45 protein-coding genes (1 of these 45 running past the window's edge) are annotated in these 57,671 nt (G+C 52.9%); 24 read left to right on the top strand and 21 right to left on the bottom strand.

Annotated features, from left to right (window positions below; translation table 11 throughout):
• A protein-coding gene (locus VE954_RS25250; RefSeq protein WP_324958068.1) for a hypothetical protein crosses the window boundary here: on the bottom strand, positions 1 to 501 show its 5' portion. It extends 909 nt beyond the left edge of the window; 501 of the gene's 1,410 nt are visible here — the first part of the coding sequence; its start codon is at positions 499 to 501; its stop codon lies off the left edge, out of view.
• Positions 502 to 602: 101 nt separating this feature from the next.
• Complete coding sequence (locus tag VE954_RS25245; RefSeq protein WP_324958066.1) at positions 603 to 1,199, bottom strand: 2OG-Fe(II) oxygenase; 597 nt, start codon at positions 1,197 to 1,199, stop codon at positions 603 to 605.
• A 192-nt stretch (positions 1,200 to 1,391) separates the two neighbouring features.
• Between VE954_RS25245 and VE954_RS25240 the strand changes: the two genes are divergently transcribed.
• The 8 genes from VE954_RS25240 (at position 1,392) to VE954_RS25205 (ending at position 13,118) form a co-directional block, all read left to right on the top strand.
• On the top strand, positions 1,392 to 2,126 hold the full coding sequence (locus VE954_RS25240; protein WP_324958064.1) for a response regulator: 735 nt from the start codon (positions 1,392 to 1,394) through the stop codon (positions 2,124 to 2,126).
• A gap of 177 nt (positions 2,127 to 2,303) precedes the next feature.
• Positions 2,304 to 2,936 (top strand): hypothetical protein, encoded by a 633-nt coding sequence (locus VE954_RS25235; RefSeq protein WP_324958062.1) that lies wholly within the window; start codon positions 2,304 to 2,306, stop codon positions 2,934 to 2,936.
• A gap of 26 nt (positions 2,937 to 2,962) precedes the next feature.
• Complete coding sequence (gene argC, locus VE954_RS25230) at positions 2,963 to 3,934, top strand: N-acetyl-gamma-glutamyl-phosphate reductase (protein ID WP_324958060.1); 972 nt, start codon at positions 2,963 to 2,965, stop codon at positions 3,932 to 3,934.
• A 16-nt stretch (positions 3,935 to 3,950) separates the two neighbouring features.
• Positions 3,951 to 5,084 (top strand): aspartate aminotransferase family protein, encoded by a 1,134-nt coding sequence (locus VE954_RS25225; protein ID WP_324958058.1) that lies wholly within the window; start codon positions 3,951 to 3,953, stop codon positions 5,082 to 5,084.
• A complete protein-coding gene (locus VE954_RS25220) occupies positions 5,081 to 6,028 on the top strand; it encodes an N-acetylornithine carbamoyltransferase (RefSeq protein WP_324958056.1) in 948 nt (315 codons plus the stop codon). The genes VE954_RS25225 and VE954_RS25220 overlap by 4 nt, the downstream gene beginning before the upstream one ends.
• A gap of 8 nt (positions 6,029 to 6,036) precedes the next feature.
• Positions 6,037 to 6,822 carry an acetylglutamate kinase gene (gene argB, locus VE954_RS25215; protein ID WP_324958054.1) on the top strand — a complete coding sequence of 262 codons (786 nt, stop codon included), beginning with the start codon at positions 6,037 to 6,039 and terminating at the stop codon, positions 6,820 to 6,822.
• A gap of 144 nt (positions 6,823 to 6,966) precedes the next feature.
• Positions 6,967 to 11,259 carry a PAS domain S-box protein gene (locus VE954_RS25210; RefSeq protein ID WP_324958052.1) on the top strand — a complete coding sequence of 1,431 codons (4,293 nt, stop codon included), beginning with the start codon at positions 6,967 to 6,969 and terminating at the stop codon, positions 11,257 to 11,259.
• Positions 11,260 to 11,396: 137 nt separating this feature from the next.
• A complete protein-coding gene (locus VE954_RS25205; RefSeq protein WP_324958050.1) occupies positions 11,397 to 13,118 on the top strand; it encodes a hypothetical protein in 1,722 nt (573 codons plus the stop codon).
• Here VE954_RS25205 and VE954_RS25200 read toward each other — a convergent pair.
• The 7 genes from VE954_RS25200 to VE954_RS25170 are packed head-to-tail and all read right to left on the bottom strand — an operon-like array spanning position 13,115 to position 24,800.
• Entirely contained in the window at positions 13,115 to 14,860 is a 1,746-nt protein-coding gene (locus VE954_RS25200; protein WP_324958048.1) for an ABC transporter ATP-binding protein, read from the bottom strand. The two genes, VE954_RS25205 and VE954_RS25200, sit on opposite strands and share 4 nt — an antisense overlap.
• Positions 14,857 to 17,136: a DUF5060 domain-containing protein gene (locus VE954_RS25195; RefSeq protein WP_324958046.1), complete on the bottom strand. Its 2,280-nt coding sequence runs from the start codon at positions 17,134 to 17,136 to the stop codon at positions 14,857 to 14,859. The genes VE954_RS25200 and VE954_RS25195 overlap by 4 nt, the downstream gene beginning before the upstream one ends.
• An 18-nt stretch (positions 17,137 to 17,154) precedes the next feature.
• Entirely contained in the window at positions 17,155 to 17,754 is a 600-nt protein-coding gene (locus VE954_RS25190; RefSeq protein WP_324958044.1) for a hypothetical protein, read from the bottom strand.
• A 9-nt stretch (positions 17,755 to 17,763) separates the two neighbouring features.
• Complete coding sequence (locus VE954_RS25185) at positions 17,764 to 20,229, bottom strand: beta-mannosidase (RefSeq protein WP_324958042.1); 2,466 nt, start codon at positions 20,227 to 20,229, stop codon at positions 17,764 to 17,766.
• Entirely contained in the window at positions 20,226 to 21,371 is a 1,146-nt protein-coding gene (locus VE954_RS25180) for a sn-glycerol-3-phosphate ABC transporter ATP-binding protein UgpC (protein ID WP_324958040.1), read from the bottom strand. The genes VE954_RS25185 and VE954_RS25180 overlap by 4 nt, the downstream gene beginning before the upstream one ends.
• 25 nt (positions 21,372 to 21,396) lie before the next feature.
• Positions 21,397 to 22,308, bottom strand: coding sequence for a carbohydrate ABC transporter permease (locus VE954_RS25175; RefSeq protein WP_324958038.1), 912 nt, complete (start codon positions 22,306 to 22,308; stop codon positions 21,397 to 21,399).
• Positions 22,309 to 22,319: 11 nt separating this feature from the next.
• A complete protein-coding gene (locus VE954_RS25170; protein ID WP_324958036.1) occupies positions 22,320 to 24,800 on the bottom strand; it encodes an extracellular solute-binding protein in 2,481 nt (826 codons plus the stop codon).
• A 457-nt stretch (positions 24,801 to 25,257) separates the two neighbouring features.
• Between VE954_RS25170 and VE954_RS25165 the strand changes: the two genes are divergently transcribed.
• The 9 genes from VE954_RS25165 (at position 25,258) to VE954_RS25125 (ending at position 35,413) form a co-directional block, all read left to right on the top strand.
• Positions 25,258 to 26,169 (top strand): ROK family protein, encoded by a 912-nt coding sequence (locus VE954_RS25165; protein ID WP_324958034.1) that lies wholly within the window; start codon positions 25,258 to 25,260, stop codon positions 26,167 to 26,169.
• A gap of 52 nt (positions 26,170 to 26,221) precedes the next feature.
• Positions 26,222 to 27,187 (top strand): hypothetical protein, encoded by a 966-nt coding sequence (locus VE954_RS25160; protein WP_324958033.1) that lies wholly within the window; start codon positions 26,222 to 26,224, stop codon positions 27,185 to 27,187.
• A gap of 20 nt (positions 27,188 to 27,207) precedes the next feature.
• Positions 27,208 to 28,602, top strand: coding sequence for a carbohydrate porin (locus VE954_RS25155; protein ID WP_324958031.1), 1,395 nt, complete (start codon positions 27,208 to 27,210; stop codon positions 28,600 to 28,602).
• Position 28,603: 1 nt separating this feature from the next.
• Positions 28,604 to 29,263, top strand: a complete 660-nt coding sequence (locus VE954_RS25150; RefSeq protein ID WP_324958028.1) for a hypothetical protein — start codon at positions 28,604 to 28,606, stop codon at positions 29,261 to 29,263.
• On the top strand, positions 29,241 to 30,644 hold the full coding sequence (locus VE954_RS25145; RefSeq protein WP_324958025.1) for a carbohydrate porin: 1,404 nt from the start codon (positions 29,241 to 29,243) through the stop codon (positions 30,642 to 30,644). The genes VE954_RS25150 and VE954_RS25145 overlap by 23 nt, the downstream gene beginning before the upstream one ends.
• Positions 30,645 to 30,664: 20 nt before the next feature.
• Positions 30,665 to 31,867 (top strand): hypothetical protein, encoded by a 1,203-nt coding sequence (locus VE954_RS25140; protein WP_324958023.1) that lies wholly within the window; start codon positions 30,665 to 30,667, stop codon positions 31,865 to 31,867.
• Positions 31,868 to 31,892: 25 nt separating this feature from the next.
• Positions 31,893 to 32,324 (top strand): hypothetical protein, encoded by a 432-nt coding sequence (locus VE954_RS25135; protein ID WP_324958021.1) that lies wholly within the window; start codon positions 31,893 to 31,895, stop codon positions 32,322 to 32,324.
• Positions 32,282 to 32,881, top strand: a complete 600-nt coding sequence (locus tag VE954_RS25130) for an SGNH/GDSL hydrolase family protein (RefSeq protein WP_324958019.1) — start codon at positions 32,282 to 32,284, stop codon at positions 32,879 to 32,881. The genes VE954_RS25135 and VE954_RS25130 overlap by 43 nt, the downstream gene beginning before the upstream one ends.
• Before the next feature lie 576 nt (positions 32,882 to 33,457).
• Complete coding sequence (locus VE954_RS25125; RefSeq protein WP_324958017.1) at positions 33,458 to 35,413, top strand: glycosyl hydrolase family 8; 1,956 nt, start codon at positions 33,458 to 33,460, stop codon at positions 35,411 to 35,413.
• A gap of 264 nt (positions 35,414 to 35,677) precedes the next feature.
• Here the strand turns inward: VE954_RS25125 and VE954_RS25120 are convergent, their stop codons facing one another.
• Both VE954_RS25120 and VE954_RS25115 read right to left on the bottom strand, forming a co-directional pair.
• Positions 35,678 to 36,211: a hypothetical protein gene (locus VE954_RS25120; RefSeq protein WP_324958014.1), complete on the bottom strand. Its 534-nt coding sequence runs from the start codon at positions 36,209 to 36,211 to the stop codon at positions 35,678 to 35,680.
• Complete coding sequence (locus VE954_RS25115; protein ID WP_324958012.1) at positions 36,208 to 36,342, bottom strand: hypothetical protein; 135 nt, start codon at positions 36,340 to 36,342, stop codon at positions 36,208 to 36,210. Before VE954_RS25115 ends, VE954_RS25120 begins: the two co-directional genes overlap by 4 nt.
• Positions 36,343 to 36,829: 487 nt before the next feature.
• Here VE954_RS25115 and VE954_RS25110 point away from each other — a divergent pair, with 487 nt between their 5' ends.
• Positions 36,830 to 37,072, top strand: a complete 243-nt coding sequence (locus VE954_RS25110; RefSeq protein WP_324958010.1) for a hypothetical protein — start codon at positions 36,830 to 36,832, stop codon at positions 37,070 to 37,072.
• Positions 37,073 to 37,084: 12 nt separating this feature from the next.
• Here VE954_RS25110 and VE954_RS25105 read toward each other — a convergent pair whose 3' ends face one another.
• Positions 37,085 to 39,769 carry a 7TM diverse intracellular signaling domain-containing protein gene (locus tag VE954_RS25105; protein WP_324958009.1) on the bottom strand — a complete coding sequence of 895 codons (2,685 nt, stop codon included), beginning with the start codon at positions 39,767 to 39,769 and terminating at the stop codon, positions 37,085 to 37,087.
• A 204-nt stretch (positions 39,770 to 39,973) separates the two neighbouring features.
• Here VE954_RS25105 and VE954_RS25100 point away from each other — a divergent pair, with 204 nt between their 5' ends.
• Both VE954_RS25100 and VE954_RS25095 read left to right on the top strand, forming a co-directional pair.
• Positions 39,974 to 41,605: a 7TMR-DISM family protein gene (locus tag VE954_RS25100; RefSeq protein ID WP_324958007.1), complete on the top strand. Its 1,632-nt coding sequence runs from the start codon at positions 39,974 to 39,976 to the stop codon at positions 41,603 to 41,605.
• Positions 41,568 to 42,752, top strand: coding sequence for an Hpt domain-containing protein (locus VE954_RS25095; protein ID WP_324958005.1), 1,185 nt, complete (start codon positions 41,568 to 41,570; stop codon positions 42,750 to 42,752). The genes VE954_RS25100 and VE954_RS25095 overlap by 38 nt, the downstream gene beginning before the upstream one ends.
• A gap of 10 nt (positions 42,753 to 42,762) precedes the next feature.
• Here VE954_RS25095 and VE954_RS25090 read toward each other — a convergent pair whose 3' ends face one another.
• From VE954_RS25090 to VE954_RS25070, 5 genes are all read right to left on the bottom strand, one after another.
• Complete coding sequence (locus VE954_RS25090; protein WP_324958003.1) at positions 42,763 to 43,863, bottom strand: S1 family peptidase; 1,101 nt, start codon at positions 43,861 to 43,863, stop codon at positions 42,763 to 42,765.
• A gap of 300 nt (positions 43,864 to 44,163) precedes the next feature.
• Complete coding sequence (locus VE954_RS25085; RefSeq protein WP_324958001.1) at positions 44,164 to 44,931, bottom strand: sterol desaturase family protein; 768 nt, start codon at positions 44,929 to 44,931, stop codon at positions 44,164 to 44,166.
• A gap of 22 nt (positions 44,932 to 44,953) precedes the next feature.
• On the bottom strand, positions 44,954 to 46,006 hold the full coding sequence (locus VE954_RS25080; RefSeq protein WP_324957999.1) for a DUF2804 domain-containing protein: 1,053 nt from the start codon (positions 46,004 to 46,006) through the stop codon (positions 44,954 to 44,956).
• 116 nt (positions 46,007 to 46,122) lie between these two features.
• Complete coding sequence (locus tag VE954_RS25075) at positions 46,123 to 47,886, bottom strand: ABC transporter substrate-binding protein (protein ID WP_324957997.1); 1,764 nt, start codon at positions 47,884 to 47,886, stop codon at positions 46,123 to 46,125.
• A 72-nt stretch (positions 47,887 to 47,958) separates the two neighbouring features.
• Positions 47,959 to 49,209, bottom strand: a complete 1,251-nt coding sequence (locus tag VE954_RS25070; protein WP_324957995.1) for an alpha/beta fold hydrolase — start codon at positions 49,207 to 49,209, stop codon at positions 47,959 to 47,961.
• 244 nt (positions 49,210 to 49,453) lie between these two features.
• Between VE954_RS25070 and VE954_RS25065 the strand changes: the two genes are divergently transcribed.
• Both VE954_RS25065 and VE954_RS25060 read left to right on the top strand, forming a co-directional pair.
• Complete coding sequence (locus tag VE954_RS25065) at positions 49,454 to 50,020, top strand: AgmX/PglI C-terminal domain-containing protein (protein WP_324957993.1); 567 nt, start codon at positions 49,454 to 49,456, stop codon at positions 50,018 to 50,020.
• 267 nt (positions 50,021 to 50,287) lie between these two features.
• Positions 50,288 to 51,292 carry a hypothetical protein gene (locus VE954_RS25060; protein ID WP_324957991.1) on the top strand — a complete coding sequence of 335 codons (1,005 nt, stop codon included), beginning with the start codon at positions 50,288 to 50,290 and terminating at the stop codon, positions 51,290 to 51,292.
• A 56-nt stretch (positions 51,293 to 51,348) separates the two neighbouring features.
• On the opposite strand, the gene VE954_RS25055 is transcribed toward VE954_RS25060, so the two are convergent.
• Entirely contained in the window at positions 51,349 to 52,110 is a 762-nt protein-coding gene (locus VE954_RS25055) for a hypothetical protein (RefSeq protein ID WP_324957989.1), read from the bottom strand.
• 290 nt (positions 52,111 to 52,400) lie between these two features.
• Between VE954_RS25055 and VE954_RS25050 the strand changes: the two genes are divergently transcribed.
• Positions 52,401 to 52,814, top strand: a complete 414-nt coding sequence (locus tag VE954_RS25050) for a hypothetical protein (RefSeq protein ID WP_324957987.1) — start codon at positions 52,401 to 52,403, stop codon at positions 52,812 to 52,814.
• Between the two features lie 457 nt (positions 52,815 to 53,271).
• On the opposite strand, the gene VE954_RS25045 is transcribed toward VE954_RS25050, so the two are convergent.
• The 3 genes from VE954_RS25045 to VE954_RS25035 all read right to left on the bottom strand — a co-directional run bounded on the left by VE954_RS25045 (position 53,272) and on the right by VE954_RS25035 (position 56,252).
• A complete protein-coding gene (locus tag VE954_RS25045) occupies positions 53,272 to 53,787 on the bottom strand; it encodes a hypothetical protein (RefSeq protein ID WP_324957985.1) in 516 nt (171 codons plus the stop codon).
• Between the two features lie 12 nt (positions 53,788 to 53,799).
• Positions 53,800 to 55,692: a DeoR family transcriptional regulator gene (locus VE954_RS25040; RefSeq protein ID WP_324957983.1), complete on the bottom strand. Its 1,893-nt coding sequence runs from the start codon at positions 55,690 to 55,692 to the stop codon at positions 53,800 to 53,802.
• 77 nt (positions 55,693 to 55,769) lie between these two features.
• Entirely contained in the window at positions 55,770 to 56,252 is a 483-nt protein-coding gene (locus tag VE954_RS25035) for a c-type cytochrome domain-containing protein (RefSeq protein WP_324957981.1), read from the bottom strand.
• A 584-nt stretch (positions 56,253 to 56,836) separates the two neighbouring features.
• On the opposite strand from VE954_RS25035, the gene VE954_RS25030 reads away from it, so the two are divergent.
• Positions 56,837 to 57,671, top strand: an 835-nt coding sequence (locus tag VE954_RS25030) for a 7TM-DISM domain-containing protein (protein ID WP_324957979.1), incomplete at its 3' end; no start/stop codon positions are given.

Genomic DNA, 57,671 nt, shown 5'->3' with positions numbered 1-57,671 from the left:
TAGCTTGTGCATTTTTTTCACGCGGGGCGTGCCGCCGGAAACTTTGTTGTCGAGGAGTTTACGCAAAGGTTTTTCATGCGCATGAACCCAATCCAGCTCATGCTGCAGACTCTGCACGGCTTCAATAAAAACACCCGCTGTGAATGGTTTCTCGACCAAACGGGTCAATGCAAATTCCTCAAGGAGCCGGAAGTCATTGCGATCGAGAAAACCTGAGATGACCAGGATCGGCACCGTCGAAAACCGCGGGTCGTGTCGCAAGCGATTGAAAGCCGCGACCCCTGAGTTAGGACCTTTGGCATTCCAATCGAGAATAATCAAATCGCAGGAAGCTTTGACCTGATTTTGGAAACCATCGACATCACGACAAATGTCCAACTGCCCAATACCGATGTCCTCGGCATAGCCGCGAATCTGCGCGGCAAAATGCGGATCGGCTTCAATCAGCGCAGCGCGCTGGAAACCCAGGGACAATCGTGATTTCAGGACAGAAATCTTCATAGGTGGACCTCTTGTCTAAAGGAGTCCATCGGAGAATGAAGGAGGCCAGCGCGGCCTCAGGAAGTTCGGGTGAGAGGACAAAGCCTTACAATGGAGTATTTTTACAGCTGACCGGTCAGCTCTTCGAAAATATCGCGTTCGAGGACCACGAGCTGGGGATCGATGACCCAGGTCTGCAGAACGTAACGTGTGGATTTTGGAGGGAATACCTCATGCGGATGAGTGAGCTGAGCGGGAAAGACCACCGCATGCCCCAGCCTGGGTTTGACCTTCACATCCTGGGCCGGGAAATGCAGCTCCCCGCCCTCCTCCACATCATTCAGAAAGAAGATCATGGTGGCCAGCCGCAGGCCATTGGCAGGTGGCACTGGGCTTTGATAATCATCATGCAAGGCGCAGATATCACCTGGGCGGTAGCGGGCGATGACAAAGCCATCATTCAGCCACTCCTTGGGTTCCGCTGCCCGATAGGGTTCGGGTAAACGAAAATATTCTACCAAAAGCGGGTCCGCAAGCCGGGTCACTTTCTGAACCTCGCGCAACCAATCGAATTGCTGGGAAATATTCAGATAGGATCGAGTGCTGTATTCAGGTTGGGGGTCCACCTGAACCCGCGCATCCTGTTCGAAGCGGTCGATCAACTGCTGGCAGTATTCGGGACTTAGGGCATCGGCATAGGTCTTAATATAACGTGGCATGATCTTCTCTTCAGCTGTTGCAGCCTGCGGATATCATAACGCTGTATAAAAACAACCAAATAATATAAAGCATTGAAATCATTAGGCTGCCTAAAATAAAATCTTACCGAACTTATGTATTGGCGACGATCGACCGATAGTTCCTCTGGACAAGCCCCCAAAGGGGGCTACTTGCGACCACGGAGCATGACGATGAGCACTGCGTTCCACATTGGCAATGAGCTGTCTCTGGAAGATCTGAAAGCCCCCTTGGAGCAGTTTGCTCAAAAATACAGCCTGTCGAAACGCGAGCAGGACGTGCTGAACCTTCTCGTCCAGCAGGTGGTCAGCGCCGAGGACATCTCCTATAAACTCGGCATCAGTCGCAATACCGTGCGCATTCACTTGAAAAATATCAACACCAAGGTCGGCACCAACAGCAAGTCCGAGCTTCTGGGTCGCTTCATTGAGTTTGTGATTCAAAACAAGAAATCAGAAGACACGATCACCATGCAGCATCTGACGATTTTGATCGCCGATGATGATCAAAGCTATGTCGATTTGGTGAGAAAAGCCTCCGAGAGCGTGATCGGTGCCAATGTTACCTTTCAGCACGCGGTCGATGGTCAGAATATGATGGAATATCTGAACCGCGTGAAGCGGAATGATGCCAGCACACCCCGCCCCCACCTCATCCTTTTGGATCTGAATATGCCGAAGATCAATGGCTTTCAGGCCCTGGAAAAGATCAAAACCGATCCCATGCTCAGCGAAATTCCCGTGGTCGTCTTTTCGTCGTCCTCCACCCAATCGGATATTTCCAGCATTTATGCACTCGGTGGGAATTCCTATGTGACCAAACCAGGTGGCTATCAGGAACTGAAGAAGGTTATCCACGGCATCGTTTTCTACTGGGGCCAAATCGGAGCCTTACCAGCAAACAAGTAAATCCAGGCTTTTCACCGCTTTCAAGCTTCCTTCCCGTACCCTTTATCCTCTTTTTACCCCCGATGCGTTAAAATCGGTTGTATTGGCTGCATAGATTTGCAATTATACGTCTAATATGTATTAATATGCAAATTATGTGCATATTATGTCTGACCATGAAGGACGGGGCCCAAAGGGATGTATGAATTCGTCGTGAAGGTTGCGACTCAAGAGGAAGCTCATTTCGCGGAAGAAATCAGTCGGGAAATGGAAGCCAGCGCACGCGCGCGGGGCACCGGCATTGCCAAAAGAACGCCCGAATATTTGCGCGAAAAAATGCTGTCAGGCAAAGCGTTCATCGCTTTGGAAATGACACAACATAAAGTGGCTGGTTTTTGTTACATGGAAAGCTGGAGCAACGGCGCGCATATCGCCAACTCCGGACTTTTGATATTTCCTGAATATCGCCGTTATGGTTTGGCTCGGCAGCTGAAGGCTTTTTCGTTCGAGGAATCGAAGCGTCGTTTTCCGGAAGCGAAATTTTTCGGACTGACCACCAGTCTGGCTGTAATGAATATCAACAGCGAGCTCGGCTATCGACCCGTGACTTATAGTGAACTGACGCAGGATGAGGAATTCTGGGCCAGCTGCCAGAGCTGTGTGAACTATCCAACTCTGACGAGCAAGGACAAGAAAAACTGTCTCTGCACGGCCATGCTTTATGACCCCGAATGGGAAAAGAAGCGTTTGCAGAAGCCCAAGCCAGCCGTGTCGGTGATTCTCGAAACGGACAAACGGCTCACGAGTGGCAATCTCGCGCTCGATTTGTAAGTTTCGTTTTCCTGGGAGATACGACTATGCTACGCGCTGCGATCATCGGAGCTGCTGGATATACCGGCGGCGAACTTCTCCGGCTTCTCCTGAACCATCCAGCCTTGGGATCGGTGGAAGCTGTGAGCGCGAGTCATGCCGGGCAAAGCCTCTGCGAGGCCCACCCGGATCTGCTGGCGTTTTCGAAGCAGAATTTTGTGTCGGGATTATCGGCAGGACCACTTGATGTGGTCTTTCTCTGCGGCGGTCATGGCGAATCGCGACGCCTGATGGATCAGCATCAGCTTTATCATAAGGATACATTGATCATCGACCTCAGTCAGGATTTTCGCCTGGCGGATGGTGAGCATGATTTTTTCTATGGTCTGCCGGAAGCTTTCGGTTCGGCGTTGGCTGGAAAAAAACGGATTGCCAATCCGGGTTGTTTCGCGACGGCCATTCAGCTGGCGCTGCTGCCGCTCGCAGCTCAGGGGTGGCTGACGGATGAACTGCATATAACCGGGATCACGGGATCCACGGGTGCGGGACAAAAGCTGCAGGACACGCTGCATTTTTCCTGGCGCCACGATAATCTGTCAGTTTATAAGCCCTTTGCTCATCAGCATTTACCCGAGATTCAGGCGACCCTGCGGACGTTGCAGCCGGATTATGAAAAGACGCCGCTGTTCGTTCCCATGCGCGGACCTTTTACACGCGGCATCCTCGTGTCGGTGCATACGCTGTGCAAAGCGTCGGCCGATGCTCTCGTGCAGGCCTATGATGCTTATTATGAAAAGGCTCCTTTCGTGCACCGCACGCCCGAGGAAGCCGATTTGAAACGTGTGGTGAATACCAACAACGCGCTGCTGTCGGTGGAAAAGTATGGAAGCCACGCCCATATCGTCTGCTGCCTCGACAATCTCTTGAAAGGGGCCAGTGGCCAGGCGGTGCATAATATGAATCTGGCTCTCGGCTTGCCGGAAACGATGGGCCTGGGATTGAAGCCTTCGGCTTTTTAGATGGAAAGGACTGACAATGCGCCCTTTAGCTGTTTACGCCAAATTCGATTTGGCTTTGACCCGTGCCTCGGGTTGTTATCTCTATGATGACAAGGGTCGAACCATTCTGGATTTCTATAGTGGCCACGGGGTGATCTCCATTGGTCACAGCCATCCGCATTTTGTCACTCGAATGAAAGCGCAGATGGATCGACTGCTTTATTATTCGAATGCAGTGGATTTTGAAGAGCAGTATGAACTTTGCCGGGTGCTGGGTGATGTGAGCGGCTGTTCGGATTACGACCTTTTTATGGCCAATTCCGGTGCGGAAGCTGTGGAAAATGCGTTGAAAGTAGCGTCCTATATCACCGGTCGCAAAAAAATGGTGGTGATGCTGAACGGCTTTCATGGTCGCACATCCCTGGCCGCACAATGCACCGAAGCTTCGAAAATATGCGCTCCGATCAACAGTGGCCTCAATGTTGTGATGATTCCCCTGGGCGACACAGCCGCCGCTGAAGCCGCGATCGATGACCAGACGGCCGCCGTGATGATCGAAGGCATTCAGGGAGTCGGCGGCATTCATGAAGCACCGAGCCTTTTCTGGCAGTCTTTGCGTGAACTCACGCACCAGCATGGGGCGTTGCTCATCGCTGATGAGATTCAATCCGGTTATGGCCGTAGTGGGAAATTTTTCACCTTTCAGCATCACGGCGTAAGTCCTGATGTGATTTGTACGGCCAAGGGCATGGGCAACGGTTATCCCGTGTCCGCGACCTGGGTGAAACAGGGTTTGCCGATGGCCCAGGGTTCCCTGGGCACCACGTTCGGCGGTAATCCCCTGGCCTGTGCCGCCGCTACGGCAGTTGCTGAAGTGATCCGGGATGAAAACCTGATCGAACATGCGGCAGTGATGGGCGAGTTTTTGCAAAAGGGTCTGGCTTCCCTGCCGGGTCTTTCCAATATTCGTGGACGCGGTTTGATGATCGGCTTTGATTTGGATCATGACAGCTATGCGCTGCGCTCCAAACTTTTGCATCAGCATCAGATCATCACCGGCAGTTCGCGATTGAAGGAAACGGTACGGATCCTGCCGCCACTGGCCGTTTCCCGGTCCCAATGTGAACATTTTCTCGAACAGCTCGCTTTGGCTTTGAGGTCGCCCCAATGAATCAATTTTTGAGTGCCGATGACGTCAGCGATTTTCCTGCCTTGATGGAAGATGCGCTTTTTTTGAAACAGCATCCGTTTGCCTTTTCTGATCTGGGCAAACATCGCACCTTGGGACTGGTGTTTTTCAATCCCAGTCTGCGAACCCGACTCAGTTCGCAGAAAGCAGCCCATCATCTGGGCCTGCATGTTCTGAGCATCAACGTCAACCAGGAAGGCTGGACGATCGAGACGCAGGATGGTGTGGTCATGGACGGTGTTGCTGGCGAGCACCTGAAAGAAGCCGCAGGCGTCCTGGCCCAATACTGCGATATCATCGGCATTCGCTGCTTTCCCGGTTTGAAGGATCGGGACGCGGATTATCGCGAGGAAGTCCTGACCCAATTCGCGCGCTATAGCCAGCGGCCTATTATCAGTCTGGAATCCGCCACCGGTCACCCGCTCCAGGGTTTTGCCGATGTCATGACCATCATCGAACGCCAGCGGCGACCCAAACCCAAGGTGGTTTTAACCTGGGCGGCCCATATTAAGCCGTTGCCGCAGGCGGTGCCGAATTCCTTTGCACAATGGACGTTGCGTGCGGGTTTTGACCTGACGATCGTGCATCCGAAAGGTTACGAACTGGACGAGCGTTTCACCCGCGGGGCCACCATCATGCATGATCAGGATGAAGCCCTGGCCGGAGCGGATTTTGTTTATGCCAAGAGCTGGTCGTCGTATCAGGAATACGGTCAGATCCTTTCGCATGATCGCAGCTGGATGATCACCGATGAGAAGATGGCTCGGACCAATCAGGGCTACTTCATGCACTGTCTGCCTGTCCGGCGTAATCTGAAGGTTTCCGATAGCGTTCTGGATAGCCCCAGGTCGCTCGTGCTGCAGCAGGCCCATAATCGGATCTTTGCCGCTCAAGCTGTCATGAAACGCATGCTGGAATCCATGTGAGGGCGGGGATGGAAAAACTTTTTATCTTTAAAATCGGCGGCAAGATGCTCGATCATGCCGAAGAGCTGGAAGCCTTTTTAAAGGGTTTTTCCAGTATCCAGGGTCGGAAGATCCTGGTGCATGGCGGCGGAATTTTCGCCGATGATCTGGCCAAAAAACTCGATATTCCCATCACGATGCATGAAGGTCGACGGATCACCAGCGCCCCTATGCGCGATCTCGTGACCATGGTTTATGGTGGCCTTCTCAATAAGCAGGTGGTCGCACGCCTGCAGGCGTTGGGTTGCGATGCCATCGGTTTGTCCGGTGCGGATGGCGCCGTGCTCAAAGCCAAACGCCGAAAACCCGAGCCGATCGATTATGGTCTGGTTGGCGATATTTTCGAAGTGCGGCGCGATCTTTTGGAAACCTTCATCAACCATGGCATGACACCGGTGCTGGCGCCTTTGAGCTGGGAGGCCAGCGGCGAGATTCTGAACAGCAATGCCGATGGCGTGGCCTGCAAAATCACCGAAGCGTTTTCCGGACTTTACGAGACCTATCTCTTTTATTGTTTTGATAAGCCCGGGGTCCTGCTTGATGTCGAGAACCCGGCCTCACTGCTGGCGCAACTGGATCGACCTGCTTATGAAAGTCTGAAGAAGCAGCAGCTCGTCAAAGACGGGATGTTGCCGAAGCTCGACAGCTGCTTCCGAGCCCGTACTCTGGGCGCGCATAAGGTCCTGCTTTCGACCCCCACGAATAGCCTGAAGTTTGCTGCCGGTGCTGACTACGTCGGAACACTCATCCACTGATCGAAACACCGCGGATTCTACCGCCACTTCATCCGAACCATGACAGAAGACCTGCCATGGTTTTTTCGCGTGCCATTTTATAATTGTGAAAGGCGGCCCAAATCTTGTATGCCTTACAGAATATCTCCTAGCCAAGAGGCATTCATGCTGCACCCCAAAGCCGAGCACATTCAAGACGAAATCATGCAACGCCTCGGCTTTTTACCGCCGTTCTTCGAACCAGCCTATAACGCCCCCGTGGTCTTGCGGAATCTATGGCAGCAAACGCTGGACGCCTATCTGGACAATCCCCTACCGGATTTATTTAAAGAAAAGTTGGCCGTTGTCTTGAGTCGGTACTGCACGGTTCCTTACTGCATGCTGTGTCACAGCTCGACCTTGCGCCCTCTGGGCATGAGCGCCACGGCTATCCTGGAACTCCTGGAAATGCCCGCTCTCGGCTTTATCGAGTTGTCAGAAAAGACAGCGTGGCTCGCCCAACAAACTTTGGCTGAAGACGAGTGGCCCGAACCCGAATCTGAACTCGAAGAATGTATCCTCGCCTGCTGTGTTGCCGTGTTTCTTCATCAGGACAGCGAGCATTGCATGCGGCAGCTCCGGACTTTATTGGGACCTGATCGCTATCCATATTTGGTTCTATTCCTGGGTTATATTCGCACCTGTCTGAACTGGGCCGAAGCTCATCCGGAACTTTCTTTTGAAGCGGACCAGCGCGTTCAAAAGCATCTGGGCCCCCTGATACAAGACGAGCCGGCCTTGCGTGACTTTTTCGCCAACTACCAGAGCCGGATCACGATGCAGGCTGACCGCCGCACCCAGTGGTTGACCCAGCAGTATCATACCTTGCTTGAGACAGAGCACAAGGTCCGGGCTGAGTCGGACGAACAGGCCAGCCGGATGAAAAGTCTTCTTGATTCCACGTTTGAAGGCATTTGGGGTTTGGACCTGGAAGGCCGGATTACGTTTGTCAATGCTGCCGCTGTCAAAGCTTTGGGATATCAGTCTGCAGACGAGCTGATTGGCAAGAATGCGCACGATCTGGTGCACAGTAAATATCCCGACGGCACATCCTATCCCAAAGAGGATTGCCCGGTTCTGAAAGCCTTGAAGAATGGAACGTCGGTTCACTTGGAGAATGAAGTCCTCTGGCGGGAGGATGGAACAAGCTTTTTCACGCTTTACCGTTCGAACCCGATCAAGCAGGACGGACACATAGTCGGCGCGGTGAGCACATTTGTCGATAACACCGAACGTCGGAACATCCTGGAGCAACTCACCAACAGTCAGGAGTGGCTTTCTGCGACTCTGAAAAGTATCGGTGATGCCGTCATTGCCACATCGGCTGATGATGAGCCGAAAATCGTTTTCATGAATGATGTCGCCGAAAAATTGACCGGTTGGACCTTGGAGGAAGTCAAAGGTCGTCCGGTCGCGCAAGCCTTCGTCATCATGGATTCCCGCACCCGCGAGCAAGCAACCAGCCCCATGGGACGCGCGTTAGCAGAAGGCATCAAATTTGAATTGCCTGATCCCATGACTTTGCTTTCCAGAACTGGCGAAGAGTTCATGATTGAACATAGCGTGGCGCCCATCCGGAATAGTAACGGTGACGTCTCCGGCGTTGCTCTGGTTTTTCGTGATGTGACGGCCAAAGCGCAAGCCGAAGCCCGCGAGATTCGACTGCATCAGGACGTTCGTCATGCCCAGGAGATGCTGGCCGGCTTCTTTGCCCAGTCCCCTGTGCCCATGGTCATATTCCTGGGACCGGAACACGAATTTTCGTTGGCGAATCCGCCCTATGTGGAATTTATAGGTCGGAATCCACTGGGTCGCAAAATTCGCGACGTGTTTTCCGAGGACGAAGGCGGTGAATATTTCGCGCTCCTTGATGACGTTTATAGAACCGGAATTCCGTACATTGGCAGTGAGCTCCCCTATAGACGGCCGGATAAAAACGGTGTCCTGCACGACACGTTCATTCAAATCCTATACCAGCCCTTTCGCGAGCCGGATGGTACTGTCAAAGGGATCCTGGCCCTGGTCATCGACCAAACCGAGCAGGTGATAGCCAGGAAGAGAATTGAAGACAGTGAAGGCAAACTCAAGACTCTGGCAGAGGAACTCCTGACGACTCAGAGCAATCTGCAATCGGCTTTGGAAAGTTGCAGAATGGGCAGCTGGTATGTTGATCTCTCGCAAAATTACGTCAGCTATTCTACGGCTGCCCAGACGATCCTGGGTATCGAGAGCCTGGTGACGGATCCGAATGAATTTGTCGCTCGCTATGTCCACCCGGATGATAGGGACGCCGGGCACGAGGCTCTTCGCAAGACCATCGCGGAACGTTGCCCCTATCATTATGAATTTCGCCTGTATCAGCCATCGGGCGCTATGCTCTGGATCATCTCCCGAGGCAAGTTACTGGTGGGCGCCGATGGTCAGCCTTACGCCCTGACGGGTATCATCATCGACATCACCGAGGCCCGGCTGACCGAAGCCAAACTCCGCGAATCTGAGCTCCGCTATCGGACGTTATTTGATTCCGTGGATCAAGGCGTATGCCTCTTTGAAATGATCTTCGACGATGACAAAAGACCCATCGATTATCGTTTTCTTGAAATCAACCCGACCTTTGAGGCACAAACCGGCCTTGCCCATGCCCAAGGTAAAAGGGCACGCGAGCTCGTCCCGGACCTCGACAACTTCTGGTTCGAGACCTATGGGCGCGTGGCCCTCACCGGGGAATCGATTCGCTTTGAGCAGCCTGCGCCTGCCATGGGCCGAATCTTTGACGTTTACGCGGTACGCGTCGGTGACGCCGAAGAGCACCGCGTGGCGCTGCTTTTTAGTGATATTACAGAACGCAAAAAGCAGGAAAAGAACCTGAAGGATAGTGAAGCTCGATTTCGCACGATAACCGAGGTCATGCCACAGATCGTCTGGTCGGCTCTGCCCGATGGCACCATCAACTATCTCAATCAAAAATGGTCCGAATTCAGTGGCTTCCCTTTACATGTGAGTCTGGAAGGCGGTTGGATCCACTCCCTTCACCCGGACGATCATGCCAAGGCCTCCCAGATTTGGCTGCAAAGCCTCACCAGTGGGGATATGTACGAGACCGAATTCAGGATGAAGCACCATTCAGGACAGTACCGTTGGGGTCTGATGCGAGCTGTGCCGATTATCGCTGATGATGGCACCATTGCGGAATGGATGGGCACATGGACGGATATCCATGATCAGAAGGTTGCGGCCGAAGAACTGGCCCAGGCCAAGCACAACGCTGAAGTTGCAAACGCAGCCAAGACCTCATTTCTAGCCAACATGAGCCACGAAATCCGCACCCCTTTGGGAGCCATTATTGGCTTTAGTGAACTTCTGCGTGATCCTGATTTGGAGTTTGATGAACGCGAGGAATATCTGGAAATAGTCATACGCAATGGCCAGGGCCTGACGCGCATTATCGATGACATCCTGGATCTGGCCAAGGTGGAAGCTGGCAAGCTCGACATCGAGGCCTTGGAATTTTCAGTACCTGATCTCTTGAACCAGATCCTGGATCTTTTCAAGGACAAGGCCCGAGCGAAAAACATCTATCTGCTTTTGAATATCGAGGACCTGGTCCCTAAAACCCTGGTATCCGATGCCACACGGGTTCGCCAAATCCTCATCAATCTGGTTGGCAATGCTATCAAATTTACCAATCAGGGCGGCATCCGTATCACTGTCCAATCCCGGCTCGTCGAATCAGGTCGAGTGAGGCTCGACATTGCGGTGAAGGATACGGGAATTGGTTTATCGACCGTACAGCAGGCCAAACTTTTTGAACCCTTTGTTCAAGCCGATAGCACCACCACGCGTAAGTTCGGGGGAACGGGCCTGGGACTGTCCCTCTCCAAGCGATTGGCGAAAGCCCTGGGTGGAGATATAACCATCCCCGAAGGATGCGAAGGTCGAGGCTGCACGTTTATGCTGAGTTTCGTGGGTGTTGTGCCAGCGGTTCAAGGGCAGGCCTTCAGGGTTGATCGGCCCATGCCAACGTCTGCTCCAGGACGCGTTCCGAACGATTATCGGCTTTCAGGCATTCAGGTTCTTGTCGCCGAAGATTCCATCGATAATCAGGTTTTGACCAGACAATTTCTATCCAGACATGGAGCCATAGTCGAGGTCGCCAGTGATGGGGAAGAAGCGATACGGAAAGCCCTCACCAATCAATTCGATGTCGTCCTCATGGATATCCAGATGCCCCACGTGGACGGCCTTGAGGCCACCCGAGCCTTGCGGTCCAATGGCTATAAAAAGCCTATTATTGCACTGACGGCCCACGCCATGGCGGAAGAACGAGGGCGCACGCAAGCTGCCGGTTGCGATGGGCATTTGACCAAGCCTTTAAGTCAGACGGAGCTGCTTAAAACGATTGAAATGTACCTGCGTTAAAGCCTCATCACTGTCTTCTAATATAACAGCGGTAGTCCATCCTACGAAAGCGTTATGGACCATAGGTTTTCCGCTGGAAATCCCCACCCAACGCGAGTAAATCAAAGGCTTGATGATTGAACAGGATGGGGAAGATTATGTTGAAACTGCATCTTCAGAATATTGCACTGCTTCTGTCCCTCGGGGGCATCACGGGCACTGGGCACGCGCTGGACTATTGTCGCGCGGTCGCGCCGAATCAGGAAGGTTATGGACCGTTACTGACAAAAGAAGGTCAACCGGTCCGCCTGCAGTCAGAACATGGAACCCGGTATTGCGTGGCCACCCGCTCGTGTTCGGAAGCGCTCAACGGCGAGGGTTATGGTCTTCCCTTTTGGTCGTCGAACAAACTCTTTCGTAAGATCGATGAGGATTGGGCCAATACCGATTTGAGCAACTGGTGTCTCGTGCATTCGAATCTGGATCAGCCGCAGCTTGAGCTCTTTGAGCATCGGGGCCAGAAGATCTTCCTGACCGGTGTCAACCTTGGGAACGTTCAGTTTTTACCGTTCCGCAATGCCCCTTACGCGCATACCGAAGCTGAACTCAAAGAACTCCTGCGCCAGGCGTTTGCGGATCTGAAGGCCACGGGCGCCAACTCCTTTCGCTTCTGGCTCCATATCGATGGCAGCCGCAGTCCGCAGTTTCAAAATGGTCAGGTCAGTGGTTTACCGGCCGGACTGATCCAGGATTTGCAGTGGCTGATTCAAACCGCCTACCGCGATTACGGGCTGCTGGCCAATATCACGCTCTGGTCCCACGATGTGCTCGCTGTCAGGCGCGAACACTCCGTGGCATCACGCGATCAGGTGGTCCGCATGATGACCGATGAAACATCCATGCAGGCCTATCTTCAAAACGCGCTGACGCCGATTTTGACCGCCATGCAGCAAACCATTCCCGGTTCGACTCAGACCTATAATGATGGCGTCATGTCCTGGGAGGTCTTCAACGAACCCGAGGGTGTTGCCAAATCCTGGCGCCTCTACTGGAACTATCAGTATGCGATGCAGTATGGCGATTATCATTGGAGGCGCGTGAGCCTCGCCTATTTAAACGATCGACGCCGCACAGAATTTGCGATCGATGATGGTTCCGACAGCTATACACCCGTGCACTACCACGGCTGGCACTTTGTGGGAACTGAAAATCCTGGCTTCAACCTCTATATGTATAAGGATGTCACCGATGATTATCCCTCGGAATGGGATTACCTGAAGAAAGCCATTGTTGACGACAAGACGTTGACCACCGTGGACATTCCGCAGGATAAGGTGCTGCGTTTTATCAACCGCGTGGCTGGGGCCATTCATCGAATCGTGCCCAATGCCAAGGTATCAACCGGAACTCACAGCATGCCCTACAACACGGATGTGGCCATGCCGGGTCTGGACTATGCCGGGGCGCCTTTCAACTATTACACGGATGAGCGGCTGGTGGCGGCTGGTGGCGATCCCCTTGGTACCCTGGATTTCTATCAGGTCCATGGTTATCCGGAATGGTCCGATGCGGTCAAGGACGGCGTTCTCAATATGTTCAAATATCCGAAAAGACATTGGAATCTCGACAAACCCCTGGTGGTGGGCGAGCATTGGAACATTATCGGAGCTGGCAACGAGATGCTGCAGCCCTTTCATTATGAGCAGCTGCATGACACCGGTTATGCTGGTGTGTGGGGTTGGGCTTACTTCCATGTTCGTGAACAAATAGTCGGGGGACAGGTGCAGCGGCACATCGATAAGCACGAGAATCAGGACGACTTCCGCAATGTTCAGAAGAGTCTTCCGGAGCGTCTGAAGTACCCCGTTTCGGGGCGTTAACACACGGCCGCGACTTTCTCATTGCCCCCTGCAAACTGCATATAAAAGGGCGAGCTGCGCAGCAGCTCCTCGTGGGTCCCACGCCCCACGACTCGCCCTTCATCCATGATCAGAATCTGATCGCAGCCGACTATGGTCGGGCTGCGATGCGAGACGATAAAGGTCGTGCGACCGACCATGAGACGCTTGAGAGTTTTCTGCAGCCGGTCCTCGAGCGTGACATCCATCGCTGAAGTCGCTTCATCCAGAATCAGAATACGCGGATTTCGAATCAAGGCACGCGCCAGAGCCAGCCTTTGTTTCTGGCCGCCGCTCAAACGAATGCCATCCTCGCCCAGCGTGGCATGAATGCCATTGGGGAGAGACGACACAAAAGACCAGGCCTCTGCCTGCTGCAAAGCCTCCATCACTTCGGCCTCTGTCGCCCCTGGTTTTCCATAGGCGACATTGTCATAAATGCTGCCTGTCGCCAGAGCAATTTCCTGCGTCACAACTCCGATATGCTGGCGGAAGTCACGAAGATTGAGGGAGCTTAAATTGAGACCATCGAGAAGGATCTGACCGCGCTGCGGCTTCAAAAAGCCCAAAACCATGGCCAAAAGCGTGCTTTTCCCGCAGCCGCTGGGGCCTACTACAGCAAGGGCCTGCCCAGGTTTGATGGAAAAATTCATGTCATGCACGGCATCGGCGATACTTTCTGGATAACGGTACGAAACCTGGCGAAATTCGATATGACCCTGGGTGGTTGGGACGGGCACACCGTGATCCTCCTCGGCCACGGGCAGGCTCAAAAGTTCATCCAGGGACCGAGACGATTCCCGCATCTGGGACAGCAGAGGCAGTGTTCCTATCAACCCCATGAACGACCCACTGATGGAGGCAAAGAACGAGTTGAACATCACAATATCGCCGACGCTGATACGGCCGCTCACGCACATCCAGATGGACAGGAGCAGAAACAGGACCTGAATCAATGTAAAGCTTACAAAGCTCGCCGCTCCCATGCGTTCCGCCGCGAAATCAAATTTCTGACCCACTCGATAGACGTCGTTGATCCTGGGTTTCAGCTGAGCCATGGCATAGGCTTCCAGCCCATGGGCCTTGGTGACCGTATTCATGGTCAGCTGATTGTGGAGACTGCTCGACATCGTTTCAAACGTCAGGCGATAGTCTGAAGAAATGGCCTGCATATTCTTTAAGAAATACATGCGTAAGAACACGGCCATCGGAATGGAGGCCACGAATACCCACAAAGCTTCCGGCGCCCGCCACAGAATGGAGGCCAGAATAATCAAAAGCGTCATGCTCGTAGAGAGGATCTGATTCAAAAACACCTTGGGAAACTGCTCAATCATTTCCACATCGCGAATGGCCTTCGCATAAAGCTTGCCCTCTCGAAAACGCGACTGCTGCAGAAAACCCAGATCATGAATGCGCTGACACACCTGCAGGCGCAGATCCAGGCTCACGCCTCGCGACAACCGACTCTGCAGCTGCACCGATTTCAGCGCTGTGGGGTAATTCAAAAGCACCAGTCCCAGCTGGAGTCCAACCAGGGCCATGGCCCAGGTCCACCTCTCCGGGTCATCGGAACTGGCAATATCAATCAGTCTGGCCATGATTATCGGAGATATCCACACGCAGGCGGATTTCAAAATAAAAAATACCGTCATGCCCATAAAATTGCGCGCGTGGGGACGATAAATCCGCCAGTACCACGCTTCGGGAGACTTGCCTGTCATCGCGTTTCCGCCAGACTGGAGGGATCCTTTTTGCGGATCACTTTAAAGGCAATGTCGCTTTTGAATTCAGGCAACGTCAAATACAGGCGGCCATCGCGCGAACGCAATTCGGTACGATTGATCACGGCACCCTTGATCGTATCCCAGTACTCCACCGCAAAAAACCCATCCTTGGGCACCTGCACCTTGAATTGAAGACTGCGCCACTCCTTAAGGGATCCCGCATCCTGGGCCTGGAAAGCCCGACTGTCGGCGATCCAGCCGAGCATCAGATCCGTGCTTTGCAGGCCTTGAAAAATCAGTTTTTCATCGAGGCCGAGGCGCCGCTGCACCATCCACTCCTCGCGCACGGTCTGCCAATCCTTGTTCCGTCGATCGATACCCTCCAGATATTGGGCGAGGGCTTTCCAATGATAATAGAGATCATTGGGTGCGATGTGCGTATTCCACCACCAGGGCATGGCATTGCCGCCTGTGGGCTGCATGGCTTGCGACCAAAGGCCTGCGTGCACAAAGACCCCTTTCTTATCCGCATCATCCACGCCATCAGCCGAATTACCGCCGAATTCAGCGAAAAAGAACGGTTTATTGAACTGGCGGAAGCGTTCCACAACAGTCTGCATGGTCTTCACAACCCGCTTTTGATAGGCGTGATACTGCGTGTAATCTATCGTCGGCAGCTCATACGTTTTCTTATTGTAATAGTCATAGTACGAGGTCGTGATCATATGCCGATGCGGATCCAGATCCTTCAGCCAGGCGCTCATATCTTTAAGCCAGGCGGTTTCCTTTTCTGGAGCAAAATTATCACTGAAATTGATTTCATTGAAAAATTCCCAGGCCATGATCTGCGGACTATACCCCCATCGGGCCACTATGTATCGCAGACGGCGTTTATAAAGTTCGCGGGCCTGGGGGTCGGTCCAAAAATCATCAGCCTTGGCCAGGAGCCCGCCATTGGCTTTGTTATAGGGATTGTTGGTCCATTCGGCATTGACCTTGCTGCTCAAAGCTCCATGGAAATCAAAGACCAGCTGCATGAAGATGCCGTGTTGGGCCGCGAGATCCATGAGACGGTCAAGACGCTCGGCGTTTACCAGATTGTAATTGCCAAGGCCTCGGAAAAAGCCCATCTCCTTCCATTCCAGTCCAAAGCTCCAGTTGGACATCCAGACCCGGGTCCAGTTCTGACCTGAGTTGCCCATGGCGGCAAAGATTTTTTTATAATTGTCGTCGGAATCCCAGCCCACGTTCTGGCCCATGGGATAATAAAAGCTGCCATCACCAAAACTGAAGTAATGAGGATCCTTGGCATCCACCTGTAAAAAGCCTCGAAAAGGTGCTTTTTCCACGGTGAAGCTTTGCGCCACAGATTGGGTCGAGCCACGTGGGTTTTTGACGAAAACCTGGAAGGACCAGACGCCAGGTTCATCCGGTGTGATGCGAAGCTTCCAAAGGGCATCTGTCACAGCCGCCTTCAGCGTCACCTCGCCCTTGGCTAAAAAACCAGGCATGCGCAGCTGCCGGCCACTGGGCGCTGTGAACACTCCATCCACCGCAATCTCATCAGGATCAAAGGGGTTGTGATAGAAGCCCTCAAAGTTGAAGGTGACTTCATACCTTTGGCCGACTTTACCGGTTGCGGATGATTCCAGTATTTTGAAACCGCTGGGAGCCTTCAAAATCGGGGCCTTTTGCCGCAAACGTGTCAGACTGTTGCCCCATTCCTTGACCCGCAGGTTATCCACCGCGAACAGGCCTTCGCGGGTATCTCCGCTGTAGAAGATAAAAAAAATGTTGCCAACCGCGGCCCCTTTTTTCAAACCAGTTTTATATTCCCAGTTGGAAGTGGCCGATTTAAATTTCTGACTTAATAGGTCGAGTCGAACATCACGATTCCATCCCGCTTGAAGTTTAATCTTGGGGCCCTCGTAATACTCATCAGCTTCGATCGCGAGCGCGAATTCAATGGGTTTACCAAGGCCGTTAAAAATATCGACTTCGATCGTCTGCAGATTTTCGGGCCGTCCACTAAAGCCACGCCTCAGGAAAAGTCCCTTGTTATCCGGCTTTTTATTGGCGGGATCGAGCCGCACCTCCAGCGCCTTCTGCCCTTGCGTGGCATGCCCCGGGCTCAGGCTAAGTTTGGCGCCATCGCCCCACTCTTTCACCTCCCACAGCATGCTCTCTTCAAAATCATCGGCCAGGTCCGCAGCCTGGAGGCGGAGGACGAGTCCCAGCCATCCCACCATCAGAATCAGAAAGTAAAGGCGCATGGCATTCTCCTTGAGCTTTTAACGGGTCTGCTCAGCCGGCATTTCGATCGTAATGGGAACCGCGTCCTGGCTTCGGTCCTTGCTCAGGGCCGCCCCGTAAAGGCACAGCCCATGGCGCAGGGAAGCCTGCTCTTTCACGGAAAAGCGCAGGATATTCTGATCCCCAGGTTTCAGGTTTAAATTACGGACCCGCTCCGGATCCTCAATTTTCCATTCATACACCTGGCCTTCAGTGTCATCAGGCACCACGGTTCGCGTGCCGATTTCCACGCCATTGACGGCCAACGTCACTTCACTTTTCTCATGGGGCCGCCCGCGTTCATTCGATTCCGCACTCATGCGGGCCCTGACTGTAAATGAGGTCGGAGGCTGATCCAGACCACGGAATCGGTAATCATAATAGCCGGCACCCTTGCCACCGTACTGATGTTCAAAGGTGGTGCCTCCATCGTAAAAACCAAAATATTCCCAATCCGCGTCACTGAAGTTGGCCACGTCCAGCACCTGGCGGTGGGGATCGGGCACGGGCAAGTGTTCGTTGACGACAGCCGGCCCCTTCATCAGACACGAAGGAAGGACCAGGACAAAGCCAAACGGGATCAGACCTCCAAGCTTCATAGCGGGACCTCATGCGTAGGAGTCAAACAGCGAACGAACCCGCAACTGTTCCAGCAGCTCACCGAGCGTGATGGCGCTTTGCGGCACGGTAATGATGCGACGTTGTCCGGCATCGAGATCGAAGTAGTTATCCGAGAACACGACATCGTCGCGCACCAGATCCAATTCCACGAACTTGGCAAAGCAGGCGTTGGCTTCGACATGGACTTCCCAAACGCCCTGTCCTTCACGGATCTCGGTTTTTAAATCCGGAGCGTCGAGATTGAGCTGCTTATACGGAACAAAGGTCGCCGTTGTAAACCGCTGGCTTTGATCGTTTAGATCCACGTAGCTGACGGCGAGATACCGATCGCGCGCGAGATGTCCGGCAACGTCCGGCTTGAAGTCGAGACTTTCGATCAGACTATTGCTCAAGGGTCCGACCTCCACCATCCGCTCCCCGGACCGTAGAACGTCGCCCTTTAAAGTCATAAGTTTCCAATGCAGCATGCCATGGCTGGGCTGCAGCCGATCGTTGGTCACATGAATTTCAGCTGTTTCGCGAGTTTCCTTGACGGACACCAGGACCGGATCATAACAACGCTTGGCCCCATAATGCATGGCTTTCCAGCGGCCAAAATAATCCACCGATGACCACGACGCCGTGGGCCAGTTATCATTCAACTGCCAGTAGGTGGTCCCCATGCAACGCCCTCGATTCTGCATTAAATGCTCCACGGCATAGCGCAAAGCTTCGGACTGGCTGCATTGAGAGGTATAGACGATGCTTTCAAAATCCTTGGGATAACGATAGTAGTCGGCTATAAAATGGAAAATCTTGCTGTTCCCGTTATCGCTCTCGTTGCGCTGGTGATCCTCCATCACCGGACTGAAGATATTGCGGTCTTCAGGCGCTGTGTAACTGCGAATGGTCTTGATATTGGGAAAGCTCTGGAAACCGAATTCCGAAAGGAAGCGGTAGCAGTTTTTGCGGAATTCCGTGTAATTCTTCCGGCCGTGCCACACGTTCCAGTCATGGACGTCGCCGCGGGTGTAGTCATTGGGATTATCGAAATGGCCACCTGACGAGGGCGAAGCCGGCCAGTAGTCAATTTCGGGACAAACTTCGGCTACCAGCGCGGGGAACAGCACTTCGTACTGTTTGATGTATTCCACCCGGTTTTCCTTGGTTTTGGGAAACTCCCACTGCTCAAAAGCCCATTCCATCTCATTATTGCCACAAATCAAAGCAAGGGATGCATGGTGCCGCATACGATGCAAGGCATCACGGACTTCATGGGTGATGCTTTCATAGAATTGAGGATTATGAATATCGTAAATGGAGCAGGAGAACATCAGATCCTGCCAGACCATAATGCCGAGTTCATCGCAGATCTCAAAAAAACTATCATGAGGATAGATGCCGCCCCCCCAGACCCGCAGGCAGTTGAAATGCGCATCGACGCAGGTTTGGAGCAGCTTGCGCGTCGACGCTGGCGTCACGCGATTCAGATAAACATCTTCAGGAATATAGTTGGCGCCCTTGGCAAAGATGGCCACGCCGTTGCAGTTGAATTGAAAACTTTCTCCCCATTCATCAGGCTTGCGTTCCAGCTTCAAGGTCCGCAGACCGATGCGTTGGCTTTGGCTATGCAGGACTTTGCCGTCCTCCATAAGGTTGGCTTCAATCGTATAAAGAGGCTGCTCGCCGTAGTCATTGGGCCACCAAAGCTGGGGCCCATCGATGCGAATTTCACCCGTCCCATCCGCGGGCAGGGTTTGATGGAAGGTCTTGCCCTGGGGGTTGGTCACTGTCACGTCCAGCTGCCGTGAACCGGTCGTCCAGCTTTCCACCTTCGATGTCAAAGCCAGCGTCACAGAACCCTTGTCATGGGTTTGCGTGATATGCAGGTCCGCGATGCGGGCTTTTTCATAACGAACGAGACGGATATCCCGATAAATACCGGTATCGGGAATCTGAGGCCCCCAGTCCCAGCCAAAGGAACAAAACATTTTACGGATATGGTTGGCGCCGATAAGGGGCGTTCCCACCTGCCACAGTTTACGGGTTTTATCCTTGGCCGCTATCACCTCAATGATGTTGGCAAAACGCAGCTCAATCTGGTTATCCCCGGCCTTCAACTGAGCTGACACATCGAAGCGATAACGCCGATGCATGTTATCGACTGAAGCCACCAGCTTGCCGTTTAAATAAAGATCGGCGATGGTATCGATGCCGTCACATTCCAGAAAAACCGGTGCATGGGCGTTTGGCATGAGGTCCTGGGCCAGGTGAAAAGAACGGCTGAAGGTGAAGGCCCGATTGGCCAGCTCCGCACACTGCCTATTGTTTTCACCGTAGTAAACATCATGTTCACCCCAATACCCGGAAGCTTCAAGCTCCTTGAAAAAAGACGTCGGCACCTGCCCGTCGAATTGAAAGCGTCCGTCATCGGACGCGATGTGCCAGGTTCCATTGAGCGATAATGATTTCATGCGTAAATCCCCATCTGAGCACTCAGCCCTGAGTGTCTATGTAACGGCAGACTCACTTGGGTTCTGCCATCAAAAAAATGCAGTCGATCGATCAGAACAGGCAACGCCACCTCCTGACCCACGGTCCATGAGCCCTGTTCCACCCGGGCAATCCAATGCGCCTGCCCCGTTTCACAGTACAGATAGGTTTCAGCTCCCAGGGGTTCGACCACCCGTATTTTACCGTGGAGGCGGGGTGCGTCCCGCTGCTGCCAGGCCTGGCTGCAGCCAATCATTTCAGGCCGCAGGCCGAGGGTCAGGGGAACCGGGCCTGTGTGTTGGGCAAAGTCTTTATAAGCGTCTGGCAACGCCAGATGAATGCCCTCGCTTTGGTGAAAGGCCCAGCCACGATCAGTATGAACCAACATACCTTCAAAAAAATTCATGGCCGGACTGCCGATAAAGCCCGCTACGAAACGGTTGGCCGGGTTGTTGTAGATTTCCATGGGACGATCCATCTGCTGAATCACTCCATCCTTCATCACCACAATGCGATCCCCCATGGTCATGGCTTCCGTTTGATCATGGGTCACATAAATCGCGGTGACGCCGAGCCGGTGATGCAGATCCCGGATCTCGACCCGCATTTGCACTCGAAGCTTGGCATCCAGATTGGAAAGGGGTTCATCAAACAGAAAAATGGAAGGCTGACGTACAATCGCGCGGCCGATAGCCACCCGCTGCCTTTGACCACCGGACAGTTCGCGTGGCAAGCGTTCCAGCAGGTGACGAATGTCGAGAATACGGGCCGCGTCCTGCACACGCCGATCAATTTCAGCTTTCTGTACTTTGCGTAAACTCAGACTGAAGGCCATGTTTTTATAAACAGTCATATGGGGATACAGAGCATAATTTTGAAAGACCATGGCAATGTCCCTGTCCTTGGAAGGCAGGGTATTGACCACGCGGTTGTTGATTTTCAAGGTTCCCGAAGTGATGTCCTCCAGGCCTGCTATCATATTGAGCAGCGTGGACTTGCCACAGCCGGATGGTCCCACCAGCACCACGAATTCGCCGTCATGGACCTCCAGGTTCGCTTGATTCACCGCCAGGCAGCCGTTGCCATAATCCTTGCAGATGTTGTTTAAACTCAATTGAGCCATCGTATCAATCTCCCTCGTCGCGGCCTTACTCTTTGAGGCCGCTGTTGGCAAAGCTGCTGACTATCTGTTTCTGAAAGATGAAGAAAAAAATCAAAGCGGGCACGATGGACAGCAGGGAGCCCGCCATCTGCACGTTCTCCTGGCCGCCGAAGCGCCCTTGAAGCATCGAAATCACCAGCGGAATGGTGTAACGGTCTTCATCCAGAAGGTAAATCATGGGACCGATAAAACCATTCCAGGAGCCCAAAAAGCTGAGGATACCGATGGAAGCCAAAAGTGGTCGGCACAGTGGCAGAATAATCTGAAAGAAGATTCTCCATTCCGAGCAGCCGTCCATCCTTGCGGCTTGAATGAGATCCCTGGGAATTTTGCTGATAAACTGCCGCGCGAGAAAAACATAAAAAATACTGGCGAGGCCAGGCACGATCAAAGGCCAGTAGGTATTGACCCAACCAAAATCGCGGGCGAGAATGAAATTGGGCACCAGAAGCACCGCACCGGGTACCATCATGGTCGACAGTAAAAGGAAAAAGATGCGATCCCGTCCTGGAAAACGGTGTTTGGCAAAGGCATAACCCGCGAGCGGACACAGCAGCATGTTGCCAAGGGTCGTCACCACCGCGATGACAAAACTATTCCAGGCCGCGTGCAGATAAGCCGTGCCATTTAACAGGCGTCGCAAGGGGTCCAAGGTGGGATTTTGGACCCAGAGCGACACTTCATCGTGAGCCAGCTCTGCTGTCGATTTAAAAGTCGTGATCAGCATGTAATAGAAGGGCATGGCGAATAGCAAAGCCGCCAGGGCTAGAGCCAGGTAAACCCAAACCAGTCGCCTTGCTTTCCAGCGACCCAGAGTTTGCCACGGATTCCACACCTTGTCCGAAGGTTCCCAGTTCAGGGTCAACGGCTGCGCGGGCAGTTCTTTATCAATATTCATCACAGTCTCCCCTATTCCGCTGTCTTTTGCCGCAGCACGCGAAGCTGCAGCATGGTCAAGCCCAGGATCACTAGAAACAGAATGTACGCCACGGCTGAAGCACGCCCCATTTTGAACTGTTCAAAACCAAGGTCATAAATCAACGGCACCATCGTCCGTCCCGCATCGTTGGGTCCAAATTTCGAGCCGGCATAACCGGATCCACCGCCGAGCATATAGATCTGTTCAAAAACCTGAAAACTGCCTATCAAGCCCATGATCAGGGCAAAAAACAGCTGCGGCCTGATACCCGGCAGGGACACATGCCAAAACTTTTGCCACCAGCCCGCGCCATCAATCTCGGCGGCCTTATAAAGCTGAGTGGGAATCTGCTGCAAACCCGCTAAAAAAAGCAGAATGGTGAAGGCCAGCCCATGCCAGATCGCAAGCGCCATCACGCAGGATAAAAAGGTTTGCTCATCCTTCAGGAATAAAATCGGATTGCTGATCCAACCGAGTCGCAATAGGGCCGCATTGAGCCAGCCCATGGATGACTCCCGGTAGAGCTGGGTAAAGATCAAGGACACCGACACGGCACTGGTGATCAGCGGAGAAAAGTACAGAAAGCGCCAGAATCTTTGGCTGATCAAATCGTTATTGAGGAGCGCGGCAAAGAGCAGGGCTAACGCGATGCCCAAAGGTACCGTCACACTCACATAAGTCATGGTTTTGCCGATGCTGCGCAGAACATTTTCGGAATCACTCAGATCAAGGGACGTGAGATAGTGCTGCCAGCCGATCCACTTGGCTGATGCCAGCGGCAATATTGAGTGATATTCCGTGAACGAAAGATACAGGGAGGTCAGCATGGGCACGACGACAAAAACCAGGGACAGGAGGCAGGGCACGGCTATGAAAGCATAGGACGTGCGAAAGGCTCGAAGGCCAGGCATGGTAAACACCAGCAGCGTGCCCAGCAGAAGCGCCCCAAGCGCGCCCCATTTGAGATAATCCAGGATATGGGTCCGTCCTTCAAAGGTGTCGAGCCGAGCGACGATGTCACCGTAACTGTTTTGATAGCGAGCGCTTTCCTCCCGCAGACGCTCCAGGGCCAAGGGATAGTGACGGGCGTATTCCGTCGCCAGCTGGTCCCGGATCCACGCCTGCATACTGTCCCGCTGCGGACGCCCCTGGGCGGACGCCATCCACTTGATATAATCCCAGCGGGTCATTTCGCGCGCCTCAGCCTCCGCCGTTAAACGACGATTGATGGCCGTTCCCATCCGATCGAGAATACGGGCTTCCATCTGATCGGTATCGGGTTTGCCCTTGAGTGAGGGAAAGGATTGAAAGGTATCCAGAATTCCGCGCAAGGCATCAATGATTTTTCTTTGATCGCGAAATTCGGGACGCGCCCAAAACGCAGCCTGGGACGCATCCCAGACTTCCTTGACGGGTGAGATATTAAAGGCCGCCGCCTGCCCTTCCCGCTGCACCCGCTCCAGGATCATGAACTGCTGCGCTTCGAGGGAATTCAAAAACTTCAGCCAGGCAAAGGCCGCATCCTTGTTCCTGGATTTTTGAAAAATGACATACGAAGTCCCGCCCATCACATTGATCGCCCGACCGTCATCCGCCTTGGGCCAGGGCACAACACCCCAACGCGCCTCGGCTTCAGGCGCAATCTTCTGAATGGAGCTGGCCACCCAGTTGCCGTCCACCATCATCCCGAGGGATTGATCCGGCACATCCGACAGAAAGCGCCCGATCGTGCGATCGGTGGAACCATCCCCGATGGCATCATGCAGATGCCAAAGGTTCAAACCGTGGGCCACACCTTTCTGGTAGCCAGGCTGCAGCCAATCGAGTCCTGGCTGGCCGTCGGCCCCCTGGCTGACACCCGCATAGCCAAAGGGCAGTGTCTGATAATAGAGCGCCCATTGTTCCCCGCGCGTCCAACCATAATGAAAGTGGTAGCGATGGATTTCCAGGGTCTCGATGGTGTTCTGCAGTTCGCTCCAGGTTTGCGGCGGCGTTAGCTTCAATCGTTCAAACACATCCTTGCGATAGTAGAGAACGGCTGTGACCAGTTCCGTCGGCAGACCATAAAGATGCCCATTGAAGGTAAACTGCGGCAAAGTTCCAGGAAAGAATCGCTGCTTCAGCTCGTCGATTTCTTTTGGAAACGCCTGATCCAACGCCACCACACCGCCCAGGGATCCCCATTCCATCGGTGATCCCAGGTTGGCAACGCCGACATCCGGTGGCAAAGCGGCTGCCATCGACGTGAGATATTTCTGATTGAAATTACCCCAGGACAGCGGCGTGATGTTCACCGCATAGCCGCTCTGTTCCTGAAACTTGCGAGCCAGCTCGCGATACATGATCGAATCTTCGATGCCATTGCCCACAACCCAAAACTGCAGCTGTTGAGATCGCTCAGCCCTGGCCGCAGGGATACAGAGCAGCTGGAAGATGACCAGCCATAACCAGTTTAAATTAAGCTCTGACACTCATTGCTCCCTTATCCTCAGCGCACATTTTTTGGATAACTCTCCTAACACTTGTGGAGTCGATTCTTCAGCCGAAATAATCGACTTTCATTAATCGTTATCTATTGTGCCCTGACGCATCAAACTTGATTCGAAATTCCATTTCATCTCGTAATTCGTCCGAACCAAGTCGTCCACTGAAAAAAAATTTTAGGCACGCCAACGGTCGCGAAACACGTTATTCAATTACTTCATTCGAGCAGGCGCGTCGCTGTTTTCAGCTAATTTTTCCGGTAAAAATGTTGAAAAATTACAAGTCTGTCCAAGACCCTAACTATAGAGAGGAACCAAACGTCCCTTACGAAAAAATCGTCAGAACCATTTAGTAAATTTTGTTAACAAAGTGGAACGGTAATAATTCTTGTGTTTCCCATCAAAAAAGTGGAATCACAGGCAAAGAGTTGAATGGGAGTTTTTCATGAAATTGGGTATCGACCTGGGTGGAACCAAGATCGAAATCCTGGCTCTTGATGATCATGGCCAGGAATTGCTTCGCCGACGTGTCCCTACTCCTCGAGGCTCTTACCGGCCAATCGTCGAATGTCTTCGCCGACTCGTCGAGGACGCTGAAGCCGAATTGGGCAACAAAGGGACCTTGGGAATTGGAATCCCCGGCGCAATCGATCCTCATAATGGATTAGTAAAAAACGCTAACACGACAGAACTGATAGGACAGCCCCTGCAGAGTGACCTTGAGCGTTTATTGGATCGACCGATTCGCGTCGCCAATGACGCCAACTGTTTCGCGCTGTCGGAAGCCTGGGATGGTGCCGGCGCCTATGCGTCCACCGTATTCGGCATCATCCTGGGAACTGGCTGTGGTGGCGGCATTGTGTATCAGAGGCAGCTGCTGGTTGGGTTGAATTCGATTGGTGGTGAATGGGGACATAACCGTCTGCCGGATCCTTTGCCTTATGATTTGCCGAGTCCCTATTGTTACTGCGGACAACGCGGCTGCATTGAAACCTATGTTTCCGGTTCAGGTTTGGCGCGCGATTATGCTGCAGTTACCGGTAAACAGGCCCATGCGCAAAAAATCGTTGAGCTCGCAGAAAAAGGCGATCCCGAGGCGGATGCCGCGTTGGAGAGACTCGAACATCGGCTGGCTCGAAGTCTGGCATCCGTCATCAATATCCTGGATCCCGACGTGATCGTGGCAGGCGGCGGCCTTTCCAATTGCATGCGTATTTATCAAAACGTGCCGCGCATCTGGAGTGAGTATATTTTCAGCCCGGATGTGCGGACCCGTTTCGTGCCTGGCCGCTTCGGCGATTCCAGCGGCGTCCGAGGTGCGGCGCATTTGAATTCTCAAGGGCAGTTCAGTCGATAAAGGATCGCAAAGGTTATGAAAAATAAGGGGGGCAAAATTAATGAACATGGTTATGAGATGGAGTCTCGTGCTGGCCCTGATGGCTTGTGGTCGCCCCGATACGACCCCGGTTGGCCAGGTCCAGGACTGTGATAACGGTACGTATTTTAGCTTGAAAACGCAAAGCTGCCAAACCCTATGGGGGTACGAAACCCGCTTGGACGAGACAGGCTTTGAAAGCATGCACATTGCCAATGGTGTGACCGTTCCTCGTAAAATCAACGGTCAATCGCCATTTCTGGTGACCGTTGCTTATAACGTCTCGCGTCCGACGTCACTCGAAGTTGTGATGAAAGAGGTCCTCTTCGGGACCGTCGGCGGCGATGGGCTTACGGATTGGCAGAAACTGGAACTCGAACCCGGATCCGGCGTCCGCTCCCTGGTCCTCACACCGAACTATACCTTGCCCAAGGGCCGGGCCGCCGCCTACATGGATGGACGCTGGACCATTGACACCGGCTATATGCTCGAGATCAAAGGAGGTGATCGATTCGAGGATGAGGACGCGGATCAAATTGCATCCTGGCGTGTGGCCGGGATACAAGTCGATCCCGAAGCACCACGGGATCCGGCAGCGAAATCCCTTATTTTAGGCGCCATGGTGGTTCCTGATCAGATCGTTGGCTGTCAGTTGATTGAGATTGATTTACCGGTGCAACGGCTGACTTTCGCCGCCAGTTTCGATTTGGCCTTGAAACAGCCCGGTTCCAATTGGGCGTCTTATGGGGGTCAGACGATTCGCTTGGAAAAAGGTTTCGAAGGCGCTTTGCATTTTCAATTCGCAGCCAAAAGTGAGACAGGTGACTGCGCGCCACCAGGCCCCCCAGCGCAAGCGGATGCATCGGGACAGTTTCAACCGGGTGCCTACCTCTTCCAACTCGACATCTATACGGATGACGGAGGAAAGCTGGATAAAACAAGCGAAGTCTATACCGTGCCGGAAGGCTGGCGACCGGTGACTGTGGCCAGTGCGGCTTAAGATTCAGCGATGGATAAAACATGAAGACTGTGTTCCGAATCCTGGTAGGACTTACGGTTGTTTTGCTTCAGCTGCCACTCCACGCGCAGGTGCAGGAGGACGGCAAGCTGCATGGGCGCGTGAATATCAATCTTGGACTGGGACCTGGCGGCAGCCTCAGTCCCTGTTTAAGAACACAAGGCGATCAGGACCTGCAGATTGCGCGTGATGACTGCGCGGAAACCGAAGGGGTTCTGGCCTGGTCCAAGTATTTTATGCGCGGCGGGACGCAACAGATATGGGCGCGTGCTTTGATCGACCTCACCTTGAGAGTGCCGATGGAACGAGGCTGGGCCGACACCACCGGAGGCAACAGTGGCCTCGTTCTGGGCAATCGCAATTTTTTTGCGGAGGTTGGGAACTTTTGGGGATCGAAGGAAGTGGTCTGGGTTGGCAATCGCAGCTACGACTACGAAGATCTTTGGACCCTTGATCTGCGGATCCTGGATCAGCATGGTCCGGGTCTCGGCATGAATAACATTGATTTGGGGTGGGGCACCCTGGGTTTGGCTTTTTTCCGCGTGAATTCTAAAAATGGTGGACCGTCGCAGGATACGCTGGATCTGCGTTGGGATCGACTGCCGTTGTTTGGAGGCCTCCTCAAGTTCGCTCTCTTGCAAACCCGCACGCTCAGTACCGATAGCAAAACCGGAGCTAAAAAATATGCGCCGATGACCGGCACGCAGCTGGCTTTGATCCACCGTTGGGATGATGAGGACAGCGAAAATAAGTTTTTCATGCAAGCGGGCCAGGGGCTTTATGGTGGAAATGATCTGGTGCCCTTCGATCAAGGTCGTGGTTCGGAATTTAACAACACGGGCGAGGAACGCGATCCGATCTGGCTCGATGCCACCCTTTATCATGAAGAACGGCAGGCTCTGAAACGTTCACGTGCCTATCGGATCGGCAATCAGTATCTCCTCTATCCGGAATTCCTGCCATTTTCCCTGCATACTGCGGCTCTCTATGAGCGGGTGGAATTTGGTGGCCTGCACTACGAAGACGAAGGCCTGATTTTCGATCGGCCGCGTATGGAAACCCGTGCCTGGATTCTGAGACCCATGTGGGATATCACCACCCGCCAGAGTCTGGCTCTCAGCCACGCGGCCGTTCTCATTCAAAATGGGCTCGGCTATCATCGGCGGCTTCTGGATGGAACTCTAAGCGAGAGTCGCAAGCCCGTCGATCGCAGTCTCAGACGCAGTGAAATAGCCTATATTGTGCGTCCCCTCGGCTGGGGTGGCGGCACGGAAGCCAAACTTTATGCGGCTTATAACGAATGGAATCCGGAAACGAGGCGTGATGTGTCGCGAGGCCCACTGCAAAATAAAACGCACGGCTGGACGGGTGGTTTAACCATGAGCCTTTGGTGGTGATATGAAAACATTGGGAAGTCTCGCGTGCCTTTTGCTGCTTCTGCTGCCAACCCAGGCGCGGGCGGAACTGCTGGATGGTTTTGAAAAGGACAACAAGTGGCGGCTCGCCGACTGGGGTGATGAGTCGAAGTCGGAAACCACGGAAACATCATTTACCGAGGGGCAAAAGTCCCTCAAAATATTCTGGCTTGAAGGGGCGCAGCGCAAGGGCAAAGGCATCGTCATCGAGCGCGACATCAGTTCTCTGGGACGGGAATTCACCAGTCTGCGACTGGATATTGAACTGCCGGAAATCTCCAACGCGCAGGTCGCCATGGCCATCGACACCGACGAGTATTTTGAGTCCATGCCCTTCAATTTGGAAAAGGGCTGGAATCGCGATGTCGTGTTCTATTTGAAAAGTAAGACCTGGAAGGCCAAAACCACCAGCTGGCAGTATCAAAGCGCGGTGAATCTGACCACGGTGCCGAAGAAGATTTATCTCCTCTTTTTCATGCCCGATCAACCGACCGGAATTTTTCACCTGGACAATATTCGCCTGGCGCAGGAAGTGGAGCCGCAGGTCAGTGTAGGGCCACAGGCTGAGCAGCAGCCGGTCCGCAGCAAAAAGAACCACTATCGGCCGCGGGAGTTGCCCATTGAAATCTTCATTCGCCCCTAAGGCCACAGGATGGATGGGCGCCTTCTGGTTTCTGCTGCTGGTGGCTTGGCTTCAACCCCGATCAGCCGAGGCTCAGGAATTGAAGAGCTGGTGGAAATTTGGCCTTAACCTTGGCCTCAACGAAGCGGGCGTCAGTTGCAAACCGATCAACCAGCCACAGAAATCCGGACTTTGGGTCAGCGGTGCCGGCGGCTCGTGTCAAGGGGCCTGGTCGGAACTTTTTAATCAGTACCACCTCCGCAGTCCGAGCAGCGAGGGCGGGGCTTGGGTCCGCTTTGACTTTGATTTGCAGCTGACACTCAATGGCGAACGCAGCGCCGGGACTGAGGCGATGAAAATCGGCAATCGCAATATGTTTCTGGAAGTCGGCCAATTCCTGCCGAGAGAATCGTTGTTCTGGTTTGGTCGACGGGGGTATCGTTGGGAAGGTTTTTGGCTCATCGGCATGACGATTATGAACAGCGAAGCGCCTGGGTTCGGGGTGTATAACATCGATGTGGGTCAGGGCATGCGAGCCTCGGCCGCTGCGTTTTATACCGTGTCCTATTCAGGCGGCCCCTTGCAGACGGCCTTGGACCTGCGTCTTGAGGAAATCAGCCTGCTGAATGGCAAACTCAGTCTTATTTATAACGCCACCCAGAGTGGAGCCCGTGACGCCGCAGCCGGGACCCAAAGTTATGCACCCATGCGCGGCTCCAAGTTTGCCATCATGCATAAGGCCTGGATGCCCTCGGCTTCGCACCAATTCGGAGCCATGTATGGTCAAGGCCTGTTTGGAGCGATGGATAGCGCGGATTTCGATCAAGGGCCCTTGGCCGATTCCCTGGGCCCCTGGCGCAACAATGAGCTTTTCTCGGCTTCGAGCCCACCCGAGCTGCGGGATGCCATCCGCGAATCCTCGGTTATGCGCATCGGTGAACAGTTCAGCTGGTATCCGCAAGGTCGTAGTTTTAGCCTGGATGCAGCTGTGGGCTGGCAGCGCGCTGAATTCGGCGGCTGGCGTTATGTCATCGATAATATGATTATGGAACGTCCTCCCATGCAGGCCGTGGCCGCCGCAATCCGCCCTACCCTGCAGCTGCGCCCGACCCTCGAACTGGAAACTCTGCTCGGCTATGTGTCGGTCATCGATGGTTTTGGTTATCGCCACCGGAATAGTGCGGGTGATTTGCAGGAGACGATTCGCCCCGTCGATCAATCACTGTGCAATATCTATTTTGCCCTGAATTTAAAGCCTTTGGCGCGTTGGCAGCAGAAATTTGGCCTGTATACCGGCTATTCTTTTTGGAACGCCGCCATGCGACGCGACGTCAGCAATGGACTTTATCCCGATCGAAACAGCGGTTTCTATCTGGGTCTGTCAAGTTACTGGGAAATTTAAAGTTCCATTGGGGGGATGACATGACACGACATTTTTGGGCCAGGCGTTTGACGGAAGCCATACTGATGATCATGCTGCTGGGATGCAGCCCCGATCATGATCCGAGCCAGTTTTTAGGGACGGACCTTGCCGGTTCAGGCTTTGTGACTCGACATGAAAGACAGTTCTATTTGGATGGCAAACCTTTCTTTTTCAATGGCACCAATCTTTACGAACTTGGCCTGCTCAGTGGCGCTTCCGAACAGGATGTGGATCAAACTTTAAGAAAGGTTGCCGAGCGCGGCCTGAAAGTCGTCCGCATTTGGGGGTTTAGCAATGGCAGCTGGAATGGAACCATCGCCACCCAATGGGGCCCCGGTAACTTCAACTGGGAAGGTGTTCGACGCATGGACTGGGCACTGGCCAAAGCCGCTGATTATGGTTTGAAAGTGATTTTTGTTCTGGTTAACTACGAGCCGGAATATGGCGGCATGCAATGGTGGGTCGATCAGATTGTGGGATACGGCAAGGACAGGGAACTTTTTTACACCGACGAACGCGTGCGGGCGGCCTACCGCAACTACGCCCATTTTTGGATCCACCATCGCAATTCGGTGAACAATCGCATCTATCGCGACGATCCCACGATCATGGCCTGGGAGTTGGCCAACGAACCGCATACGCGTGACGGCTATGAATGGAATCGCGGCATCAAACCAGGCACACTCGCTCATGACTGGTTATGGAGCATGGCGGAATATGTGGACCGGGAAGCCCCGAACCAGCTGATTGCCACGGGTGAAGAAGGTTATCGTAGCGAAGGCTGGAGCGATCGGCATAACTGGATCAACAATGGTCTCAAAGGCTCCGATTACGTGAGCAACCTCTATATTCCCTGGATTGACTTTGCCACACTGCATGCCTATCCCGATCAGTGGGAAATTCCGTATCATGATCGCCGCTGGATTCTCGATCATTACATCACCGATCGCTTTCGCTTGGCGTCGGATGCGAAAAAGCCTCTGGTGATCGAAGAGATCGGTTTTCGACGCTGGTATGGCGATCGGAATCAATTGATTCGTGAAGTGTTCCAGCATGCCAATCAACTGGGTATTCCCGGAACCATGGTCTGGCGCATCCAGGCTTCACCGATTGATGACGCCAGTTATGAATTTGATTTCGATGATCCAGGGGCCCAGGCCGTGTGGGAGCAGACGCATCACATGAATACCAGGAGCTACTGAATGATGAATCGATTGGCGGCCAGCCTTGATTCAAGCCGATGATAGCCGGAGCGGGGCCTGGCTGCCCCCGGATCATCCGGATCTGCAGGTTTCGGGTCGCGTGAGTTGGACCGAGCAGAACAAACTGCGTGTGATCTGGCCGGGCACGCAGATTCAAGGGCGCTTCACAGGGCGCTCCCTGGCCGTGCAACTGGAAGACACGGGTCGAACGGATTATCAGGTGATCATCGATGTTGATCTGAAAAACTCGCGACTTTTGGATACCGTCCCTGGTTTTCATGTTTATCCTTTGGCGCAAAATCTTGCGGCGGGAGAGCATCGCTCTTCCGGCGTACGGAAACCTTTTCAGGTTCCAGCCAGATCGATGGATTTTTTCTGGATCAGGGTCACGGTTTCCTGCCCTGGAATGAACCCGTGCGCCTGCATCTGGATTTTTACGGCGATTCGCAAACAGTAGGGGCCTGCAATGAATGCGGTGACGTGGAGCAGTGGGACGATCTGCGGCCTCACAATCACCTTCTATCCTATGCGGCTCTCACCAGTCGTCTGCTGAAGGCTGACAGTCACATCATAGCCGTCAGTGGCATCGGCCTGACGCTCGGCTATCAGGACTCCACCATGGCTCAGATCTGGTTCCGTGAAGGCCCGAACCCCTTGGATAAGGTGTATCCATCCACGCGTCAGCCGCATGTGATTCTCGTGAATCTTGGGCAGAACGATTTTGCCAAAGGCGTACGGGACTCGTTTACGCCAGCCTATGAGCAGTTCCTCAAGGATCTGCGTCTACGTCATCCCCAGGCCTGGATCGTCGGCCTGCTGGGAGCCATGAATGCAGCCCATGAGCCGTCGCCTTTTCCTGGCTACGTGGCGACTGCGGTGGCCAGCCAAAAGGATTCCAAAATGCTGATGTATATTTTCGAAACGCGCAGTATCGAACATCCACGGGTGCCGGATCATTTGAAGATGGCCCATGAGCTGGTGGAGTTTTTACAAAGCCACATACCCCTGACCTGAGTGGCAAGGCACGCCTTCTCATTTCTCAGGAAGATTAAGCCTGGTTCAGGACTCACTTATTCTTTTGATTGAACCGAGGAATCAAGCCAAGGGCGGAATGAACAAAGCTCATCTTGAAGGTATAAGGAAGTCTTTGGTTAGACCCGGTACGGCCGATGGAAATAGAAGTACAATGGCAGGCGGATCTGTGGCGGACCGCTTCGGAAGTTCTAACCCCGTAGTTGATACCAACCATCTGACTAACCTTTTGGCGTTTTACTCATCGAGAGAAGATGCTTTTTTCACGCTGTGAATTATTTTTCACTGGTCTGTAGAATGAGTTTCGTATTCTGCCAATAGAAAATGTTGCTGAATTATAGCCTCTTGCCTGAACGTTACTCATGCTCACCAGTTTTATGCCATGGCAGGACAGTTGGTCGCGGGGATAGGCAGCTCAATAAATCTCTTTAATTATCAAAGCATTGCGGACATTTCACGCGGTACCTGCCCGCAGACGAAGGTTTGGGTGTGGAGTATAAACGCGCAATTGTGGTGAATCAGATTAGCTGGATGGTTGTATCTCTTGTCTGAGACGTTTTGTCTGATTCTGAGAAAACCCTGTTGATGCTGTTGCGAGGAGAGGTCTCTATGAAACAAGCGATTGGCTTGTATGTGTTGATGGCTCTGACTTTTTCGGGGTGTGGAAAAACACCTCACGAAAATTCGAGGTCACCTGTCCTCACGCAGGACAGCAAAATTACGGCTGAGGAAGAAACCGATACCCATTCGCAGATTCTTAACAACCACACGATGTTGGATTCTCAGGGCTTAAGGGCAAGCTTCTTTTCAGAAGGGCAGTCGCCAATCCTCAGTAGAATCGACCAGAACGTCAACTTTGATTGGAAGGAAGGCTCGCCGGCCACAGAGGTTCCGGCGGATCGCTTCAGTGTTCGCTGGGAAGGAGAATTTGAAGCACCAGCCAATGGAGACTATGAATTTTATACAGTCGCCGATGATGGGATCAAGCTTTGGGTCGGTGATACACTGCTGATCAATGACTGGCGTGCGCATGGCGCTCTCGATATGAGTCAGACGATGCGTGGCTTGTCGGCCGGAAGGCGCTATCCGATCAAACTGGAATACTTCGAAAACATCGGTGTCGCGAGTGTCAAGCTCGGTTGGCGAGTGCCTGGCGGGGAAAGAGAAATCATCCCGACTGAAAGGTTGTTTCCATCGCAGGTTGCATCCCTGGCGAATGGCCCACTTTTGCCTCAAGTACCTTCTTCACCCGGTTCACCAGCTCCAAGCTATGATTTTCCAGCAGGCTTGAAGTATCTTCACGGAATCCTCCCTAATAAGTATACACAGGACCAGATGAATCAGGATCTTGTGACGATGTGGGGAGCATGGCGCAACGTTTACCTTAAGGAGGTCTCAAGCAGCCCCAAGGTTCTGCGTGTCGCCTCGGAGAACGGTGAGACAAGTCTAAGCGAGGGGACAGGATATGGGCTCCTCATTTCGGCTTATATGGCCAATGCCAGCAATACCGGCAAAGGTGATTTTGATGCGATTCTTCGCTATTACAAGAATTACAAAAAGCGAAACACAAAAGGAGAGAATGTAGGTCTCATGGCTTGGCGCATTGGAGCCAATGGCGATATCCTCGACAATTGGGTAGCCCCCGACGGGGACCTCGATGCAGCATTTGCACTTTTAGTGGCCGATAAAAAATGGGGCAGCGCTGGCGAGTTCAACTACAAGCAGGAGGCCATAGCGATCATAAACTCACTGATGAAGTGGAGTGTACATAACCGCAGCCCGGGGGCCTCGCAATTGATTGCCCGCTCAGATATGGCGCTGACAGACCAGGAATCAGCCGGGTCGTGGACCATGTCTTCGTATCAGACGGTTGGCTACTTCAACCAATTTAAGAAAGCTACGAACGACCCGAGGTGGCTGGAAACACTGAAAGCTGGCTATAAAATGTACGACCATTTCCATAAAGCGAACCCCTCGACCGCTCTGACGCCCTATGTGCTTCTGACGAAACCTGGTACAACGCAATATTCCAGAAAAGACGGAAAAGGTTACAATTTCGGGTATGATTCCTGTCGCACACCCTGGAGGGTTGGTATTGATTATCTCTGGTATGGCAACGCGAACGCTCTCTCGGCTCGCTCGTCTGACGGGTCCATCAACCCTCAGATTGCCCATGACATGCCGAACGTCAACACAAAGTGGCTCCAGAGAATTAGCGAAGGCAACCCTATGAATGTCCGCAGTAGCTACGAACTGAACGGTACTCCTTCAGCTACTTCTTTTGTAGGTAGTCAAAGAAACTTTGTATCGCCGATGGCTGTGGCAGCCATGGTCGATCCTTCCAATCAAGAGTGGCTTAACACCCTATACGATTGGATGCGATTGCAGACTCCGGGCACGCCCTACACGAAAAATGGCCTCAGGGCTAGCCCGAGCTACTTTGAAGATACGGTCATGATGGTAAATATGATTGCTGTAACAGGCAACATGCCGAACTTGCCTGATATGCCGTAGTTCAATGCGAAAGGGGGAGACTCCATAGCGTTTTGTAGTGGAAATGCTCGGTTGCATCTGTAAACGATGCTCAGAGCTTTGCCCTATCTCTCAAATGGAACCGACTTCAGCAAGAATGATCTCACTCCTACAAATATCAGCAGCAAATGCCTATACACATCCAATAGTGGAGGGCAGATAGGCCCAAATCTTCGGCTTTATCGCCGGACAATGGGCGGAAAGCCCTTTGAGTTTGGTCGATAGCCCTGTAGCCATGAAATCACTTTAATCCTCGGGTTTGGATTTTTTTACAATCTTCTGATGATCTGGCAGGGAACGTTGCACGATGACAGGACTTGCTTCCCGGGCAGCCTTGTGCTTGCTGCGAATCTCGCTCGTCCTTGCCTTAAGCCTTTCCCGCCACCGTTCGAAATCCGCCAGATATATGGAGCGGTCGGGCTCTGGCACATCCACGGCACCCTGCTTCATCTTCGGCCACACCACTTCAAAGAACATATCGTTGAATTTTTGGATATGCTGTCGGCGGTGCATGAACTCATCCGATTCGGTCACCAGAGCATGTATATCTGAAGCCTTCAGGACTTCATCACGGGAGAGCTGAACTGCAGCTCCCGCAAATATGATGGCCCATTCAGGATGAAGGCGGCCGGGATCCTTGAGCCGTTTGAAAAGATCGAATATCCACTCCCCGTAAAGTTCTTTGAAAGTGAGGTATTCAAGCGGAGAAAACTGGATGAACGGGAAATAGCCGAGGCTCCTGGCCTCTGCGGTGAAGTCGGCGCTCGGATCCGTGGTCATGATTCCCGCCTTGACGCCGAAAGGTCGGAATCAGGAATTTCCACCCTCTCACAGTCATCCATTTTTCTGTCGAGATCGAGATCCTGCCCCCCTGGGCTGCCGTCGTCTTCAGGCCAAAGAGTATCCTTCATACTGATCCCGCCTTTCCTTTGCGCAGTTTCGCTAGTATCGGCTGCCTGCCATGAGCCTGGCCAGACTTTATTGCTCACGCTTCCAGCTGATAGGCCAGAATTTGAGTAAAAACGTGCCGCCATCCGAGGCGGCACGCAAGGACCTAACGTTAAAAAAATGTTTCTTCCGGATTCAAATTTTGCATATCACTTCGCGTTTTTCCACAAAAAACCGTGGTCGCCGAAACGGGTTCCGATTCAAAGTCGAATGGCTCCACGTTTCAGGGCGGCTTCTGCCAGGATCTTCAAAAAATTTGCCTTTCAATATCCCACTCGAAAAACCACATTCTTCTCGTGAGCTTTTTTCGCTTGCTATACCTCTGCGTCGTGCGCGAGTTCCTGTGGCCGAGGGCAACCTGCACATCCTCGAGGGAGCACCGCCGTTATCAAAAGGACTGTACTGCCCCGCAATCTCACATCCAACGTGCAGAATGATTTTTACCTGTGCATGAATATCAAGCAGGATACGAGTGCTCCCGCCCAATCGTTTCTGAGCGCGCCCTTTGCCTTTGCTGAAGTGGGCTGGAAGCTCATCAATCTGCAGACCAATGAACCGATGTCCTGCCTTGAATTCGAGCAGGCCGGCAAGGCTGCTGAGGCCCAGGTCTTCTATGCCTTGTATTGGGCTGTCCCCATGGGCAACCAGTATACTTATAAGCAGTATATTCATAGCTTGACGGTAGGAAAGTGATTCGATCCCAAGCTAAACAATCTGCAGAGTGCGGAGTGAGTCCTGGACGCCCAGAGCGTGGGTGCCCAGCAAAGGCAGTTTGATTTCAAAGCGGACGCCGTGGCCCACCTGGTTCTTGATCGATAGCGTGCCCTGCAGCTTTTGAACGGCCTCATGCACAGCCGCCATGCCAACGCCACGACCTGAAATCAGGCTGGTGCTATCGGCCGTCGAGAAACCTTGCAAAAGGATATAGCGCGTTAAGTCTTCATCACTCATACGGTCGTGGGCCGACGCAACGCCCAGCTTTTGGGCTTTTTCCCGAATTTTTTCCAAATTCAGTCCGGCGCCATCGTCTTCAACCGCGATACAAAACGCGGCGGAATCGAAGGCGAACTGAAGCCGAATAACGCCCTCGGGGCCCTTGTCTCCACGGTCTTCCGGCAGCTCGATCCCATGATCAACAGCATTCCGAATGATGTGCACCAGGTTCCGCAGAACCGGGGAATACTGTTCGTCCACGCGCAGGGACTGACCTTCGATCTCGCAGCGAATATTTTTGCCAAGCCTTTGGGCCAGGTTCACCGCTCCATTTTCCAATGGACCGATATAACTGTGAATGGTCATCAACCGTGATTTGTGGCAAAGGTTGATGATATTCTGCCGATCAGGTTCCTTGATCCGATGCCGGGCATAGGATTCCACCGCAAGGAAATCGTCCCGATTCACCTCGACGATCTGACTATCAAACGTCCCCAGTCGCAGGACTTTTTCATGATCATGCAGGAGTCGCTCGAAATGGTCCGCGATCGCCATGATATTTGATTTTTCGACACGCGGAAGGCTTTCAATCTGGTGGATGTGCCCGACCAGATCATGGATGGCAAATGCAGCCAGGTTACCTTTCAGCGTGTGCAGAAAGGTTCGTAAAGCCGGCTGATTGTCTTTTTCAGTTTCCAAAAGGATGGCCTTCAGTTCCTCGCGGTAGTCATGAAGGAAGAACTTAAAGGATTCCTTCTCCTGAATGATATTAAGCAGCATGGTGTTGATATGCACCTGGTATTCGGCTTCCTGCAGATCGGTGGCATCATGAATCGTAAACAGCACAGCATGGATTTTCTGTTCGTGGTTTCGCAAAGCCACGCACGAGAGTCCCAGGGTTTTGGCACCCAGCTTCACCCGTGTTGGAATTTGACTTAAGCTGACCTCGGTCGGCATATTGTCTTCAAACACCTGGGCTACAGCGACACGGAAACTGCGTCTGACAGCGTCGCCCAGCTGAATCAGTTCGGGCAGGATCTGCCCAGCCTGCAGTTTCGCCCCAAGCAAGCCATGGCAGGATTCTGTAAAACCAGGCAGGATACGGCCCTGGCGATCAATCAGCAGGAAACCTGAGCTGACATTGTTGAGAATGGTATTGATCTGATCTGTTCGTTCTTCAACCTTATGCTCCAGCACCTCATTGAGCTGCCGCAGTTCCCTTTCGGTGTGTTCCACGCGATCGAAGGCCTGGTCAAAGCGTTTGGACAGAATAATGGCTTGTGAGAACACTATGCAGAAGGTCCCCAGGTGGGCCAGCGGCATCATCTGAATCACATTATTCGCCGCCAGGATATCAAACAAGCCTGCCAGGAAAAACATGGAGAAGCCGGCCATGAAGATGCGGGCGCCTTCCCGTTTTCGCGCGCATGCGAGCCCCAGACTCACGAACTGGGTTGTTCCCACGATGGCAATTACCATTTGCATGAAGCGCAAAAACAGAGGATAGATCGTCGCCGGCGTCGCGAGTATCATGACAAGCCAAAGTGCGCAGATCACCGCCACCATGTAGCTAATGTATTTTGAAAATTCCTTAGGATAAAGTTCGCTCGTCAGAACGGTCAGAGCGAAAAACCCTACAGTCATGCCCGCGTATTCTGTTTTAAATTGCAATTCCAATGGAGTATCTGGGAAAACGAGAGTCAGGATCTCACCCTCGCCCGCCGTCAGAGTCCGGATACTGACCGCCAGGCAATAGAGACCAAAATAGAGGGGCGCATAGCGACTTTTACGAATCCCCCAGAGATAGAAATGATAGAAGGCCATGATAAATATGGCCCCCACAGTAATCAAATCCCGAACGAGGTCCAGTTGATATTCGCGATAGATGGTGCGATTGGGTCCCAGCATAAGGCCACCCTTGGCGCCGATACTGAGTCGGGAAAAATTCGAAATCTGGATTGTTATGGTATTGAGTTCGGGGCCGGGCAGCAAATCGTAAAAGGTCAGGCTCTTGCGCGCCACCTCTGTATTGGCATCGGTTCCAACCTTGCCAATGGGATCCAGTTCCTTGCCGTTAAACCAAACTCTGACAGCTGACGCCATTTCTGGAACACGCAGGGTCAAAGCCTGATCGCTCCGAGCCTTAAACTCCAGATGATAGGTCGCATAACCCTGGGACTGCGCGGCCACTTCCGGGAAAGGTGCCTTGGCCCAGTTCGATTCAGGTGAGAAATAACCGGTGCGCTGCCCTTTGCCTTGAGCCAGCTCTGCAGGCGTGATCAACTGATTCCAATAGAACTGCCACTCGCCGGCTAAGGCCTGGACTTCCTGCTGATCCCAATTCACTTGGGATAAATCGCAAAACCCTGCACGAGCGCAAGCATTCGAATCGGCTTCATGCATCCCAAGGAGCAGAAGACAAAGAATCAGCAGGTTTTTCCAAGTCCGAGTGCGCATATTTCCCAGCCTATGGCTCTGCTATCGACATTCTGTCTCGAAGAATAAGCAGGTTGCGTGGGGATGCCCTTGGGCTTATCTGCAAAATTTCAGCAAAAACCTTGCAGAGTGATGGTTTGGTCATGTCAAGGCACCGGGAAAAATGCCCCCAGGTCCGCATGTTAAGCTCAATAGTGTGTATGGATTTGCGCTGAAGGGAAATTTTTGATTTGGCATGTGCTTAAAAAGTTGGCCTTTCTCCCTTTCGTTTGGCTCCTTGCGAGTCCTGCATTTCTGCGAGCTGAATCTGCGCCGCCCTTTATGCTCATGGATCATCTGGAATATTGGGAAGACAAGGGGGGTAAAGTCACCCTGGATGAACTCCCCCACGATACCAATAACTGGAAGGTGAACACAGGTTCGTTGAACTTTGGTTTCACCCGCAGCGCCTTCTGGTTTCGCTTTGAACTCCCGCCACATCTGGTGAATCGCGAAACCCTGATCCTTCTGTTTGGATATTCCATCATCGATGACGTGCGACTCTTCATGCCCAACCCGGACCGAGCTGGTTATACCGTTTTGAAGATTGGCCGTAATTATCCTATCGCTGGCCGCACGGTTCAGACTCAGGATCTGGCATTGGAAATTCCGCTGTCGCATCAACTGCCCGGTCGCACCTTTTACTTGCGCATGCAAACCCAAGGGTCAGCTCAGTTCCCCATGCGTCTCATGACCTTTCATGAGTATTTCAGGTACGCGTATTCAAGCAGTTTGGTGTATCGGCTGTTCATGGGTTCCATGCTGATCATGATTTTATATAACCTGATTTTCTTTCTGGTGACGCGACTTATTTCCTACCTGATCTATGTCGTCTTTATCACCTGCTCCACCCTCTTTGTCATGTCAACCTATGGTCTTGCCTTTCTATATATCTGGCCTCTCGCTCCCGAATTCAATAAGATCAGCATCCCCTTCTTTTTGGGCCTCAGTAATATGACCCTCAGCATTTTCAATGTGGTCAGTCTGCGCCGGATCTTGCGCAAAAAACTGACCCGTAATGTGCTTTATTTCAATGCTACCTTTGGTCTACTCGTGACTCTATCCTGCTTCACGATCCCCTATGCTTTGAGTGTCCGTCTTGCCACCGCCCAGACGATGTTCACAGCCATCCTGCTCCCGGTCATCTATGTGAACCTTTGCCGGGAAAAATATCGTCCAGCCTACTTTTATCTGCTATCGATTGGCTCGCTTGCCTTGGGAGCTGTGGTCTTTGGTATGAAAGCCTTTGGTTTCCTCCCGCACAACATATGGACGGAAGGTTCAGCCATGATCGCTTCCGCTTCGCAGATCACCCTTCTGACGTTTGCCCTGGCAGACCAATATCGCGCGATACAAAAGCAAAATGAGAGCATGCAGAAGGAAATGATCGAGATGCAACGGGAGAACATCCGTCTTCTGGATCAGAAAGTGGCCGACAAAACCCGTGACGTACGCGTGATTCTGAGCTCCATCCAACAGGGCATCTTTACCATCAGCGGCCAGCCGCCACGAATCGACGACGAGTTTTCCGGTCATCTCGAAAGCATGTTTCCGGAGCAAACCATAGCCGGCCGTGATCCTGTTGAATTTCTCAGTGCTTTCAGTCAGCTATCGGGCGACGAGTGGGACCAGATTCGGTCTGTGATTGTCGTCTGTCTCGAAAGCCATCGCTTTAATTTTGAAATCAATGACGCTCTCTTCCCGAAGCAAATCATTCGCCAGGTTCAAGGCCAGGCCAAAAGGATTTTGCAGGTGGAATGGTCACCCGTCCTGTGGAGTGATGAATCGGTCGGTAAGATTCTGGTGGCGCTGCGTTGATGTCACCCGTCTCTTGGAACTCGAAGAACAGAAATCGAGAATGGATGCCGAATATCGCCTGATGACTCTGGTGCTGTCGCATTCGCCTCTTCGCGTGGAGAATTTCCTACGCTTCAATCGCCGTCTCCTGGAGGGCATTTACGCCCATCTCAATGATACCAATCAGGACCAACTGAAAAATTTCCTGCACACACTCAAGGGCAACAGTCGAACCTTCGGTCTGCCCGCCATTGCCAATACCTGTCATCAGCTGGAAGATCTGATCAAGGCTCAGCAACTCACGCCTGATCAGATGGCCGTGCATGTCAAAGACATCGAAACAGGACTTCAGGATCTCGAGCGAGCCAGTGAAACCATTCATGCCGCGAGTTCCCAGGACCACAGCTGGCTCCGGGATCAGGTTCAAAATTCTTTGGATGTCTTGCGGCGAGCCTTGACCGCTGGTGAAGCCGAAGGGCCCCTGTTCATCCGAAGGGCTGCCGAGGGCTTGGCCACTCTGGTTTACAGGGATCTGCAGGAAGCCATTCACAGCCTCAAGCCTTCCCTCGATATTCTGGCTCAGGAGTTAAAAAAACCGGTTCCGCATCTGGTCTATCAGGAGGAAGCTCCTGTTTATATCGAACATGGTCTGGCCGAAGTCATGCAGAGTGCGTTGGTTCATATCCTGAGCAACTCCATGATTCATGGCATTGAATCCGCCGACGATCGCCGCCTCCAGGGCAAATCCTCCCAAGGCACGATTCGAATTGAGACCAAAGCCCAGGACCATACGATTATCATTATGATCGCTGATGACGGTCGAGGGTTTAGCCTGGATACCATTCACAAGAAGGCTGTGCAGTCGGGTTTGCTCCAGCCCGATGACACAGACCCAAAGGCCATTGCTGACACCATTTTTGCACCTGGCCTGTCCACCGCCCGTGAAGTCTCACTCCATGCTGGTCGCGGCGTGGGAATGACGGCTGTACGGACCATGATCCAGGATCTTGGAGGGCGGATCGAGGTGCAGCTGCCTCAGGCCCTGCACAGAACTTTCACTGATTTCCAGCCCTTGGCTTTTGTGATTCAGCTGCCTCGATCCCAGGACCAACTTCTGACGCGCGTGGAGTCGGAAGACCCAAAGCTGCCGACCGCACGCGCCTCCTAGATCCCTTCATTCAACCCTGACAGCTCATCTTCAATGTATAGCTCTCAATATCCGTGAAACGGCTATCGTCCGCATAGGGATCCTGAAAACGCAGGGCAAGCTCCTGACCAGCAGCAACCTTCGAAATCGCGGTTGTGATATCATACGAAACACTATAAAAACCCCAGAAACTGCGAACGGGTGACAAGGTGAACGAACAGTTCGAGAGCATACGGCCAGACGTATTCTGCACGCCGATGTTCAGTTCATCACCACCTTGAGTGAGTTGACGGGTGATCTCAAACAGTTCGGGTTTGGCCCCATCATCACCATCATCCGGCTCGGGCTGAGGCTGTGGAGCCACGTTCCCCGTAGCCAGCGGATCCTGACGGCCGGTGAGTTGGCGAGCCATGTCCACAATTAAATCATAGTTGAGACTGACGCTCGCATATTCGTTACCACCGATGCAACGTCTCCAAGCATCCATATACGCGGTGGAGGTGATCCCGGCTGTGTACCACGTTCCATTTTTCTGCACATATAGAGGTCCACCGGAATCGCCACTGCAGGCGGCTGTGGAATTATGCCGAACCATAAGGGCGCCGCTACGGGTCTTGCCCTGATAGCGACTCTCGACAGTCCGCAAGGTTCCAAAGGAATTGGGCCGGTTGTCACTGCCGTAACCGGCCTGGCGAACCGCGTCACCCGCATTCAAAGAAACACCGGACGGCAGGAGTTTGACCGGTTGATAGCCCGCGGGTATATCGCTGGACAGTTTCAGGAGGGCCACATCATTATGTGAATCGGTGTAGGCCCGATTCACGGTGGACCCATTGATCCGAATTATTTTGCGGTCGCGGCCGTTGAACTGCATGCCGAAGAGCGCATAACCGCCCTGCACGGAATTCTGATAACAATGCGCCGCCGTCAGGATCAGATCGCGGGCAATGATCGTTCCCGTACACCCACCGAGCCCCACCGTGGAACCTTTCTCAGGTCCATTGTCCTGCGCCGTCACCACACGACCTCCCACGATATCGACTTCACTGTGTTCATCCTTTTGACCGCACGCGTTGAGCATGACCACACTTCCCAGAATCCATGGCAGGGTTTTCAAACTGTTCACATTCATCTTCTGATTCCTCTCCGTTCAACATAACCAATCAATCGGTCTCCACGCCACGCAACCCGGCAACGAACCGCATGCAAGCGTTTCAGCTGGATGACTTGGAGTGCTGACCGTAACCGATCAGCGCTTAAGCAAGGTTTGTACCGCTTGCCATGATTGGGTTTTAGGGCTTAAGGGAAAGCGAAGAGTCGTGCAGAGCAGACAGGGCAATCGATAGCAGGTATACATAAGTTTCGACAACAGCAGAACCATAGGCAAAACCTGGTTCCGCACGCTGTCTCCTCAGGACGTCGAGGGTTTCTCTTATAGGCCTGACGCCTTGGCTTTGGGAGAGACAGGCCGACGCTTTGTCTCCAGCGTGGACCCATGAATTTTATCCCAGTGGTGAAAGAACGAGCCAAAGTTACCGTTGAATTTGGAATGATGCTCGTCATGAGGCTGCGCGCCCCCGCCGTAAATGAGCTTATGCGGAAACCAGAGTTTAAAATTGTAGCCGCTATGCCCATCCAATGTTTCCAGCACCCGCACAAAGAGCCAAATCCACAGCGTTCCCAGGTGTACGGGAACACCGACCAGACACAGGAGGAAGGGCCCGGCCATCACCGGCAGGGAGTTGGCGATCACGAATTCCAAAGGATGCGCATAAAGCGCGGCGATAGCGGTCGGGACAACGAATTCATGATGAGTCTTATGAATTTTCTTATACAAGCTGGGCCGATGAAACGTGCGATGCGCCCAGTAAAACACAAAATCCTCGATCAACATAAAAAATACAATCTGCAAAGCTATGACCCAGATAGGCGACCAATCACTCAACGAAAAGTTCATACCGAGATACGCAAACGTCGGATAGGTAAGAAAAATCAGCGGCAGGAGAATAAACGTTTGATTGATAAGGATCGAGCGCGCCGCTTTTTTCACCAGCTTGGCCGGTGCATACTTATTCGGCTGAATCTTATAGCGCGCAAAAAGTTTCTTTTTATCGAACCACGTGTAGATAGCAACACCGATCCAAAACGTTCCCATTAAAATGAGGGTGGTGCCCACGAAAAACAAAATGTGATCGCTCATACTCGATGCCTCCCCTTATACTTTACCACTTTGAATAGTGCTTTTCAGCCACTCCGAACGCACGAGCGATGCGATAGGACTGCCCATTCACGGACACCGTTCCCGCATAGTTGCCAAACGCCTGGGTGAATTTTGAGGCCAGGAACCCGAGAGACACATGCTCTTTGCGTGCTCCCTTGGGTTCGAACGTCAAATCCACGCTCAGCGCGGACGGGTTCTGCCAGTCGGCGGCTTGAATGCGCCAGGGTTTGGAATGGAGATCCTTGGCATCAGGCAAAGTGAATACGGCTGGTCCGGTCTGATAGCTACGGCCATCCACCCAAAGGGTATTTTCCTGACTCAAGCCTTGCGGGTCATCGTAGATCAATCGCGAAAGATTAAGACCGATACGCTGCCCTTCTTCACTCAAGCAGGCAAAACAAGCAAAGTACCATTGCGTGATCCGGTTGCTAAAGCTGCGCGACCAGTCCGAAGCGCCTAAACAGTTCTCTGGCGTCAGAGTGAATTCCTCACCGCTGATCGTCAGTTTCCCCTGCACCCGATTGCCAACTTCCTTATGCGTATAGCCCGCCCGATTTTCAGCCAGCGGGAACACCAGTGCCATCGCCTCGTCACGTTGCATGGAAAAGTTAGCGGAAAGTTGACCCACGGACAGTTGGATATCCCAGCCCTGGGGCCGATTGAGGATTTTTAAATGGCAGGTTCGACTCTGCCAGACCGTATCACCTTGGATCGACGATTCCCCAAATGTCAGGCTACGTCCCAGCAGCACCCGGTCACCCCACTCGTGCATACGCCCGGTTCTTTTGTCAAAGGCGTACACAAACAGATTGGCGACGTAGCCGAGCTGAGCCACAGCAAAGGCTACGAACATATCAGGGTGGTTGACGGAAATAAAATGCCACTCCTTGAGCCGCAGCGATCGGAACCAGGCATTCCAGCGGGTGGGCTGCCTCAGCCACCCGGCATAGTCTTCCAGGTAGCCATCGGTGATATTGGCTGAAGTGAACGGCAGCGCATAACGTCCAAACTGACATCGACCTTCGGCATCGACGATATAAGGCTTGCTGGCCATCGGTTGCTACTCCTGCTTTGTAGTTTGTCCGACGGCCATAACTACTACGGATCTATCCGGCTGCAAAGAACGATTTCGCCAGGTTTGCAGGACGCAGCCTTACATATTCTCGGCCTTCAATTGGCCAGATCCAGGTACCGATAAGGGAACGGCGACATCATATGGCGTTTAAAGTTCAGCACATTTTTCTGTTTGAGCCCCACCACGGTATTGTTCACCAGCAAAATAAAGGGCACCTCATCTTTGATGATGGCATCCATCTCGGCAAAGATCTTCCAGCGCTCCGGACCGTCGGCCATATGCCGTGACTGCAGATAGAGCTCATCATAGCGGGGATTCATGAAGTTGCCCGTATTGGGACCGGGTGCCACATTCTTGCCGTAAAGCAGAGCATAAAAATTCTCGGCATCCGGGTAATCCGCATTCCAACCGGCATCAGCCAGCTGAAAGTTGCCTTCATCGGTTTTTTTCAAAAAGTTGGAAAAACTCTGGAAATTGGCTTCCACCTTGACCCCAATCTTCGCCCATTCGTTGCGGATGTATTCAAAACGCATCCTTTGATCCTTGTTCGTACTGCGATATTCGATCGTCAGAACGGGCAGCCCCTTGCCTTCCGGATAACCGGCTTCCGCCAGTTTCTTTTTTGCGGCTTCCAGATCAGCCTTGTGCCAGGTCGATCCCGTGTCCCGCGCGCTGCCGCGAATATCCACCGGGATCAAAGAATCGGGCGGGAGTCCGCGGCCGTTATACATCAGGTCGATATAGCCCTGCGAATCGAGAGCCAGCGCCAGCGCTTGACGGACCGCTTTTTTGCTGAGGATAGGATCCCGCATGCCGATGCGAATAAAAGAATTCAACAGCCCGTTGGCATAATAAAGATCAAATTCCTTGACGTATTCAGGCTTCAGCGCGAACTCACTGCCCTTGCGGTCGACCATCAGTTCAAAATCATCGCGATTCATGGCGACATAAGCCACCTGCCCTTTTTTAAACTTCAGCAGCTGAGGCTGTGTCTCTTCGATGAGGGGCAGATGCACCTCATCGACGAACGGTATTTTTTTGCCCGCCGCTTCCAATCGTCCAGCCGTCTTATCCTCAGGCATCCCTTCGGTGGGATAGGTCCCGTGGTAGTTGGGATTGCGTACCAGGATCGTGGTTCCGCGTCGGGAATACGCTTTCATGATAAACGGGCCACTGCCGACTGGATTTTTGTCGATATCATCCCCATATTTCTCAACAGCTTCGCGCGGCATTATCGAGAGGCCGCTGAAAGCCAGCGGGTGAAAGTTCAGCGGGCTTTCCTGAGCAAAGGTGATGGTGAACGTGGAATCATCCAGCTTTTTCACGCCGGTGATTTCATTTTTATCATAAGCGAAGGCTTTGCCGTCCTTGCTGGAGGCTGCGCGAAACTCATCCATACCCACGATCAGCCCCTGAATCAGGGTGTAGGTCAGGCGATTGACATTGGCATCCGCAAAGCGTTTCAGCGAATAAATGACGTCGTCTGATTTCAGTTCACGGCCCTTGCCACCTGGAAAGCAGGCGTTGTCGTGAAAGAGGACGCCTTTTTTCAAGGTAAAGAGGAAGGTTCGACCATCCGCCTGCTTTACCGGCATTTGGGTCAGCAGATTCGGTTCCAATTCATAGGGTCGCTTCAGATAGTGATACCGCAGAAGTGTGTCGTATAGATTACCGACAAGCTGATGGGACACTTCATCGAACTGTTTCATGGGGTCGACGCTTTTTTCCTCGGCCTCGCGCAGATGATAGAGGATTTTCACCGGCGTGGCCGATGTCGTTTCACTTTTTTTCTTTTTGATACAGCCGCCGAGCAGGCAGGTCAAGCTGATGGTCAGAAGTGTTATGATGCGTAAAAGCAAGAGCGGGACCTCCTTTTTGGTGATAGTTCCCGCTCATTGTGCATGGATTCGCGCTCTTTGTCTCGCCCATTCCTAGGCATTCATGCGATCACCGAGTGGCAGATCCTGGAAGGATTCGATGAAATCGTTGATGTGCTTACGGTCGGACAGGGTCTTCTTGAAAAATACGAAGTTGGCCTTGCCGCAGTTCACCCGCAAAAATCCTGGAATCTTATACTCGGACGAACCGATTTCCAGCTGCCAGGTGCCATCAAATTCCGCAGCTGCACTCATAAGCCCCGGCAGGGTAATACCGCAGCCATCCAAGCTCACGTCATCCAGAACACCTTCGAAGCGAAAATGATCGGCATGAGTCAGGACTACGGCCAAGCCCTTGACCTTGTAACGGGACTGCTGCCGGCGTTCACTGGCTCGGGCTATGGCGTCGTCACCATACAAAACACCTTCACTCGCATAGGGCGCATCGAACAGAAATTGCAGGACAGTCTGATTGATCAGCTGGGGGCGGCGCAACGGCAGCAGATGATCCCCCCGCTCAATCAGGACAAAATCGCCATTCTCGAAGCAGCCATGCACTTCCAGGCTCTGATCCGGTGTCGTGAAATGATCATAAAGAGCGGTCAGCACGAGGGTCCGCACCTGGAAATTCCGCTGCGGCAGACGCTCGCGCAAAAGGCGTGCGGAGTTGGAGCGGTAGCCGGCAAGGTCTTTTGAACTCATACGCTTAATGGAGTGTATGAGATTCTCGACAAGTCCGAGCGACAGACCCGTTTCATCCATGGCATTGAGATTAAAGAAGGCCTGGGATGCGGCTTCGGAATCCTCGTCTATGGTCTCCGAATTAAAATTTTCCACGGCGTACTGCAGAATCTGCTTTTGGGTGTGCCGCAGATCCAGGCTGCAGCCCACCAGAATCAGCTGCTCCAGCCGCATCTCATAGCTATAGGCATAGGTATAGGCCAGGAGAGAACCATAGGAATAACCGGCCAGCGCCACCTGTTCGATCTGCAGTTCCCGAAAAAACCCTTCCAAAAGATCCGCCATATCGCGAAGGCTCAGATGCGAGGCATCGCGGGTTTCACGGTTGCTGGCTTGACCGGGCAAGGCCACGAGCAGCACGGGCAGTTCCGGCAGGTAGGCCTTCACGTCTTGAATAAAGGAGGAGAAGGATTGGAAGGCTCCGCCCAGCAGGACCAACGGCGTCTTATTGCGGTGTTCTGAACGACAGAACCCCATATAATTGATCGTCCAGCCGTTCACAGTAACTGTTGCGGGCTCTTCGCGAAAAGCCTGAACGACAAGATCTCCGTGTTGATAGATCATCGCACACTCCTGGACGTGTCATGGTAGACGAGGTATTTTGCAATAACCCGTCCAGGTGCCCGGCTTTGTCATTTCCGTGGGTTGGTCGGCGGCACGGCCGGATTTGCCTTTTCCTTGGCCATTCAGTGCCTTGATTTTATTGGGTATTGGTAAGAACTTTATTACCGTACCTTTCCTTCTTTTGGGAATCTGGATACTATGCCTTCGACTGATTCCTGTGGATTTATTCGGAAAGGAATATGGAATGTTTCGTCGATGTGTACTTCCCTTGTTTGCCCTGGTGACGCCACTGACCCTGTCCGCTGCCGGCAAAGGCAAAGGCGATGGCCTGACTCAAAAAGAAATCGTGACCGTTATTCAATCCCACAACGACGATGCCCTGGCCTGCTATCAGCAAACTGTCGACAAAGACAAAACTGCGGAAGGCAAAGTCAAAATCCGCTTTTTAATCGGCCTGCAAGGCAAGATCGAAGCCAGCGAAGTGGAGCAAAACACCTTCAAAGACAAGGCGATCGGCACCTGCCTGCGCAATAAAATGAAAGCATGGACCTTTCCCAAGCCGCGGGGCGATCAGCGCATCAGCATCGCCTATCCTTTCGAATTCAAGAAGGCGCCTCCGCCACCGCCCCCAGCGCCCCCAGCGCCTGTCGCTCCGGACGCACCACCAGCACCGGGCACCATGCCGACCGCTCCCGATACACCGCCGACGGCTCCTGGGACGCCAGGCACAGCCCCGACCACTCCAGGCACGGCACCGGGCACACCACCCACACCAGGAACACCAAGTCCTGCTGAAAACCCTGGTCAGTAATTTGCAAAAAGGATCCCCGTTCGCGGGGATTCTTACCTGCTGGCCTATATTGCACCAGAATGCATGACAAATCCTCTGTCGGTGTTTCAGGCATTGTCGTCCAAAGTCCAGCCGTTTCCGCCTTGGTCAATTTCCAATAGAAAAAAATATCAGGGCCTTGGCCCTCGCCTCTTCGTGGCCTGTATCTTGCGATAGTACAGGGATCAACAGAATTCGGCTTACGAGCAAAGAAGCACGCTTCTGAGGAAGCACGAGGGAGGGTATCGGATGAAACGTATTCTTGCAACGTCACTGATCGCAGTTTTGGCTTTGAGTACCGCTTGCGGCCAGAAAAAAGTAGAGGACAAGGCCGAAGAGCAAGGTCAAGCCGCCAAAGACGAACAATCTGGTGATGCGGCGACCGATCCCAATGCCCCGAAAACCGACGTGCCTGCTCAAAAGTTGACTGACCTTTATCCGCCCGCGATCGGCGTGTATCCCTTATCAGCTCCGGCCCCCGGCCGTTCGCTTTTCTTCGGATTTTCTTCTGATGGAACTCAGAAATTCGAAATGATCTGGGTTTATGCCGTGGCTGCTGTGCCTGACTTTGACAAAGCCGTCACGGTACCGCAATTCACAACACAGGCTGAATTCGATGCCTTCATGGAAAAATGGGCCACTGAATTCAAGGATCGTCCGGAAATGGTGGCAGCGCTCACCAAACTCCAAACTGAGTTCTCATTCAAGGTCGATCCTTTGTTTATGACCGATGCGGCCGTGACGATTCCGGCTGCGGCTCTCGACGGCCAGCCGAATTATGTGAAGATCACCCAGAAATTCTACGCCCGTCGTTATACGACCAAGCAGGCGGGAGCCACGACGATTTCGGCTACTGCTAATGGCGCTACTTTGAGCGTTCCTGTTACAGTCACCGCTTACACGAATGCCAGTATAACAGCTGGCAAGACGCGTTATGATACGGCTGCGAACGCGGCCACCCCAGGTCTGAGCGGTTGCGTGGGCTGTCACGGCAGCGCCACTGCCGGTCAGGACGCGTTCCTGAAGCATTCCTCGGACTACCTGGCCTATGCCACCGACGCGGAAATTCTGGCGATCGTGAAAACCGGAACGTATCCCGACAGCACGCTGATGGCCAATGCTGCAACCCATAAGTTCACCTTTGCAGCGGTCACCGACGAAGCGAACATCGTTGGTTACCTGCGCAGCTTCCCACCTTCGTTTGACAAACTTCAAGGTGTCGCGGCTCAACCAGCCGCTCTACGCCTGCGCTAAGATTTTTTTTGGACTCCTTCAAACCGCTGAGCTTCATCTCAGTGGTTTTTTTTCGTTCATAGCGCGAACGGCACGATCGCTTTGCGTTCCCTGGGATAATTGGCAAAGTTCTGGTGATACCACTGATGCGTTCGTAGAGCCCGCCCGAACAGATAACCGCAGGTCCAAATAAAAATCATATACGCACCCAGATGTCGCGACATCAGGGCGATGCCGAGCCATGCGCACAATTCCATTAGATAATGCGGCGCCGTGATCAATGGGAAAAGCCCGCGCGAGGGAATTGCATATTTTTGCTCCTGCCCTTCCACCTGACGTAAATCGGCCAGCAGCTTATGATGATAAAAATTGAAGAATTCACCAAAGATGAAGAGAGCCCCACCCACGATGAACAGGGGATCAATGGTGGCGATGGTCACGGTATGCAACCGGGCCAGAAGGAAAGTGGCCAGTGAATAAGCCATGGCGATCTGGGCAACTGTCGGCAGATCGATCGGACCTGAGTACTTATGGACAAACAGCACTTCCAGGCAGCGTTTGGCGAAGTGTCCGACGATGGCCCAAAACAAGAGGGACTGGACCAGCGTGGGTGCATCCATGTGGGAGCGTGAGAATAGGGCATAGACCACGATGGGAACGAAGTAGAGAATAAACATGCCCGTCCGGCTGCTGATCCCGCTCGTCTTTCTAAAGCGGCTGTAATTCAGAAGCAGGAGTCCGCGCTGTTCCAGAAAACCGAAGCTCAAACACAGGATGGCAAACAGGGAATAACCGATAACAGTTCCGGGATCCCACTGTGGCCAGATCATAAAGTTCATAGTACGCTCCTTTGGATTCCCGCTCCTTATACCGATCGGTCCTCCAAAAGGCAAGGGTGGGCCAGCTTCACCTGGCTTTGTCCCCAATTTCCCTACAAACCTGCTCGGCCTGCCTGATATCGAAGGATCGGGCAAATAGCCTCATTCTTATAAGATTAGAATAGTTAAAAATCCTAAAATGGTCCTCTAGAACAGCATCTGTGAATGACCCAGCTGGAGCAGGCGCGACTGGACCTCTGGCTTTGATTGCCAACGCGCTTGGCTCACAACAAACATACTGCGGAGAAAAGATGAAAATGCTGAAACTAGCGTTATCTATTGGCCTAACTACGACAGCTCTAGGGAGCACTGCAATAGCAAGGGATTTTCGCGACTTCCCGGCAATCTTTGGAAGCGAAAGAGTCAGTATCCCTGCTGGCAATATCACTTGCGTTGTTCTGGAAACTTCGGCTCCCCCAGGTGGTTTCAAGGGATCAAAAGCACAGGTTCAGGTATCGGGCTTCTTTATCAACTCGGCGCAACAGACTCTGTCGATCGATGCCGATCGCCCCCTCAGTGCCGACCTCCTAACCAGGAATATGCGCGTGGCAAGAGATTGCGCCGAATTTCTGGACGACGTCAGTAACGGAGACGTTGCTGCTATACGTCAAGGACGAAAATTGCAGTTGGTAACGAATTCCTACAATGTATTTGACCTGGATTGATTGATTCTCACAGCAATCTCTCACGCTGCATTTGTAGCGTGAGATGGTTTAGCGTTCACAACGGTTCTATTGAAGCTGTTTGAGGCCATAATGTGCCTCGAGAAACTTGCGGGGGCCGACTCATGGAGCTTGATGACCCGGCGCTCAAAACCATGTCCCATTCATCGTGCACAATCGCATAAAATTCTTCTGTGAAGTAAGCCGACGGATCGTTTTAGCTTCCGTGCTTTTTCGCGCGTAAACTTCCAGGTTATCCATCTCTTTTCTTGATTGGCTCGGGTACGAGGCATTAGTCTATGATATTGTGCATTGTAGTGTCCTCCCGAATAGGAACAACAGTGGATCGGGCGGGCGATGGACGGGGGGCACCCCTTTGCGCCCGTGGTTTAGGGTTGTTGCCATGGCTTGCGGGAGCCTTGCTCGCACCGAGGTCTTCAGCCACCCACGCGTGGACTGACTATGGGAGCGTGAAGTCTAAAACTCCCACAGCTTCGTGCATGAGCGTTTCCTGGGCATTCACGACCCTTGCCATTTGAATGGCGTCCAGGTTGAGTGCCTCCATGTGAGTAAGGCCAGCCCCGGAATCAAATGAGAAGATGCCTTCCTGATTCTTCTGATAGACTATCGTGCAGGACATCTGACTCTGACTTTGGCGGCATAGGCCGTCTGCCATGTCTCCCCGCAATTGAAGGGGTTGGTCCAAGGAAACACTCCGCAGTTTGATCAGCGGAGCCTCCGGTCCCACGATTTCATAAGGCAAGGCGTATTCGAGAGAAACTGTTCCCTCGTCGTCCACGTTCCATTCTATGATGGGAGCCGAAAGTTCAAGCGGCTCGTCCATATAGGAACCCATCGGAACGGTATAAGTCCCTGTCAGTTCCAACCCATTGGCCCTGACTGTATCCAGACTGAGGACGCTGCCGAGCATGACGGCCCCCAAAGTCCAAAGATTTTTTCCCTGATATCCTGTCATCAGCATCTCCTTTCAGCTTTCCTGGCTTTGATAGTAAGTGGAACGACCGGAACCGAATCTTCGCAGTGTCCCCAGTTCAACCAGCCGCGATAGGTCACGGGTGATCGTGGCGTCGGACACCTTAAATCGCTTGGCCATCTGCCGCGGCTGAATTTTTTCAAAATCCCTGGCCATATCGAGGATCTCGATCTGCCTCGCATTCAGATGGGGCAGCTCCGCCCGGGCCTCTAATGGCTCGGGTAGTGAATACTTCATCACGGAAGCAGCTGGGGACACCGCCATCGGAACGTCAGGTTCCCTACTGCCGCTCTGGGTCACAACGCGGCCGTTTCGTAGGCTCACGCCTTCCTCGAGCCGATAGCCGTGATCGGTGACTTCGATCCATCGTGCATAAGGCTGCAGGAGCCTGCGCGTCCTTGCGATCAGAGTGTAGATCAGTTGATCATGCCGCATGGGATGATAGGCCTGAGCCCAGAGAAAATGCGTAATTGCCTCCTTGCTCAGCTCTCGGCCGTCCTTCAGGGCCAGGAGAAGTTTTTTAATCAGAGCCGTGCAGCCCTCGGCCCGGTGCGTGATGTGGCCCCTGGAAAATAGGGTGATGGATCCGAGCTGCAGATCAAAGACGATCAGATTCTGCTGAGGCGTGACGCCGAGAACCTGGTGCAAAAAGGAGAGCCAACCCTTGGCAAAGATATCCGCAATGATATCCCGCTTGTTGAAATACACATCATCAAGCAGGTCTCCGAGGGGGTCCTCACCGCGGCGGCAGTTGGCGGCCATAAACTCACTACGACTCTGAATGCGTCTGGACACAAAGGATCCGGATTTTGCCGTTAACGACTTCATGTCCCGGATCACCGCCTTCTGTTCCGCTCCCATACCCATGCGTTCGAGGATTGCACACTGCAGACCCAGGGATTTCAAGACAGACGGCATGTAGCTCCGCTCGCGGGCCCGGGCTTCTGTGTTGCGGGCGATGGACAATGCGATGGCATCGTTACCTTCCAGCATTTGAACATGCGCGAGACAAAGATTATAAATGGTCTCAAGATAGGGATTGTCGACCTTGTAAACGAGCGAGCTGGCTTTTTCCAGCAGGGCCGAAGCCTCCCTCAGATCACCAGTCAGAGTCAGAATACGCGCCAGCTGAATCTGCAGTGAGGCTTTCGTATAGGCGTCCTCGTACCTGCATTTGCTGATGGCCTCATACAGCTCGACGATTATTTCATCGGCATGTGAGCAAAGCCCATAAGTTGCTCGATATAGTCTCTGCGCGGCATCAAAAGTCTGGGTGAGGGCGCCCTGACCGAGTCGTGCGGCTTTGTCCCGGGCCAGTTTCAGATTAATCATGCCGGCCGTCACTTGGCCGACCTGAAGTTGAATGTGACCGTGGAGTTCATGAGCAAGGCAGGAACCATACTGAAAAGAGGAGGCCGTCGCCGAGTTCAGGGCTTTCCGAATCCAAAATTCCGACTGTCGAAAGTGGCCCATATTGTACCGCAGAAAGGCCAGGCCCTGAGCACTATAGAACTTCACCCGCTCCACTTCCGGAATGGAAGCTCCGTCTTTCCCAAGCTCCTGCACCAGGGCGCGAGCCCTTTTCCAATTCTCGACGAAGAGAGAGCGCGCCGCCGGCATCCGTCGTTCCCGGCAGACAGCCAGCGCATAGAAAAATCGCGTCACCAACGCAGCTTTAGGCGGAAGCGTGCTGATATAGGCATGGTAAAGACCGCCGGCTTCCTCGGTACGGCCGAGCAGGGCAAGAGCGGCTACAACATGGGGCAGGTTCTGAGGTCCCGGCTGAAAATCCGGGCTATCGACGCTCAGGGCCAGGATTTCATTGTAGCGCCCCTGATAAAGTAATCTTTCGCACTCGTGATCCGCCATATCATATATCGCTCGCATGGGGTTCCTCTTGCCTTTACTAGAGGCACGCGCAGGCCGCAACGATTTTATGAGGACGCCTGACAAGGTCCGGATATTTAAAGGCAGTTCCCATCAATCCACCGCTGCAGCAATTGTTTCTCGGCTAATGGCAGAGGAGGCCCCCGGAAAGGCATCTCATCCTTCTTCACAACCTGATAAAGCAGGCTGTCATCGGCGTGACCACAGCGCACAAGGTCTTCGGTTGCGAGCAGGATCTCCTTGGTTTCCAGGTTGATGCCACCCGACGCAGAGTTACTGTTATGACAACGCAGGCATTTGGGTTTTAGTACAGTCGTAAAGACCTCGGTAAACGCTGGAGCTGGCTCCGGAACAGGCTCTGGAGTCGAGGTTGGCGTTGGGGTTGGGGTTGGGGTTGGGGTTGGGGTTGGGGTTGGGGTTGGGGTCGTTGTTGGTGTCGGCGTTGTCGGTTGCAGTTGAGCGGCAACGGGCGCCGCATCGTTGTTCTTGTCTTTATCTTTCGAGGACCCGCAGCTCAGAGTGAAAAAGATCAGGGTAATGAAACATGAAATGTATCGCATGACGTCCCTCAAGTGGAAGGTTTTATCCTTCTTAAACTCTGGGCGCTTTGGTTCCCACGAATATCGTCTGGTATTTATGATGAGATATAAACAGCTGAAAATATTCAGGTTAAAATCATCATGAGGCGATTGATGAGGCAGCTCCTCGCATAACCGGGGAATTCAATTTTCGGATTGCAGCTGCCGCCACAGCCGATCCCCAAAGCATGGCTAGTCCTGGTCTTCTGCGATTCACAAGGTTCCGCCTAATCTCTCACTGGCCAGGCACTGACTTACTTGGACGGCCAATGGCCGAAACCGCTCCGTTTTCTTGGTGATCCCGTAATCGGACTTGATGCCTACCTGAACCACATCTTCACTGAGCTGCCCAAGGCCACTTCTGCTGCAGAGTTCGAAGATCTCCTGATCTGGAATTTTTTGACCAGACACTGACCGAGTCTGGTCATCCAGCAACCCCTGGATATGGCTGACTGCTTACGGAGTTTCATCCGAACCAAGCCAAGCAAGAGAGCGTAGATTTTGCTTCTTGAAGTCAAGACCGGTCGTGACGAAAAGGTGAGGGCCATACTTTGTGGAGTCAAACTGTGCGTAGCCTTAAGATGATCCTCGCGATTCTTATCCTTATATGGGGAGGTCCGCAAGCTTTTGGCGAAAATGCATGGGTCACTGTCGACGACAAAACGGAAAAGTTGGAGATCAGCCGCAATCTCGAGTGGCAAATTTTTCCTGCTGGTCCAAAACCGTCGGACCAAGAGTTTCTAAGCCGTCTTCAAACAGGCTGGCAACGGGGCACCTTTGATGGGAAACGAATCGATCTTCCAAATCTTGACCTCGTAAAACCCATTTACAGGATTGTCCTAAAGAAGGGGAAAAACGTTTTTTTCGGCATGCTTCAGCACGGAAACGGCCGGATGGATCACCCACTTGTGATCTACTCTATCGAGAGCTATGTCAAGGAACACCCAAGGAGAAGTGTTTTCAATGGCATTGTATACGGCGTTGCTATCACCATGTTCTTTTATAACCTTTGCATGTATGTCTTCTTCAGGAAGATCTACTTTATCTACTATTGTCTCTATGTCGGATCATATACTTTCGCGCTCATGTATGGAGGTGGCCATTTACCCCCTATGGGAGCCTATGGTGGCATCATTGTTCCGATCGGAGCAGCCCTCCTTTTCCTTTACCTTTTCAAATCGTCGGCGCTTTCCTTAAAACGCCAGACTCCCAAGCTTTACAACCTGTACACTACGGCTAATCTGGCTAATCTGGGGACCTTCTTTTATTTTACAGTCATCTCATTCAGCTGGGGTTATGCTTTTATCCTGGTTCTCCTTGTAGTCGCATTGGGCTTGGCATGCACCGTGCTACGCGCCATCCAAGGATATAGGCCAGCTTATTTCTTCATCCTGGGTTGGA

The sequence above is a fragment of the Oligoflexus sp. genome (assembly GCF_035638955.1).
GTDB lineage: Bacteria > Bdellovibrionota_B > Oligoflexia > Oligoflexales > Oligoflexaceae > Oligoflexus.
This window is presented reverse-complemented; position numbering and strand designations above follow the sequence as displayed.

Bases quoted from the DNA above. Each gene is read 5' to 3' on its own strand.
- VE954_RS25065 (WP_324957993.1), top strand. From the start codon at position 49,454: ATGTTTCGTCGATGTGTACTTCCCTTGTTTGCCCTGGTGACGCCACTG.
- VE954_RS25040 (WP_324957983.1), bottom strand. From the start codon at position 55,692: ATGCGAGCGATATATGATATGGCGGATCACGAGTGCGAAAGATTACTT.
- VE954_RS25115 (WP_324958012.1), bottom strand. From the start codon at position 36,342: ATGAAGGATACTCTTTGGCCTGAAGACGACGGCAGCCCAGGGGGGCAG.
- VE954_RS25225 (WP_324958058.1), top strand. From the start codon at position 3,951: ATGCGCCCTTTAGCTGTTTACGCCAAATTCGATTTGGCTTTGACCCGT.
- VE954_RS25165 (WP_324958034.1), top strand. From the start codon at position 25,258: ATGAAATTGGGTATCGACCTGGGTGGAACCAAGATCGAAATCCTGGCT.
- VE954_RS25045 (WP_324957985.1), bottom strand. From the start codon at position 53,787: ATGACAGGATATCAGGGAAAAAATCTTTGGACTTTGGGGGCCGTCATG.
- VE954_RS25185 (WP_324958042.1), bottom strand. From the start codon at position 20,229: ATGAAATCATTATCGCTCAATGGAACCTGGCACATCGCGTCCGATGAC.
- VE954_RS25035 (WP_324957981.1), bottom strand. From the start codon at position 56,252: ATGCGATACATTTCATGTTTCATTACCCTGATCTTTTTCACTCTGAGC.
- VE954_RS25105 (WP_324958009.1), bottom strand. From the start codon at position 39,769: ATGCGCACTCGGACTTGGAAAAACCTGCTGATTCTTTGTCTTCTGCTC.
- VE954_RS25155 (WP_324958031.1), top strand. From the start codon at position 27,208: ATGAAGACTGTGTTCCGAATCCTGGTAGGACTTACGGTTGTTTTGCTT.
- VE954_RS25150 (WP_324958028.1), top strand. From the start codon at position 28,604: ATGAAAACATTGGGAAGTCTCGCGTGCCTTTTGCTGCTTCTGCTGCCA.
- VE954_RS25055 (WP_324957989.1), bottom strand. From the start codon at position 52,110: ATGAACTTTATGATCTGGCCACAGTGGGATCCCGGAACTGTTATCGGT.
- VE954_RS25200 (WP_324958048.1), bottom strand. From the start codon at position 14,860: ATGACAGGCAAGTCTCCCGAAGCGTGGTACTGGCGGATTTATCGTCCC.
- argB (WP_324958054.1), top strand. From the start codon at position 6,037: ATGGAAAAACTTTTTATCTTTAAAATCGGCGGCAAGATGCTCGATCAT.
- VE954_RS25240 (WP_324958064.1), top strand. From the start codon at position 1,392: ATGAGCACTGCGTTCCACATTGGCAATGAGCTGTCTCTGGAAGATCTG.
- VE954_RS25175 (WP_324958038.1), bottom strand. From the start codon at position 22,308: ATGAATATTGATAAAGAACTGCCCGCGCAGCCGTTGACCCTGAACTGG.
- VE954_RS25245 (WP_324958066.1), bottom strand. From the start codon at position 1,199: ATGCCACGTTATATTAAGACCTATGCCGATGCCCTAAGTCCCGAATAC.
- VE954_RS25195 (WP_324958046.1), bottom strand. From the start codon at position 17,136: ATGCGCCTTTACTTTCTGATTCTGATGGTGGGATGGCTGGGACTCGTC.
- VE954_RS25050 (WP_324957987.1), top strand. From the start codon at position 52,401: ATGAAAATGCTGAAACTAGCGTTATCTATTGGCCTAACTACGACAGCT.
- argC (WP_324958060.1), top strand. From the start codon at position 2,963: ATGCTACGCGCTGCGATCATCGGAGCTGCTGGATATACCGGCGGCGAA.
- VE954_RS25080 (WP_324957999.1), bottom strand. From the start codon at position 46,006: ATGGCCAGCAAGCCTTATATCGTCGATGCCGAAGGTCGATGTCAGTTT.
- VE954_RS25070 (WP_324957995.1), bottom strand. From the start codon at position 49,209: ATGATCTATCAACACGGAGATCTTGTCGTTCAGGCTTTTCGCGAAGAG.
- VE954_RS25110 (WP_324958010.1), top strand. From the start codon at position 36,830: ATGAATATCAAGCAGGATACGAGTGCTCCCGCCCAATCGTTTCTGAGC.
- VE954_RS25120 (WP_324958014.1), bottom strand. From the start codon at position 36,211: ATGACCACGGATCCGAGCGCCGACTTCACCGCAGAGGCCAGGAGCCTC.
- VE954_RS25095 (WP_324958005.1), top strand. From the start codon at position 41,568: ATGAATCGGTCGGTAAGATTCTGGTGGCGCTGCGTTGATGTCACCCGT.
- VE954_RS25210 (WP_324958052.1), top strand. From the start codon at position 6,967: ATGCTGCACCCCAAAGCCGAGCACATTCAAGACGAAATCATGCAACGC.
- VE954_RS25205 (WP_324958050.1), top strand. From the start codon at position 11,397: ATGTTGAAACTGCATCTTCAGAATATTGCACTGCTTCTGTCCCTCGGG.
- VE954_RS25140 (WP_324958023.1), top strand. From the start codon at position 30,665: ATGACACGACATTTTTGGGCCAGGCGTTTGACGGAAGCCATACTGATG.
- VE954_RS25085 (WP_324958001.1), bottom strand. From the start codon at position 44,931: ATGAGCGATCACATTTTGTTTTTCGTGGGCACCACCCTCATTTTAATG.
- VE954_RS25235 (WP_324958062.1), top strand. From the start codon at position 2,304: ATGTATGAATTCGTCGTGAAGGTTGCGACTCAAGAGGAAGCTCATTTC.
- VE954_RS25160 (WP_324958033.1), top strand. From the start codon at position 26,222: ATGAGATGGAGTCTCGTGCTGGCCCTGATGGCTTGTGGTCGCCCCGAT.
- VE954_RS25180 (WP_324958040.1), bottom strand. From the start codon at position 21,371: ATGGCTCAATTGAGTTTAAACAACATCTGCAAGGATTATGGCAACGGC.
- VE954_RS25060 (WP_324957991.1), top strand. From the start codon at position 50,288: ATGAAACGTATTCTTGCAACGTCACTGATCGCAGTTTTGGCTTTGAGT.
- VE954_RS25090 (WP_324958003.1), bottom strand. From the start codon at position 43,863: ATGAATGTGAACAGTTTGAAAACCCTGCCATGGATTCTGGGAAGTGTG.
- VE954_RS25190 (WP_324958044.1), bottom strand. From the start codon at position 17,754: ATGAAGCTTGGAGGTCTGATCCCGTTTGGCTTTGTCCTGGTCCTTCCT.
- VE954_RS25220 (WP_324958056.1), top strand. From the start codon at position 5,081: ATGAATCAATTTTTGAGTGCCGATGACGTCAGCGATTTTCCTGCCTTG.